This window comes from Neotabrizicola sp. VNH66 (assembly GCF_049445895.1).
Lineage (GTDB): Bacteria > Pseudomonadota > Alphaproteobacteria > Rhodobacterales > Rhodobacteraceae > Pseudogemmobacter.
In genome coordinates this window covers 105,651-160,060 of record NZ_JBMSDW010000005.1, presented here as the reverse complement: position 1 = coordinate 160,060, position 54,410 = coordinate 105,651, and the positions used below count along the sequence as shown (strand labels likewise).

The window sequence follows — 54,410 nt, the reverse complement described above, 5'->3', positions numbered from 1 at the left end:
TCCGCGGTGGACAGCACGTCCACAATGGCATTGCCGATGCCGACAACCTGATAGGACTTCATGTCTTCTCCTCGAACAGGCACCAGTCCCGGATCGGGCAGATGCCGCATTTGGGTTTGCGCGCGATGCAGATATACCGGCCATGCAGGATAAGCCAGTGATGCGCATGCTGCTGGAACTCGGCCGGAACATTGTCCTCGATCGCCCGCTCCACGACAGCCTCGTCCTTGCCGGGGCAGATGCCGCTGCGGTTGCCCACGCGGAAGATATGGGTGTCCACCGCCTGTGCGGGAATCCGGAACCACATGTTCAGGACGACATTCGCGGTCTTGCGTCCCACGCCGGGCAGCGTCATCAGCGCGGCCCGGCTGGAGGGGACCTGACCGCCATACTCATCGATCAGCCGCTGGCTGAGCTTGATGACGTTCTTCGCCTTGTTGCGATAGAGGCCGATGGTGCGGATATGTTCGATCAACCGCTCTTCGCCCAAGGCCAGCATCTTCTCCGGCGTATCGGCCAGCTGGAACAAGGCATGGGTGGCGCGGTTCACGCCCTTGTCGGTGGCCTGCGCCGACAGCGCCACCGCCACCAGAAGGGTGAAGGCATTGACGTGATCCAACTCACCCTTCGGCTCCGGCTCCGTCTCCTGGAACCGGGTGAAGATGGCGTGCATCGCGGAATAGGGCAGCTGGCGGACCATGCCCCCTTTTGCCAGCGGCTTGGCAGGCTTGCAACCGGGGCGATCGGTCTCAGGGCGGAGGCAGGGCCGGATCCGTCTTGCAGGCGGCAAGCGGCCTTTCGACCAGGCGGTCGATCGCGATGACCTGGCCCGATCCGGGCGGGCCGAAGCGGCCATCGGCGCAGGCACAGCTGTAGCCATAGCTTGCGCCATCGGTGATCAGGACGCCCGCATGGTCGTAGCGGGCACGGTCGTCGAAGGCAGGACTGTAGGCGTCTTCGAACCCTTCGGCCGGGGCGCTGCCCTGGCGCGATATCCACCAGTCATCATCGGCATCGACCAGCAGCACATTGCCGGGGCCGGGATTGTGATACCAGCCGCAGCGCCGCTGCTTCTCTGCCCGGGCCGAATGCGGGGCGGCGGTCACGGCAGCCAGAAGCAACAGGGCGGCAAGCGGGGGGCGGGACATCGGCGGGTCTTTCTGCGGGTCGCCCGCCAGCAAGCATGGCAGGCACGGCTGGCTCAAGCCCGGAAAACCGGATGCGCAGAATCCGGATGCGCAAAAGCCTATGCGCAGAAATCGGGTCGCAGGCGCGCAGGCGCCGGCCTATCTTCGGCGGGCCAGGGAGAATTGCCATGACCGACCAGAGCCCCAGTTACCATTATTCCGTCATCGGCCGCGCCCTGCGCGAGATCGACGCCGCAGGACCCGGCCTGTCGCTGGAGGATCTGGCCGCCCGCATGGGGATGAGTGCCGCGCATTTCCAGCGCACCTTCAGCCAGTGGGTCGGCGTCAGCCCGAAGCGCTATCAGCAGTATCTCTCCATCGGCCATGCCCGCCGCCTGCTGGCGGAGAAGCACACCCTGCTGTCCGCCACCCATGAACTGGGCCTGTCCGGCACCGGTCGCCTGCATGACCTGTTCCTGACGTGGGAGGCGATGTCGCCCGGCGATTATGCCCGTGGTGGTGCGGGGCTGACGATCTTCTGGGGCTGGTTCGAAAGCCCCTTCGGCCCCGCCCTTGTCATGGGCACCGACAAGGGCATCTGCGGTATCGGCTTTGCCGATGAAATCGGGGCCGAGGCCGCCATGGAGGATCTGGTCTCGCGCTGGCCGAAGGCGACTTACGTCGAAGATCCCATGATGCTGCGGCCCTGGGTGCTGTCGGCCTTCGGCAGCGGCGGCACCACACCGCTGTTCCTGATCGGCGCACCGTTCCAGATCAAGGTCTGGGAGGCGCTGCTGGCCGTTCCTTCCGGGCAGGTGACCACCTATTCCGAGATCGCCGGGGCCGTGGGCCATCCGGCCGCACAGCGCGCCGTGGGAACCGCGGTCGGGCGCAACCCGATCAGCTTTCTGATCCCCTGCCACCGCGCCCTGCGGCGCGACGGGGGATTGGGCGGGTATCACTGGGGCCTGCCGCGCAAGCGCGCGATGCTGGCCTGGGAGGCGGCGCGGGCCGAGGCTGAAGCGGCGGACCGCACAAAAGCGTGACCGGATCTGTGGCCGGCGGAACACTGCCCATGGTTTTCCGCCCCTGTCCCGGAACCGGCCGCAATGATATAGGTTCCCCCAAGCCCGGTGCAACGCGGGCCGGTATTCCTTTGGCAGCGAGCTTAAGATGCAAAAGAAACTCATTGTGCTGGCTCTGGCCGGCGTGACCGCCCTGGGCGCCTGCGTGGACCCCTATGCCTATCCGAACGACCCGAACGCCCGGCAGAAGCAGGGCGCTGTCATCGGTGCCCTGACCGGCGCGGCCATCGGCGCGTCCTCGGGCGATGACAAGCTGGAAAAGGCCGCCATCGGCGCCGTGATCGGCGGCATCGCGGGCGGAGCGATCGGCTACAACCTTGACCAGCAGGCGGCCGAACTGCGCGGCCAGCTGTCGCCCGGCATCACCGTCACCAACCGCGGCGATTATCTGGTCGTGAACATGCCGGAATCGCTGCTGTTCGCCACGAACAGCGCGACCGTCAGCGCCAGCCTGACCCGCGACCTGAAGTCGGTCGCCTCCAGCCTGCTGAAATATCCGAACAGCCGGATCGAAGTGATCGGCCACACCGACAACACCGGGGCCGCGGCCTATAACATGGATCTGTCGCAGCGCCGGGCCTCTTCGGTCGCGTCGATCCTGCTGGGGTCGGGCGTGCCCTCGGCCCGTCTGACCGCCTATGGCCGTGGCGAGGATCAGCCGATTGCCTCGAACCTGACGCCGGAGGGCCGCGCGCAGAACCGCCGCGTGGAAATCATCATCCGCCCGACCAACTGATCCGGCGGATCACGCCTTGCGGGGGCCGTGGCACAGCCGCGGCCCCCTTTTTCATTGCCAGCCCCGGAATCGTGGTCATAAATGCGGACCAATTTCTGCCCAATTTCTCCGCAGGTGCGCGATGCCGTTCAGGAAAGTCCAGCCAGAGAAGCTTTCGGCCACGGTGGTGCGGCAGATCGAACAGCTGATCCTGCGCGGCATCCTGCGACCCGGTGAACGCCTTCCGGCCGAGCGCGATCTGGCGGAACGGCTGGGCGTTTCGCGCCCCTCGCTGCGCGAGGCGATTGCCGAGCTGCACGAGGGTGGCCTTCTGGTCAGCCGGGCCGGCGCCGGGGTCTTTGTCGGCGACGTGCTGGGATCGGCCTTCTCGCCTGCGCTGATCCGGCTGATGAACGGCCATGACGAGGCCGTCTATGATTACATCAGCTTTCGCCGCGACATGGAGGGTCTTGCCGCAGAGCGGGCCTCCCGCCTCGGATCGGACTACGATCTGCAGGTCGTCGATGCCATCTTCCGGAAGATGGAGGCCGCCCATCTGAAGCGCGACCCCACCGATGAGGCGGAGCTGGACGCCCAGTTTCACATGGCCATCGTCGAGGCCAGCCATAATGTCATCATGCTGCACATGATGCGCTCAATGTTCGAATTGCTGAAGCAGGGCGTGTTCTACAGCCGCCAGATCATGTTCCGGAACCGCATCACCCGCGAACAGCTGCTGGATCAGCACCGCGCCATCAACACGGGCCTGCAGGCCCGCAATGCGCAGGCGGCCCGGGCCGCGGTCGAGCGGCATATGGATTACGTCGAACAGGCCCTGACCGAACAGGTCCGGGCCGAGCGGAACGAGGAAGTGGCCCGGCAGCGGCTGGAACATGAACGGGGACGCTGACCCCAGCATATGAAAAAGCCCCGGACCTTGCGGACCGGGGCCTTGTTTCTTGCGGCAGGCCGCGATCAGTGCAGGCGTTCCGCCACCTGATCAATGGCCGCGTCGATCGAGGCTTTGGCGCTGGCCGCGGTCGATTGCTTGGCCAGCACTTCTGCCGCCGCAGCGACGGCAACCCCCACCGCCCGCTCGCGCACTTCACGCAGCGCGCTACCTTCGGCCGAAGCGATCTGCTCTTCCGCAGCGGTCAGGCGACGCGCGATGGACAGCTTCAGGTCTTCCTTGGCCTTCAGCATGGCCGCGGTTGCCTCATCCCTGGCCGAGGCCACGATGCGGTCCACCTGCTCCTGCACTTCCTTCTGCTTGCGCTCATAGGAGGCGAGGATGGTCTTGGCCTCTTCCCGCAGGGCGCGGGCTTCGTCCAGTTCTGCCTTGATGGTCGCGGCGCGCTTGTCCAGGAGCCCCGCCAGCTTCGACGGGATCTTTGCATAAAGCAGGATGCCCACGAAGACGAGGAAGGCCACCAGCACAACGAAATCGGTGTTGCGCAGCGAGAAGAACGGGCCGGAGGCCGCCAGCGCGGGGCTGGCGATCAGCGACAGGAGAATGGAAAGCTTCTTCATCGCCTTACCCTTTCACCCGGGCCGTCACGGCCGCGTCGATGGCTGCCGCATCCGCCGAACCGCCCAGATAGCCGACGAGTTCCGCCGCGGTGTCCTTGGCAACGGCCTCCACCGCCTCCAGTGCACCAGCCTTGATCTCGGCGATCTTCTTTTCGGATTCCGACGCCTTGGCCGAAATCTCCGCATCGGCCTTAGCTGTCGCGGCATCCAGTTCCTTCTGGATGTCGGCCTTGGCCGCAGCGACGATCTTTGCCGCTTCCGTCCGCGCCGTGGCCAGCGCGTCGTTATAGACCTTTTCCGCCGCCAGCGCCTTCAGCTTCAGCTCTTCAGCCGCCGCCAGATCGTTGGTGATGGTGCCCTTGCGTTCTGCCAGCACCGCGCCGATGCGCGGCAGGGCGATCTTCGCCAGGATGAAATAGATCACGACGAGCGAGACCAGAAGCCAGAAGATCTGGTTCGGGATCCAGTCGGCGCAAAGCTGCGGCATGCCGATGGCGCCGCCGTGTTCGTTCACGCAGAGGCCCGCGGCTTCTTCGAGAACGGGAATGGGATCAGTTGCCATGTCGTCTGTTCTCCGTCGGACCCTTCAGGTGGCGGAAGGGCGCCGGGGTTCCCCGGCGCCGATCCACGCGAACTGTCGGATGTCCGATCAGACGGCGAACATCAGCAGGAGCGCGATCAGGAACGAGAAGATCCCGAGGGCTTCGGCGAAAGCGATACCCACGAAGAGGTTCGCGGTCTGGCCCGGTGCGGCCGAGGGGTTGCGCAGGGCGCCGGCAAGGAAGTTGCCGACGATATTGCCCACACCGATGCCGGCACCGCCGAGACCGAAGGCAGCAAGGCCAGCGCCGATGTATTTGCCGAGCAGAGCGAGTTCGCCTTCCATGTCGTGTACTCCTATAGGGTTGGAATGGCTGAGATTTAGAAACCGACCTTAGTGGTGGGCATCGCCCACCGCGTCCTTGAGGTAGACGCAGGTCAGAATGGTGAAGACATAGGCCTGAACGAAGGCCACGAGCAGTTCTAGCGCGTAGATCGCCGTGGCCGCGCCGATCGCCACCGGGGCAACCACAGCCATCGAAGCGAAGCCCGCGAACACCTTCAGCACGGCGTGGCCGGCCATCAGGTTGCCGGCAAGACGGATGGAGTGCGACACGGGGCGCATGACGTAGGAGATGATCTCGATCACGGCCAGCACCGGGCGCAGGGCCAGCGGAGCGGAGGAGACCCAGAACATCGCAAAGAAGCCCAGACCCTTGCGGGCGATCCCGATCAGCGTGACGCCGAGGAAGACCAGAAGCGCCATGACCGCCGTCACCCCGATATGCGAGGTGGTGGTGAAGCTCATCGGCAGCAGACCCAGCAGGTTCGACAGCAGGATGAACAGGAACAGCGTCATGACATAGGGGAAGTATTTCACACCGTCATGACCGGCGACCTCTTCCACCATATTGTGGATGAAGCCGTAGAAGACTTCGGCAATGGACTGCATGCGGGTCGGGATGATGCCGCGGTTGCGGGTGGCCAGCACGAACAGACCGAAGATGCACAGGATGGCGATGCCCATCCACAACGTCACGTTGGTGGGGGTATACCACTCCACCGGACCATGCCCGGAGAGCGGTTTGATCAGGAACTGATCCATCGGATGGATCGCGAAGCCTGCGCCTTCTGCCGCGTGTTCTTCGGTGCCCGTCGCCACGTCCGTTACCTCTTGTCCCCGGCGGCGTCTGCCGCGTTATTCCCTGCGGCACCCAGTGCCGCCGCCTGCTCTGCGGCGGCCTCGGCCATCCGCTTCGCCTGCATCTCTTGTGCGGTGCGCATCATGCTGCGCACCCCGGCCGCAAAGCCGAACAGGCAAAGGATGATCAGGAAGACGGGCAGCGTGCCGAACAGATAGTCCAGCCCGTAACCGATGCCCACGCCCACGATTATGCCGGACGCCAGCTCGATCACCATCCTCCAGGCCATCTCGCCCTGCGAGAAACCTTTCGCCATCGAGGCGGCCTTCGGTTTCGGCTTTTCCTGCAACTTTGCCAGCCGCTCTTGCAGCGCGCGCAGTCGTTCAGGATCGGGTTCCGAAGCCATCAGGCCCCCTTTCGGCGGTCACCGGGGTTCTATGCGGGCAGGGGATATGAGTCAACCATCCGTGAACGCAGAAATTCTGCGGTCATCCCATTGAAAAATATATGTTTACCGCTATCCGGGAAAATCGGCGTTCTGCACCTGCACCGGCTTTGGCACGGCATTTCACATTCAACTTTCCGGTTGATCTTCGCCGGCGGCCCCGGATACTCGGCCCCGATATGGCCCAACCCTCCCGCCTTGACACCGTCTTTGCCGCCCTTGCCGATCCGACGCGGCGGGCGATCCTGTCGATGCTGCTGGAGGATGACATGGCGGTGACCGACGTCGCCCATCCGTTCGAGATGAGCCTTGCGGCGATTTCCAAACACTTGGCCGTGCTGGCCGAGGCCGGGCTGATCAGCCGCGAACGGCGCGGCCGTGTGATCTGGTGCCGGCTGGAGCCGGACGCGCTGCGCGCCGCGGCGGTCTGGATGCAGGGGTTTGGCCAGCTGGAGCCGGTCGATCTGGATGACTTCGAGCGGTTTCTGGAGGGCGAACTGGCCGAGGAAGAGCCGGGCACCGAAGCGCCCGGCTGAGGCAAGGTCAGACCAGCGCGGCGGCCTTGGCGTTCAGGTGCTTCACCAGCCCCTCGTCCAGATTCAGCGCAGCGGCCAGCATGGCCAGATAGCCCTTCTCCTCCAGCGATTGTTCGTCACAGACCAGAAGCGAAGCGGCATAGATCTCGGCCGCCTCTTCCTCGCTGCGGGCCAGCTGTGCCACGCGGCGCACATCCAGAGGCGCATCCAGTTCCGCCCGGATCAGCGCCTCCGCCTCGGCCCCAAGGCCCAGTTGCGGCAGGGCGCCGTCGATGCGGGCGCGCTCATCGGCGGTGACGTGACCATCGGCCTTGGCCGCGGCCACCATGGCGCGCAGCACCCGGCCCGACAGGTCATTCGCGGCCACCGGATCGCTGGGCAGGAACACCGTGCCCTGCGGCGAGGGCAGCGCGGCTGGCGGTTCGGCCTGCGGCTCTTTCCCCGCCTTCCAGTCGGAATAGGCCTTGTAGGCCAGCCCGCCGATCAGCGCAGCGCCACCGACCTTCACCCCGGTTTCCAGCATCTTTCGCCCGCCGCCGGTGAACAAGAGGCCCAGAAGCCCGCCCGCAATCGCGCCCTTGCCAAGCGTGGACTGGTTGTTCCAGCCCTCTTTCGCCTTGTCGCCAAGGCCCTTGGCCCCACCGGACAGGCCCTGCAGGCCCTGACCGCCGGTCAGGCTGTCGAGAAGGGATTTCGCGTTGAACATCGGGCGCTCCATGATGATGACAGGGCAGGATATGTGCAGCCTCCCGGCCCCTTGCAACGTGGCGGCGGAAATCCGCGCAGATGCCGGCCGCGCCACCGTCCGGCAGCGATCTGTGAGATTTGCCCCTACGCCCAAGGTCTGAAGGCGCGCTTCGTCAGGGCGCCTACAAGACCGAATGCCTGCGCCGCTAGCCGCGAACAGGCCTGCCCCAAAAACGTCCCTTAATCCGAAAATGTGGTCAGCTGTGGCACATGGGTCGCCCTGCACCTCATGCAATTTCTGCGGGTCTATTTGGCGAGCCAGAACCGACAGCCCCACCCGTCGCAGTTTCCGACCAAATCAATCAGCTTTACTTTTCCGACTTTTCTTGTCACTCATTCCACAGTTCCCCTGACCGAGGCTGCCGTGATGCTGACCCGCCTGCTTCCCGCCCTGTTTGTCTGCACCGCGCTGACCGCGCCCGCCCTGGCCGCGGAGCCGGCCGAAGTGGCGAAGACCTATGCGGATCTCGCCCATGCGGGCTATCAGGACAGCCTGACCACGGCGCAGGCGCTGCGGGCGGCGGTGGAGGCGCTGGCCGATTCGCCCTCGGATGAAACGCTGGCCGCGGCAAAGACGGCCTGGCTGGCGGCACGGGTGCCCTATCAGCAGACCGAGGCCTTCCGCTTTGGCAATCCCATTGTCGATGACTGGGAAGGCAAGGTGAACGCCTGGCCGCTGGACGAGGGCCTGATCGACTATGTCGACCCGTCCTATGGCGAATCGGACGAAAATCCGCTGTCCACGCTGAACGTGATCGCCACGCCGAAATTCCAGATCGGCGGGACCGAGGTCGACGCCACCACGATCACCCCTGCCCTGATCGGCGAAACGCTGCATGAGGCCGACGGGATCGAGGCGAATGTCGCCTCCGGCTATCATGCCATCGAATTCCTGCTCTGGGGTCAGGACCTGAACGGCACCGAACACGGGGCGGGCAACCGCCCCTATACCGATTTCGTGCAGGGTGACGGCTGCACCGGCGGCAATTGTGACCGGCGCATCGCCTATCTGATCGCGGCGACCGATCTGCTGGTGTCGGATCTGGACTATATGACCGGCCAATGGGCCGAGGGCGGCGCTGCGCGTGCCGCGGTGACCGCGGACCCGAATGCCGGCGTTCTGGCCATGCTGACCGGCATGGGCAGCCTGTCCTATGGCGAACAGGCGGGTGAGCGGATGAAGCTGGGCCTGATGCTGAACGATCCCGAGGAAGAGCATGACTGCTTCTCGGACAACACCCACAACAGCCATTATTATGACGGTCTGGGCATCCGCAACGTCTATACCGGCAGCTATACCCGGGTGGACGGCACCGTCGTGACCGGCCCGTCGCTGTCCGAACTGGTGGCCGCGAAGGACCCGGCGGTCGATACCCAACTGAAGGCGGAACTTGACGCTTCGGTCGGCGCGCTGGCCGCGCTGAAAGCGGCGGCGGACGGCGGTTTTTCCTATGACCAGATGCTGGCCCCCGGCAACAAGGAAGGCGAGGCGCTGATCATGGGCGCGGTCAACGCTCTGGTGACGCAGACCGCCTCGATCGAACGCGCGGTCTCGGTGCTGGGCCTGTCGGCGGTGGACTTCGAAGGCTCCGACAGCCTCGACAACCCTTCCGCCGTCTTCCAGTAAGGGCAGCCCGCGATGATCGTCTGTCATTGCATGAACATCGCCGACCACGAGATCCGCGCTGCGGTGGACTGGATGCGCGCCTCTGACCCGGCAACGATCATCACCCCCGGCAAGATCTATCGCGCGCTTGGCAAGAATGCTGATTGCGGCGGTTGCATGCCGGTGTTTCTGGACACGATGCGCTCCTGCGAAAGTCTGGCCGTGGCCGATGCCCCCGCGGTGCCGCGCCTGCGACCCATGCGGGAAATCCGCAGATAGTTCAGCGTTTTCGTCGGATTTAGAATTATTCTAAAACAGCCCTTCCCCCCATGGACAGGGCTGTTTTTGCATCTTACCCTCACCGCATCCGAAGCTGGCAGGGCCTGTCCTGCGCAACGTTTATGAGGTTTTCCATGAAGGGCGACGCAAAGGTCATCGAATATCTGAACCAGGGTCTGCGGTCCGAGCTGACCGCGGTCAGCCAGTACTGGCTGCATTACCGCCTGCTGGACGACTGGGGCTTCGGCAAGCTGGCCGCCAAGGCCCGCGCCGAATCCATCGAAGAAATGCACCATGCGGACAAGTTCATCACCCGCATCATCTTTCTCGAAGGCCACCCGAACCTGCAAAAGCTGGATTCCTTGCGCATCGGCCAGACCGTGAAGGAAACGCTGGAGGCCGATCTGGCCGCCGAATACGGCGCGCGCACTCTGTACAAGGAGGCCCGCGAATATTGCGACAAGGCCGGCGATTACGTCAGCCGCGCGCTGTTCGACGAATTGCTGACCGATGAGGAAGGCCATATCGACTTTCTGGAAACCCAGCTGGATCTGTATGAAAAGCTGGGCGAGCAGAACTATGGCCTGCTGAACGCCTCGCCCGCGAACGAGGCGGAATAAATCCGGGCCGCGCCGCCCCTGACCTGGATCAAGGCGGTGGCGCGCCCTTCGTGGCATCCGCCGCGCATCCTTGGCGGAGCACGAAATGAACACCCCCGAATTCATGGCCGCGGCGCTGGCCCTTCTGCTGGCGCCGGGTCCGACGAACACGCTTCTGGCGGTGGCGGGCGCACAGCGCGGCTGGCGCGGGGCGCTGCCGCTGATTCCGGCCGAAGTGGCGGGCTATACCGGCGCTATTCTGGCGGTGGCCACGGTCGGACAGTCGCTTCTGCATCTTTGGCCCGGCGCCGCAACGGTCCTGACCGGGCTGGCCGCGCTCTGGGTCATGGTTCTGGCCTTCCGCCTGTGGCGCAACCGCGGACCGGAAGGCCCCGCCGCCGCCATCGGGGCACGGACGGTGCTTGTCACCACCCTGCTGAACCCCAAGGCCGCGGTCGTGGCGCTGGCCCTGCTGCCCGGCCTGTCGCAGCCCGGCTTCTGGCCGCGGCTGACGCTGTTTCTGGGGCTGGTCGCCGCGGCGGCACTGCTTTGGGCCGGAATGGGCGCGCTGGCCCGTGGCGATGGCCCCCGTCCCGGACGGCTGCGCCTGCTGCGCCGCATCGCTTCGGTCTGGCTGGCGGGCGTCTCGGTCCTTCTGATGCTCAGCCTTTCACCGACCTGATACCCCGCCCGCATCTGCGGGTCACATTCCCGCCATGCAGATGGATCATTGCTGGCAATCGGGCTATGCCTTGTCCAATGGCTGCCGAAAGGACCCCATGTCAGCGCACCCCCCGCTTTCGCCCGCGCCGCCCGCGCCCCCTTCGCCGCGGATCCGGGTGCAGCCCCTGATCACCGAGATTTCCGCGGCCCGCTGGCTGTTGCTGGCGATCCTGCTGGCCTCGGTCTATTTCTTTTACGGTTTTCTCGTGCCGGTGCTGGCCGCCGGGGTGATTGCCGTCGCGTCCTGGCCGCTGCGCGAACGGGCGATCCACCGCATGGGCATGGGCCGCACCGCTACGGCGATCCTGCTTCTGCTGGTCATCGTCTGTTTCCTCGTCGTGCCCATCGTGCTGGCCCTGCTTTATGCGGTGCGAGAGCTCAGGGTCTGGATCTCATGGGCGATCGAGGTCAACAATATCGGGGCCCCCACGCCGCCCTGGATGCTGGACCTGCCGCAGGTCGGCCCGTGGATCGACGCGCAATGGGCCCGCCATGTCGGCCGCCCCGGTGCGATTGCAGAATATGTGCAGATCATCAGCGGCGAGAACATCGGCGCGATCTACCGCGCGGCGCTGACCACAGGCTCCATCGCCTTCCATCTGGCGCTGAATCTGATCTTCATGCTGATCACCCTGTTCGTCTTCTACCGCGACGGCGACCGGCTGACCGCGCAGATCGACCGGATCGGCGCCCGCATCCTTCCCGGCCGGTGGGACCGCATCTCGCGCATCGTGCCCACCACGATTTCGGCCACCGTCACCGGCATGACGCTGATCGCCATCGGCGAAGGCGTGGTCCTGGGCGTGGCCTACTGGCTGGCGGGTGTGCCCTCACCCGTGACCTTTGCCGTGATCACCGGCTTCATGGCGCTGATCCCCGGCGGCGCGCCTTTGTCCTTCACGCTGGTCTCGCTCTACCTCGTCGCCTCGGGCAGCTGGGTCGAGGGGCTGGCTCTGTTCACATGGGGCACGGTGGAGCTGTTCATCGTGGACAAGACCATCCGCCCGGTTCTGGTCGGCGGGCCGGTGCGGCTGCCGTTCCTGCCCACCTTCTTCGGCCTGATCGGCGGGGTGAAGACAATGGGCATCGTCGGCCTGTTCGTCGGGCCGGTGCTGATGGCGATTCTGGTGACGATCTGGCGCGAATGGCAGCGCGAACTGGGCGCCCCCGTCCTGCCGCCCGCGCCCGCAGACACCCCGCCGCCACCGGTGCCACCCGACCTGCCCGCCGCCCCAAGCCCGGCCTGAGGCGCGGCGCCGCAGCGGGGTCTGCTTTTTCCGATTGAAAGGCTAAGGAAAAAGGATCATCCCTCCGGAGCGAAAGGAAGCCGCCATGGTCCGACCGTTCCTTATTGGCCTTGCCACCCTAGCCCCGCTGGCCCTGCCCCTTGCTGCACAGACGCTGGATGACCGTCACCTGCCCGTCCTGCCGCGCACGGCCGAAGATCAGGCCAAGATCGACGTTGTCCTTGCCCCGCCCACGGATTTCTCCGCACCCGAACGGTTCGAGGCGATGTCCGCCGGCGCCGCCACTGTGCGGGCGCGGGACAATGCCGATGCTTTCTCGATCTTCTCCGAGAATATGGCCTTCGAGGCCGAGATGGACTTCAAGCTGGGGAATGCGCTCTTCCGCAAGACATGGGTCGCTGCCCCCTCGTCAACCAAGGCCTCGGACGGGCTGGGTCCCTATTACAATGCGCGGGCCTGTCAGGATTGCCACCTGAAGGACGGCCGCGGACACCCGCCCGCAAACGATGGCGACGGGTCGGTCAGCATGTTCCTGCGCCTCTCGGTTCCCGGCGGCCCCTCGCCCGAGGGGATTGCCGACTGGCTGGTCACGCAACCCGACCCGGTCTATGGCGGCCAGCTGCAGGATTTCGCCGCGCCGGGCCATGTGCCCGAAGGCCAGATGCACGTTGAATGGACGGAACAGCCGGTCACTTTGGCGGATGGCGCCGTCGTGTCGCTGCGCGCGCCCGTCTACAGCCTGACCGACCCCGGTCACGGCGCACCGTCACCCGACCTGATGCTGTCGCCCCGCGTGGCGCCGCAGATGATCGGGCTGGGAATGCTGGAGGCGATCCCGGTGGCCGATATCCTGGCGCTGGCCGATCCGGACGATGCCGATGGGGATGGCATTTCCGGCCGCCCGGCCATTGTGCCTTCGGTCGAATTCGGCGTGCCCATGCTGGGCCGCTTCGGCTACAAGGGTGGCGCGGCGTCGATCCGCGAACAATCCGCCGCGGCCTTTTCCGGCGACATGGGCCTGTCCACCCCCCTGCACCCCGACCCCTGGGGCGATTGCACGCCCGCGCAAACCGGCTGCCGCGCCGCGCCCCACGGGCAGGAACCGGGCGTGCGTGACGGGCTGGAGGTGGACGGACCCAGCCTTGACCTCGTGACCTTCTACAGCCGCAACCTTGGCGTGCCCGAGCGCCGCGGTGTGGACGATCCGCAGGTGCTGCGCGGCAAGGAATTGTTCTACGGGCTGAACTGCACCGGCTGCCACAATCCGAAATTCGTGACCGCCCGGCTGGATGGCCAGCCCGAGCAGAGCTTTCAGCTGATCTGGCCCTATACCGATCTTCTGCTGCACGACATGGGGCCGGGACTGGCCGACAACCGTCCCGAAGGTCGCGCCACGGGCAGCGAATGGAAGACCCCGCCGCTCTGGGGCATCGGGCTGACGGAACAGGTGTCCGGCCACAGCTTTTTCCTGCATGATGGCCGGGCCAGGTCGCTGACCGAGGCGATCCTTTGGCATGGCGGAGAGGCACAGGCCCCCCGCGATGCCTTTGCCGCTTTGCCCGAACCCGACCGTGCCGCCCTGATCGCCTTTCTGGAGAGCCTGTGATGCGCCCGATCCTTGCCGCCCTTGTCCTGTTCTCTGCCGCCCCCGCCATGGCAGACGTGCGCTCCGCGATCCGCGACCACATCGTTCCCGGCTACGAAGATTTCGTGAAGGCGGCAGATGCGCTGGCCTTGGCCGCCTATGACAATTGCGCGCCGGACCATCTGAAGGGGCCGTTCAACGCCGCATGGGATGCCTGGCTGGCCGTGGGCCACATCCACCTTGGCCCGGTGGAAGAAGAGGGTCGCGGGCTGGCCATCGCCTTCTGGCCCGACCCCAAGGCCTTGGGCGCCAAGGCGCAACGCGCACTGATCACAGGCGATCCCGCCGCGCTGGAGCCCGAAGCCTTCGCCGATCAGTCCGTTGCCGCCCGCGGCTTTGCCGGGCTGGAGCGGCTGATCTATGACGGGATCGACATCCCGGACGGTGCCCATCCCTGCCCGTTGATCCGCGCCACCGCCTATGATCTGAAGCGGCTGGCGCGTGAGGTGCAGGCGGGCTGGCATGGCAGCACCGGCTTTGCAGCGGCACTTCTGGACGCCGGACGCCCCGGCAACACCCGCTACCTGTCCGAGACCGAGGCAAAGCAGGCGCTCTTCACCCAGCTTGCCTCCGGGCTGGAATTCGTGGCCGATCAACGGCTGGGCCGCCCGCTTGGCACCTTCGACAAGCCCCGTCCCGAACGGGCCGAGGCGCGGCTTTCGGGCCGGTCCGTCCGCAACGTGCTGCTGTCCTTGCAGGCGCTGCGCGATCTGGCCGTTTCGCTGGACCCGCAGGCCAGCGCCACACTGGCGGCCTTCGATCATGCGATCGGGCTGGCCGAACGGCTGGATGACCCGGACCTGTCCGGCGTGGCCGATCCCCAGGGCTGGCTGAAGGTCGAGATCCTGCAACAGGCCGTCCGCGCCACGCGCGATGCCGTGCTGGCCGAAATCGCCCCCGCGCTTGGGGTGACCGTGGGCTTCAACTCGCAAGACGGAGACTGACATGGCGACGCGGCGCGGATTTCTGGCGGGACTGGCGGCGCTGTCGGTGCCGCGTCTGGGATGGGCCGATGTGGGCCATCCCGCCTGGCTGACGGCGGGCAAGGTGGGCGAGGATTACGTCCTGCACGGCCTCGCCCCCTCCGGCGAAAGCCTGTTCGCCCTGCCCCTGCCCGCCCGCGGCCATGCCGCCGCCGCCCATCCGACCCGGGCCGAGGCGGTGGCTTTCGCCCGCCGCCCCGGCGTCTTTGCGCTGGTGATCGACTGTTTCACCGGCGCCGTCCGCCACCGGCTGACTCCGCCCGAAGGCCGCCAGTTCAACGGCCATGGCGCCTTTTCGGCCGATGGTGCACTCCTGATGACCTCTGAAGTGGTGGCCGAGGGGTCCGAAGGCCGCATCGGGCTGTGGGAGACCGCGGGCTATACCCGGATCGGCGAATGGGCCTCGGGCGGGACCGGCCCGCATGACATGAAGCGGCTGGCAGACGGGCGGCTGGTCATCGCCAATGGCGGCATCCAGACCGATCCGCAGGACCGTACGCCGCTGAATCTCGAAACGATGCGTCCGAACCTGACGCTGCTGTCGTCTGAGGGCGAGATGCTGGATCAGGCGGAACTGCCCGAAGACCTGCACCAGAATTCCATCCGCCACCTCGCGCTGACCGGCGACGGCGTGGCCTTCGCGTTGCAATGGCAGGGCGATCCGGCCGAAGCGGTGCCGCTTCTGGGGCTCTGGACGCCCGGCGCCGCACCCGTGTTGTGCGACGCCGCCCCGGAAGAGATGTTCACGATGCAGGGCTATGCCGGCTCTATTGCGGCCAATGCCGGAATGGTGGCGATCTCCTCGCCACGCGGCGGGGCGGTGATGATCTTCACCGCAGAAGGTGCCCCGCTTGTCACACATCGCCGGGCCGATGTCTGCGGCCTTGCCCCGCGCGGGGACGGCTTCATCGCCTCGGACGGGTCGGGCGCGGTCTGGCAGGTCAACGCCGACGGGCTGACGCCCCTCGCCACCGAACAGGTGTCATGGGACAACCACATGGTGCCGGTGGCTTAGACCACAGGCTGCTGGTCTTCACTCCTGCACCTCTTCCGCATCTGCATCCAAGCACGGGGAAATGGCAGGCATCCAGCTTTGGAACCGGGCTTTACCGCCGCCACGCACCGGGCGTCACCCCATCACCGCGCGATGGCGACGGCGCGCAACACAGCAATGCTGAAACCCTGCTGACCGACCCGCCGCAAAGCCTTTGCGCTTTGCCTGCGATGGACTTGGCCGTGCCCGCAGCGGGCCGCCCCATCATACAGCGCCCGTCATTCCGGATCGGCACCACAGTCGGAACTTGCCCAATGCATAGGCACCTGCCATGCCGATCAGAACACCCGGACCCGCAGCCGGGTGCCCGAGGCTTATGCCTCGGGGATCAGGATTTCGCGTTTGCCCACGTGGTTCGCGGGGGTGACCACGCTATTCTCCTCCATCTGCTCCACCAGACGGGCGGCCTTGTTATAGCCGATGCCCAGTTTGCGCTGGATGTAGGAGGTGGAGCATTTGCGGTCTTTCGCCACGATGGCCACGGCCTGATCGTAAAGCGCATCCTCGCCACCGTCGCCGCCGCCAAGGCCAAGGACCGCGTCGATATCGTCGGCCTTGTCCTCGTCCACGCCTTCCACCACGCCCGACATATAGCTGGGCGGGCCGAAGCTTTTCAGGTGGTTCACGATCTCTTCGACCTCTTCGTCGCTGACGAAGGGGCCGTGGATCCGGGTGATCCGCGCGCCATTGCCCATGTAAAGCATGTCGCCCTGCCCCAGAAGCTGCTCAGCCCCCTGTTCGCCCAGAATCGTGCGGCTGTCGATCTTCGAGGTGACCTGGAACGAAATCCGGGTGGGGAAGTTCGCCTTGATCGTGCCGGTGATCACATCGACCGAAGGCCGCTGCGTCGCCATGATCAGGTGGATGCCGGAAGCCCGCGCCATCTGCGCCAGACGCTGGATGCAGGCTTCGATTTCCTTGCCCGCGACCATCATCAGGTCGGCCATTTCGTCGACGATGACGACAATATAGGGGAAGGGCTGCGGGGCGAATTCCTCGGTCTCGAACACCGGATCGCCGGTTTCCTCGTCAAAGCCGGTCTGGATCGTGCGCTTGAACAGCTCACCCTTGTCCAGCGCCTCGCGCACCCGGCCATTGTAGCCTTCGATGTTCCGGACGCCCATCTTGGACATCTTGCGGTAGCGCTCTTCCATCTCGCCCACCACCCATTTCAGGGCGACGACCGCCTTCTTCGGGTCGGTCACCACGGGCGACAGCAGATGCGGGATGCCGTCATAGACCGACAGTTCCAGCATCTTGGGGTCGATCATGATCAGGCGGCATTCCTCGGGCGTCAGCTTGTAGAGGAGCGACAGGATCATCGTATTGATTGCGACCGATTTCCCCGAGCCGGTGGTCCCAGCGATCAGCAGGTGGGGCATCTTGGCCAGGTTGGCCACGACCGAGGCGCCACCGATATCCTTGCCAAGCGCCAGCGGCAGCCGCTGCTGGCCATCGCCGAATTCACGGCTGGCCAGAATCTCGCGCAGGAACACCTTCTCCCGGTGGGCATTCGGCAGTTCGATCCCGATCACCGAACGCCCCGGCACGGTCGAGACGCGGGCCGACAGCGCCGACATGCTGCGCGCGATGTCATCGGCCAGACCGATCACCCGGCTGGCCTTCAGGCCCGGCGCGGGTTCCAGTTCGTACATGGTGACCACGGGGCCGGGGCGGACCGAGACGATCTCTCCCTTCACGCCGTAGTCATCCAGCACGTTTTCCAGCATCCGCGCGTTTTCCTCCAGCGCCTCGTCGGACAGCTGGTTGCGCTGGATGCCAGCGGCGCTGGCCAGAAGCGACAGCGGCGGCAGTTCGTATTCGATCTTCGCTTCCTCGAACCGCAGCGAGGGCTGTGCCTCGGCCATGGCGCGGGACGACGGCGCCACCAGCTTTTTCTGCGGCGCCTGCACCACCGGGCGTCGGTCCAGCACCGGGGCAAGGCGGGGCGCCGGCATCACCGGGGCGGGGTCATAATCCGGCTCATAGCCTTCGTCCGGCTGCCAGTCATTCCCGGCGTCGAAGCCGTCCGGCGCCCAGTCCATATCTTCCTCGGTGAACATATTGTCAGCCGGGACAGCCGGTTCCGCCGGGGGGGCCGGGGTGCGGGTCAAAGGCGTATAGGCCGCAGCCGCCGCCGCGGGTTCCGCCGTGCGGGCGCGGGCGGTGAACACCGCCGGCGCGTCGGCCGGACCCAGAACCGGCGGCGCGGCCGGAATGACCGGCGCGGCCGCGGCCTGCGCGGCAGTGACCGGCGGTTCGGCAGGCATCATCGGCGGCAGCGTGCCCGGGCGCGTATCGGCCATCAGCGGGCGCGGGCCACGCGGGCGCATCACCGGCGGTTCTGCCCGGCGGGCCGCGACCGCGGCCTGAAGCGGCGTCATGCCGGAAACTGCGGCGGCGGCCACACCCCCGCGGGCGCGGGAGCGGATCACATCGGAAATCCGCGCCTTGATCCGGTCCTCCTGCGGGGCCGCATGATCGGCCAGCACGGGCGGCAGCACCGGTTCCACCAGTTCGGGCTCCGGCTCCACCACGCGGCGCATACGGGCGAGAAAGCCCATCTTCTCACGCGGGAGGTCGGCAGGCGGGTCGAACCGGCGCGGTTCCGCCCGCAGGGTCGAAGGTGCATCCCATGCGGGGGCGGCGCCCAGAGGCTCGGGCGCGAATTCCATGCCGTCCGGCATCACAGGGGGCGCAGCCCGGCGCACGACCGACCGGCCCGCGGCGGCGGCGGCGGCGGCGGGTTGCGGCACGGGCGCAGGCTGCTGGGGCACATAGGGTTCGGACAGGGCATAGGCATCCGCCTCGGCCCGGGCCTGACGGCGCCGCTCAGCCAAGGCGCGGGCGCCGCCGACGGCGCCCGACACCGCGCCCGACGCACCCTTGCCCATCATATGCATTGCCCAAGCATAAGCGGTGACGCAGCCCACCATGGTGGCCCGTGCAAGCACCCGCAGCTCGGCCCGGTCAAAGCCGGTGACGTAAAGCAGCATCGTGACAAGCGCGCCGAAGCTTGCCAGCGACAGCAGCGACAGGCCAAAGCCCGACCCGCCCGGGATCACGCCCAGCAGCGCCCCGGCCACGGTATCGCCGAAAAGACCACCCAGCCCGAACGTATGCGGCCAGCTGGCCGGGGCGGGCAGGGTCGAGCAGAAGGCCGCGGCCAGCGCCACGGCGATCACCGCAAAGACCACGCGCGACAGCACCCGTTCGCCCCCGCGATGCAGGATGAACCGGCTGCCCCAGGCCAGAAGGATCAGCGGAATGGCCCATGCCCCCCGCCCGATCAGAATGACCAGCGTCGAGGACAGGGCTGCGCCGAAACGGCCCATCATGTTGCGCGCGGGTTCCTGGGTGGAAACCATCCAGCCCGGATCCTCGGGCGAGTAGCTGCCCAGCATCAGCGCGCAGAACAGCGCCAGAAGCACCAGCGCCACGCCGATCATTTCCCGCCCGCGGCGTTCAAGCATCGCCTGCGTGCCCTGATCGAGTAGTGGATCGCGTTGCCGTGCCTGCCAGGATGCCATGCCGAACCCTCGTCAACGATAAAGGCAGTCGCGGAGCAAGATCAGCCCGCGCTGCGTTTCTTCTTGGGGGGCGACCAGCGCCACCCGGATATAGTCCCGCCCCGGATTGCCGGTGGCGGTGTCGCGCGACAGATAGCCGCCCGGCAGGACGCGGATGCCCGTCTCCTGCCACAGCTTCAGCGCCGCCGCCTCGCCATCGCCCACGGGCAGCCACAGGAACATGCCGCCATCGGGCAGGCGGAAGCCCTGCACGCCGTCGAACACCTCGGCCGCCATGCGGTATTTCGCCTGATAGAGCGCAAGGCTCTCTTCGACATGCGCCTCGTCCCGCCAGCAGGCCTCGGCCACCTTCTGCAGCGGCAGGGGCAGCGGCGCGCCCGCAAAGGACCGCAACTGCCGCATCCGCTTCATGCTCTCGGGCCCCGCGGCGGCGAAACCCGACCGCAGCCCCGGCATATTGGACCGTTTCGACAGCGAGTTGAAGGCGACGATGCGTTCCGGATCGGTCCCCTGCCCCACCTCAAGGATGCCGGGGGGCGGCGCCTCGCGCCAGATCTCGGAATAGCATTCGTCGGAGAAGACCACGAAATCATGCTTCTCGGCCAAGGCCAGCAAATCCGCCAGATAGTCGCGCGAAGCGACCACCCCCTGCGGATTGGCGGGCGAGCAGAGATAGACCACAGCCGTGCGATCCAGCACATCGGGCGACACTGCGCGGAAATCGGGCAGGAAGCCGGTGGCGGCCCCGGCCGGCAGATAGACCGGCTCTGCCCCCACGGCCAGCGCGGCCACGGCATAGACCTGATAGAACGGGTTCGGCATCAGCACCACGGGGCGCTTGCCGTTCTTCACCTCGGGGCACAAAGCCAGACAGGCGTTGAACAGCCCCTCGCGCGTGCCGTTCAGCACCATCAGCCGGTCTTCACCGACCTGCGCGCCATAGCGCCGCGCGATCCAGCCGGAGATGGCGGACAACAGCCCCGGCGTGCCGTCGTTTGGCGGATAGACCCCGAAGCCGCCCAGCGACCCGGCAAGGATCGGCCCGACGAAGGCCGGCATGTCATGCTTCGGCTCACCAATGGTCATGGCAATGGGTTCGCCGCCGGGCGTCAGATGATCGAGTAGTTTCCGCAGGCGCGGAAACGCATAATCAGGCAGGTTCGAAAACCGCTCAGGAAACGCCATGACTGCCTCTTGCCCGGGGTCGTATCGCCCCGTTTTGAAGAACCTTAGCGCCCGATCCTGCGCCGGTCCAGAATTTCGCAACCATCCCTAGGGGTTGGTTCGGCGGATTGTGTCTTTTTTGTCCCCTCCGCCGACAGATCTCAGCCCAGTGCCCGCTCGGCCGCCGCGCCAAGCCGCAACAGACGCTCATCCTGCCCCGGGCCTGCCATCAGCAGAATGCCGCAGGAGGGCTGCGAGGTGGGCATCGTCAGTGCACATTGGCCAAGAAGATTGCCGATCCTTGTATTGCGCAGGGCCAGCAGATTTTCGCTCACATAGTAAGCGTCATCGGTCAAAAGCCGCTCTGCATTCGGGGGCAGGATGGGAGATGTCGGCATCAGCACCGCATCATATGGCGCGATCCGGGCGTTCCATGTGGCGCGCAGCACCTCCATCCGGCGCCAGGCGGCCACATAATCCGCCGCCTTCACATTGGCACCGCCGCGGAACCGCTCCAGAATGCGGGAATACATCTTCTCGGGCGCCGCCTCGATCGTCTCGCGCCAGATGCCATAGGCTTCGCCGGTGAACAAAGGGGGCGTCAGGGCGGTCGCCTCGGCCACTTCGGGCGCCTCGATGGTTTCGATCCGGGCGCCTGCACGGGCCAGCCGCGCGCAGGCATCGTCAAAGCCGCGGCCGGGCCGGTCACGGACATCGTCCAACGCCACGGTCTTCAGCACCGCCAGCCGGACCCCCGACAGATCCGCCCCGGTCAGATCCACCGGGCGCCGCGCCTCCAAAGCACCCAGAAGCAGGGCGCAATCCTCGACCGAATGGGCCAGGGGGCCGACCGTGTCGAACTTTTCGCACAATGGAACAAGGCCTTGCAGCGACAGGCGGCCATGCGTCGTCTTCAGCCCGACCAAATCGTTCCACGCCGCCGGCACCCGGACCGAACCGCCGGTATCCGAGCCGATGGCCGCGGGCGCCAGCCCGAAGGCGACCGAGGCCGCCGCGCCGGAGGACGATCCGCCGGACACCGCCGCCTCATCGTTCAGGCAGGGCGGCGTGGCCGTCACCGGGTTCAGCCCCAGCCCGGAAAACGCCAGCTCTGACATATGGGTCTTGCCCAGACACACGAGGCCCGACAGCGTGGCCGCCTCCAGCACGGCGGCATCCTTTTCCGGCACCCGGCCCTTCAGCAGCGCGGACCCGGCTTCGGTCGCGGTGCCCGCGGTGTCGAACAGATCCTTCCAGCTGACCGGCACCCCGTCCAACGGACCCTTGCGAAACCCCGCCCGCGCCCGCGATGCCGCGGCGATGGCCTCGCCCCGCGCCCGCGTCTCGGTCAGGCGGGCATAGATGCGGTCCGAAAGGCCATGCCCGGCGATCTGCTCGAAAAAGGCCTCGGCCAGTTCGACGGGGTTGATCCGGCCACGGCCGATCTCGCGCCCCAGTTCCGCCGCCGTCATATGGAACCACGTCCCGCTCATGCCCTGCCCCATCTTGCTGTTGCAGCGACGGTAGCGGCAAGGCGGCGCATGGACAATCCCGCGCGGTCGGGTCAGCATGGCGGCATGGATACCGATGTTCTGATTGCGGGCGGCGGGCTGAACGGCCCTGCCTTGGCGCTGGCCTTGGCGCAGGGCGGGCTGCGGGTGACCGTGGTCGATGCGCGCCCCGCCCCGGCGCGGGCGGAAGCGGGCTTTGACGGGCGCGCCTATGCGCTGGCCATCGCCTCAAAGCGGCTGCTGGCGGGTCTGGGCGTCTGGCCGCAGGTGGCCGACCGCGCGCAGCCGATCCTGAAGATCAAGGCCAGCGACGGCCGCGCGGGCGAAGGCCCGGCGCCGTTCTTCCTGACCTTTGACGCGCAGGAGATCGAGGAAGGCCCGATGGGCTTTATGCTGGAAGACCGCTTTCTGTATGCGTCCTTCCTTGCGGCGATGGAACAGGCGCCCGGCGTGACACTTCTGTCCGGTGAAACCGTTGTGGCGCAAGAGGTTGACGCGCAGGGCGTGACGGTCACGCTGGCCTCTGGCCGGTCCTTGCGGGCGCGGCTTCTGGTCGGCTGCGATGGCCGCGGCTCGGGCGTGGCGATGCGGGCGGGCATCCGCCGGGTGGGCCATGCCTATGGCCAGACCGCGCTGGTGACCGCTGTCCGGCATGAGGAGGACCACGAAGGCACCGCCCAGCAGTTTTTCATGCCCGCGGGGCCACTGGCGATCCTGCCTTTGCCCGGCGGCCATCATTCCAGCATCGTCTGGAGCGAGGCCGACGACACCGCCGCCGCCTTGCAGGCGCTGCCGGATGAGGAGTATCTGGCCGCCCTGCGCCCGCGTTTCGGCGATTTTCTGGGCGAGATCGCCCTTGCCGGCGCGCGGTTCACCTATCCGCTGTCGCTGAGCCTTGCGGAACGGTTCATCGCCCCCCGCGTCGCGCTTGTGGGGGATGCGGCGCATGGGGTGCATCCGGTGGCCGGTCAGGGGCTGAACCTTGGCCTGCGCGATGTGGGCGCGCTGGCCGAGGTGCTGGTCGATGCCCGCCGCCGCGGCGATGACATCGGCAGCGCGGTGGTGCTGGAGGATTACCAGACCTGGCGCCGCTTCGATTCCACCGCGCTGGCGCTTGGGATGGATGCGGTCGCGCGGCTGTTTTCCAACGACAATCCGCTCTTGCGGCTGGGGCGCGATCTGGGCCTTGGCGCGGTGAACGCCCTGCCGGGCCTGCGCCGCCGTTTCATCCGGCAGGCAGCCGGATTGCAGGGGGACCTGCCGCGGCTGCTGGCCGGGAAGGCGATCTAGCCGCTCTGCCCCGTTTCGCGCAGGAAATCGGGTGAGGCATAAAGGAACCCCTCCTCCCGCAATGCGGCGATGCCCCGCCATGGCAGCGGCTGTGCCGGGGTCAGCCGGAAATCACCGTTCCCCACGGCGGCGATGCGGCGGGCATCCTCGCCGTGAACCCAGGTTGCGGCCTCCACCTGCTTGCGGTCGCGCGCCACCCAGTCGCCTGCCAGCTTGTAATGATGCAGAAGCAGCGTCACATCGGCCACGCTCACGCCGCTGGCCGCATGGGGATGCACCATCGGCACCACGCCCGGCACATTCCGCACCAGAGAATGCTTGGACAAGAACGGGTTTTCCCCGAACAGCTCCCGCCGCAGGCCGCCAGTCTTGAAGGCCACCGCCGGATCGTCACAGCGGTTCTGCCGCAGGAACCACGCGAATTCCACCCGGTCGCGCGCGGCATAGGGGATCGTCTCCACCCCCTCCACCGCGTAAAGATCCAGCGCGGCAATGGCCTGATCGTAGGTCAGGTCCCGCAGCGCGGCATAGGGCCGGTCAGAGAAACGGTCCAGCATCTGGCCCAGAACGGCGGTATAGCCGTGGCGGTTGCACCAGCCGGTCAGCCGGGCCAGCGCATCCGGCCCCGGCAGGGGCAGCTCCACCAATTCGTCCGAATCGGCGAAAAGGATCCAGCCGCCCTGCGCCACCCTTTGCGCCAGTTCGCTGCGCAAAGCGCTTTCGTGCCGGCGGACAGGCAGGGTGTTCTCCAGCACCGTCACCCGGTCGCGGCGGCACAGATCGACCGTTCCGTCGGTCGAGCCGTTGTCAATCACAAGGATATGGTCCACGCCAAGCGCAAGATGGTGGTCCAGAAACCGCGGCACGAACCACGCCCCGTTGCGGACCAGCAGCACCGCCATCACGCCGGTGTCAGGCAGCGCCACCCGGTCGGGGCCGTGCAAAAGCCGGGTCGCCCGGCGCCGCGCCCGCTGCGCCAGCGCCGCAGTCACCCGCCGCCGCAGCCCGCCCGCAATCCGCCGTATCGCCTGCATCCGGGGCTCTCCTCTGCCGGGCGCACAAGCGCCGCGATCAGACCTGAACGAAACGGCCGATCGCCGGATCGAACTGCTCCAGCAGCCCCTCGCCCGTGTCGTTCCACAATCCGTGCAGCGTCAGCACCTCGCGCTCCACCGCGGCCGCGACGAAGGGGAAAGTCATCAGATTATCAAGGCTGGTCAACACCGCCTGCTTTTCCAGCGCGGGCAGGATCGTCTCGGGCGGCAGATGGGCCACCTTCTCGAATCCGGGACGCAGAATATCCATCCAGCGGCCGACAAAGCTGGTCTGCTCTTCCAGATGCGGGGCATGGCCGGTGCACATGTCATGGCAGCCCTTCACGCCGCCGCAATTGGAATGGCCGACGATGATCAGATGCGCCACGCCCAGTGCCGTGACCGCATATTCCACCGCGGCCGAGGTGCCGTGGTTCTTGCCGTCCGGCGTATAGGGCGGCACCAGACCGGCGATGTTGCGGTGGATGAAGAACTCTCCCTCATCCGCGCCGAAGATCGAGGTGACATGAACGCGGCTGTCACAGCAGGAAATCACCATGGCGCGGGGATGCTGTCCCCCTTCGGCCAGACGCCGGTACCAGGCGCGGTTCTGCTGATAGGCGGTGGCGCGCCAGCCGTGAAACCGCTGGACAAGATAGGCTGGCAGGGGGCGGGCGTGGGTCATCGTCATACTCCTTGCTGTGCCGGAATTATGCTGCATTTGCGAAAAATGCGAGGGGCAAAATAGCGTCCTGCCAAAGCTTCGCCCGGATCGCTTAGCGAAGCCTCAATCATGCCGGGCCAGACTGGACACGGGTGCAGGGCGTGTCGGGGTGTGACGCGATGGAGAACGTGACGATATTGCGGCCGCAGGAGCGGGTCCGCCAGGATGGCGAGGCGATTGCGGTGATCTACCGCAATCTGGGCACCGCCACGGCGGAACCGATGGTGACGCGGGCGCTTGGCGAGCTGGCGCTGGCGATGACGCAGCTGGCCGCCACGGTGCGCGGGCGCGACCTGACGGATATGGCGCGGCAGCTGCGGCGGATGCGGCGGATGGCGGAAAATCTGGGCATGGTCAGCCTGTCTCAGGTGGCCGAGGATCTGTGCACCTGCCTTGACCGCGCCGACAGCACCGCCTTTGCCGCGGTCTGGGCGCGGCTTCTGCGGGTGGCGGAACGGTCGCTGTCGGCCGAACAGGGCTTCGCCGACCTTTCGGTATGATGTCCCGCAAGCCGGGTCTTGCGGCGGGCGCCTGCTCGGCTAGGGTCGGGGGATCAACCGCGCCGGACCTGACATGCCCCCTGCCCTGACCTTTGCCGATCTCTTCGCCCCCTCGCTACCCGTCCATATCGTCCCGGCCGAGGGGCTGGAGCGGTTCGCCGCAACGCTGCCCCCGGCCGATGTCGCATGGCTTCAGGCCACCGGCTTTCAGGGCGCATTGGGCGAACTTTGCCTGCTGCCCGGCCCGCATGGTGCGCTGGCCGGGGCGGTGGCCGGGGCCGGCACGGCCAAGGCCAGGCGCCGCCAGCGGTTCGGTCTGGCCCGCGCCTTTGCTGCCTTGCCCGCGGGCGACTGGCATCTGGCGGGCGATCTGTCGCCCGAAGACGCGGCCGAGGCGACCTTGGCCTGGCTTCTGGGCAGCTACCGTTTCGACCGTTACCGCCCGACGCGCCCGGCCGTGCCGCCCGCCCGGCTGAAGGCGCCGCAGGGGGTGGATGCCGCCCGGCTGCTGGCCATGGCCGAGGGTGAATTCCTGACCCGCGACCTGATCAACACGCCCGCACAGGACATGGGGCCGGAGGAGTTGGAACAGGCTTTCCTCGCGCTGGCCGCCCGTTTCGGCGCCACGACCGAGGTGATCCGGGGCGACGATCTGCTGGCCCGCAACTTCCCGATGATCCATGCCGTGGGCCGCGCCTCCCCCCGGGCACCGCGGCTTCTGGACCTGCGGTGGGGCCAGACCGGCCCGCAGCTGGTGCTGGTGGGCAAAGGTGTCTGCTTCGACACCGGCGGGCTGAACATCAAGACCTCGACCGGCATGAGCCTGATGAAAAAGGACATGGGCGGCGCAGCCACCGTCCTGGGTCTGGCGCAGATGATCATGGCGCTGAACCTGCCCCTGCGGCTGCGGGTGCTGATTCCGGCGGTGGAAAATGTGATCGGCGGCAATGCGCAGAAGCCGAAGGACATCCTGACCAGCCGCAAGGGCCTGACGGTCGAAGTGAATGACACCGATGCCGAGGGCCGGCTGGTGCTGGGCGACGCGCTGGCCTATGCGACCGAAGAGCCGGTGGATGCCCTGATTTCGATGGCCACGCTGACCGGCGCGGCGCGGATCGCCGTCGGCCCCGACCTCGCCCCCTATTGGGCAGAGGACGATGCCATGGCGCAGGCGCTGGAACAGGGGGCGAAGTCCGGCTTCGACCCGGTCTGGCGGATGCCGTTCCACGACGGATACGAGGCGGTGATCGAACCCGGCATCGCCGATCTGGACAATGCCCCGGGCTATGGCTTTGCGGGCGCAATCACCGCGGCACTGTTCCTGCGCCGCTTCGCCGACCATCCGCGCTATATGCATTTCGACATCTACGGCCACACGCCAACCGACGCGCCCGCCCGCCCCAAGGGCGGCGCCGGTCAGGGCGCGCGGGCGATCCTGAACGCCTTGCCCGCCATGCTGGGCCTGTAGGTGGACCGTCGCCTGACGCCGTTTTCCGGCCGCGTGGCGCATGTCTCGCTGGCCGGTCAGACGGCAGCACCGCTGACCGAAGGGGAACCCGCATCCATCGCCCCCGCTTTGGCCGACCTGCTGGCCCGGCCCGGCGGCCCCATCGACCGGCAGCTGATCCATGGTGAGGCTGTGACGGTGATAGACCGGCGCGACGGCCATACCTTTGTGATGGCTGCGAAAGACGGCTATTGCGGCTGGCTTGCAGAGGGCGCGGTTGGCCCTGTGCTCAGGGCCACGCATCGGGTGCAAAGCCCCGCCACCCATCTCTATCCCGAACCGCGGGTGCAGGCCCCGCCGCGCCGGTCGCTCTATCTGAACGCGCGGCTTCAGGTCACCGGCCAGACCGGCGCATGGGCCAAAACGCCCCATGGCTTTGTCCCCGTCCGCCACCTTGCGCCCCTCACGGAACCCGCCGAAGATCCGGTCGCCGTGGCCGAAACGCTGCTGCATGCCCCCTACCTCTGGGGCGGCAATTCGGTGGCGGGGGTGGATTGCTCCGGCCTCGTGCAGCTGGCCTTCCACGCCGCGGGGCGGCAGATGCCCGGCGACAGCGACCTGCAACAATCCATCGGCCGCGAGATTCCCGCAGGAGAGGAACAGCGCGGCGACCTGATCTTCTGGAAGGGCCACGTCGCGCTGATCACCGGGCCGGACCGCATCCTCCACGCGAACGGCCATACGATGGATGTGGCCTATGAGCCGCTGTCCGCCACCATCGCCCGTATTTCAGCATCAGGTGGCGGCCCGGTCACTGCCCGGAAACGGCCCTGATCTTCCTCTTGACGCAAATACTCCGGGGTGCAGGGGCAGAGCCCCTGCCTGTGACGGCCCGTCACTCGACCGGGCGGATCAGCTTGCGCTCCAGCACCTTCAGCACGGCCTCCAGCTCATGCCCGCGGCGCAGGATACGGCCGTCCTCGCCCACCACCGCGAACATGCCCTGCTTGGCCCGCAGCTTCGGGCGCTTTTCGATCCGGTAGAGCGGATTTTCGGCGGTTCGGCGGAAGACGGCGAAGACCGCCACCTCGGGCCCGTGAGAGATGCCATAGTCCCGCCATTCACCCGCGGACACCATCAGCCCGTAAAGCCGGAGGATCACCGAAAGTTCCCGCCGGTCAAAGGCAACCGTCTCGGCCGCCCGGCCGCCTGCGGGAAAAGGAACAGGCGCTTCCATATTCATGGGAAGAAGTCTGCCCCCCATGGCCGCACAAATCAAGCGCGGCGTGTCATGGGCCGGTTACAGAACCCCGGTCACAGAAACCCCGGGGCCAGCCGGATTTCCCCGGTTTCCACCCCGCGCCAGTTTTTCTGCACCGGGTTCAGCCGCTTCTGCGTGGCCGGATGCGCGGCATCCAGCACACCCGCGCGGACCAGCAGCCCGGCAATCGCCGCCTCGGACGCGCGGGAATTGCCGTCCACGGTCTTCAGCGCGATGCCAAGGCCCTGTTCCGGCAGGATCGCCACGAAGACGCCTTCGGCCCCGGTCTTGATCGCGACCTTGCCACCCATAGCCCGCATCAGTTCGGTGCAGGCGCGGCCCTCGCCCGCCACCAGTTCCGGGTGGGAGGCCATCGCCTGCGTCAGCCGCGCCATGGCGCTGGCCCGCCTCCCCTGCCCCTCGCGCGCCGTTGCGAAAGACGCCATCGCCCGCGCCAGCCCGGTCAGCGACATGGCGAAATTCGGGGCTGAACAGCCATCCACGCCCCAGCCGGCCACCGTCTCCCCGGTAACTTCCTCGGTCGCGGCGCGGATCGCCTTCTGCAGCGGATGGTCGATCTCGACATATTCCGACCCGGCCTTCAGGTGGCGCGTGACCGTCAGAAAGCCGGAATGCTTGCCCGAGCAGTTGTTGTGCAGCTGGCACGGCGCCTCCGCCCCGCGGATCAGCCGGTCCCGCTCATCACGGTCATAGGGTTCATGCGCGCCGCAGCGGAGGTCAGATTCGTCCAGACCCAGATCGGCGATCCAGCGCCCGGCCATGCCCACATGCAGCGCGGCCCCCTGATGGCTGGCGCAGGACAGGGCCAGATGCGCAGGCGTCAGGCCAACGGCATCGGCGGCCCCCGTCTCGATCAGCGGCAAGGCCTGAATCATCTTGCAGGACGACCGCGGAAAGATCACCGCATCGGGATTGCCCGCCTGCCAGACCACGCCCTGCGCATCGCAGATCACCGCATGGCCCAGATGGGTGCTTTCGAGCATCCCCCCGCGCCAGATTTCCGCCATTGCCGCCGCGCCCTGATCCACCCGTGACATCGCCGCCCTCACGTATCTGCGATTTTCCGCCCAAAGGGCTTTCGCCCAATGGTGTTTTTGCGTATTTCTGGATTATCGGGTTCAGGATGCCCCCGCCAGACCAGAATGGGCCGTAAGGCCGCGCGCGGGGGCCACGAGAGGCAAAGACAGCTTGGAGGCTGCGTCAGACATGACATCCGCCGTTCGCCGCGCGCTCGCCGCTGCTGCAATCACCCTGGTGGCACCGCTGGCCGCGACCGCACAGGAATCGACCAACCGCGTCGGCACGATGACCGACTGGAACGTCTTCGTCGAGGAAAGCCCCAAGGAATGCTGGGGCGTGTCCAAGCCGAAGGAGACCGTCAACAGCCGCGACGGCAAGCCCGTCTCGGTGCGCCGCGGTGACATCCTGCTGTTCGTGACCTTCCGTCCGGGCAAGGCGGGCGAGATCAGCTTTACCGGCGGCTATCCCTTTGCCGACGGATCGACCGTCAGCGTCAATGTCGACGGCAAGACGTTCGAACTGTTCACCGATGGTGAATGGGCCTGGCCAGGTTCGGCCCAGGACGATGCCGCGCTGATGGCTGCGCTGAAGGCGGGCACCACCGCCGTGATGACGGCCCGGTCGGGCAAGGGCACGCAGACGAAGGACACCTTCTCGCTGCGGGGCTTTACCGCCGCCATGGATGACGCGGGCAAGCGCTGCGGCTGAGACCTGATAAATTCACAAGGCGCCCCGGCTTTCGGGGCGCTTTCGTTTTTCTGAAAGATGGCGTATAGCGCCCGCACCCTCCGCCAGATCGCCTGTGACAAGGCTTGAACCCAAGGATCTGCCATGAACGACCTTTCCCCCGCCGCCCCGGTGGTAACCGCCCCCATCACGCAGGATGTGCTGACCATTCCGCGCAAGCTGCCGGAACAGGCCAAGGTCAATATCGTCGGCCTGACGCGCGACCAGCTGCGCGCCGCACTGATCGCGGCAGGCACGGCGGAGAAGCAGGCCAAGATGCGGGTCGGGCAGATCTGGCAATGGGTCTATTACTGGGGTGTGCGCGACTTTGCCGTGATGACCAATCTGGCCAAGGATTACCGCGCGCTTCTGGCCGACAAGTTCGAGATCGCCCTGCCTGAGGTGGTCACCCGCCAGATCAGCGCCGATGGCACCCGCAAATACCTTGTCCGCATTGCCGGTGGGCATGAGGTCGAGGTGGTCTATATCCCCGAGGAAGGCCGCGGCACTTTGTGCGTCTCGTCTCAGGTCGGCTGCACGCTGACCTGCTCCTTCTGCCACACCGGCACGCAGAAACTGGTGCGCAACCTGACCGCCGGGGAAATCGTCGGACAGGTCATGCTGGCCCGCGATGATCTGGGAGAATGGCCCGAGCCCGGCCAGGGGGCCGAGGCCGGCCGTCTGGTGTCGAACATCGTTCTGATGGGCATGGGTGAGCCGCTTTATAACTTCGACAACGTCCGCGACGCGATGCGCGTGGTGATGGATGGTGAAGGCATCGCCCTTGGCCGTCGCCGGATCACGCTCTCCACCAGCGGTGTGGTGCCGGAAATCGCCCGCACGGCCGAAGAGATCGGCTGCCAGCTGGCGATCAGCTTCCACGCCACCACTGATGCGGTGCGCGACAAGCTGGTGCCGATCAACAAGAAATGGAACATCGCCGAATTGCTGGGCGCGCTCCGCGACTACCCCAAGCTGTCAAACTCCGAACGGATCACCTTTGAATATGTGATGCTGAAGGATGTGAACGACACCGATGCCGACGCGCGCCGTCTGGTGAAGCTGATCGCGGGCATTCCCGCCAAGATCAACCTGATCCCGTTCAACGAATGGCCCGGCTCGCCCTATCAGCGCAGCGATTGGGAGCGGATCGAGGCCTTTGCCGACATCATCTACAAGGCCGGATATGCCAGTCCGATCCGCACCCCGCGGGGCGAGGATATCATGGCCGCCTGCGGCCAGCTGAAATCCGCAACCGAACGCGGGCGGCGGGAAAAGACCGGGGTGGCGGCTGCGGGCTGACACAAAGCCCTCACAGAACCGCAATCTGACCGTTGGACTGCACCGTTACCTGTGGCGCCGATTTCGCCACAGGAGAATGCGATGCGTCTTATCCTTGCCGCGCTGGCCGCTTCGGCCGCTTGTCCCGCCCTTGCCGAAGACACGTTCCCGGCCAAGCTGGCAGGCCATGCCTTTCTGCCCGCCCATACGCTGATCGCGCCGCCCGCCGACGCGCCGCGCGATCTGTGGATCTCAGGCAAATTCACCGGCAAGACCCGCAACGAAGTGCCGATGTCGGCCCCGGGCGACGTGGGCAAGGCCTACGGCAGCCACCCGACCGGCCTGTCGCTGCCCTTCATCGGCCAACCCGTGCAGGGCATGTCCGGCTTTGCCATGAACCGGGCCGAAGATGGCAGCTGGTACACGCTGACCGACAACGGCTTCGGCTCCAAGATCAACTCGCCCGATGCGGCGCTGTTCTTCCACCGCATGGCGCCCGATTTCACCACCGGCACGGTGGAGCGCAAGGAAACCGTGTTTCTGCGGGACCCCGACCACAAGGTCCCCTTCCGCATCGCCAACGAAGGCACCGAGAGCCGCTATCTGACCGGCGCCGATTTCGACCCGGAATCGATTCAGATCCTGAACGGCGAAGTCTGGATCGGCGAGGAATTCGGACCCTTCATCCTGCGCGCCACGCTGGACGGTCGTATCCTTTCGGTCCATCAGACCATGATGGATGGTGCCGCGCTGACCGGGCCGGACACGCCCGGCACTGTACATCCGGCCGTGCCGGGCAAGGATTTCCGCGTCCAGCGCTCAGGCGGGTACGAGGGTATGGCCCTGCAACCCGAAACCGGCCTGCTCTGGGGCATGCTGGAAAAGCCCCTGCTGGCCGAGGGCGGTGAGAAGGAAGGGGATTTCCTGCGTGTCTTCACCTTCGACACCGCCCGCGCCGACTGGACCGGCGACAGCTATCGCTTCCGTCTGGCCGAAGGCGCGACGGCGATCGGCGATCTCAATTTCATCGACACGACCCGCGCGCTGGTGATCGAGCGTGACAACGGCGAAGGCGATGCCGCGCTGGCCTGTGCCGAAGGGGCCACCGACATGGCCGCCTGCTATCCGCAGCCCGCGCGCGTGAAGAACATCGTTCTGGTGGACACCGCCAGCATCGACGCCGAGGGCTATATCCGCCGCATCGGCCATGTGAACCTGCTGGATATCCAGGATCCGGATGGTCTGGCGCTGGACGGGATGAAGCCCGCAGAAGGCCCATTCACCTTCCCCTTCTTCACCGTCGAAGACGTGGCCCGCGTCGATGACACCCACATCATCGTGGCGAATGACAACAACCTGCCCTTCTCGGGCGGGCGGCAGATCGGCACTGCGGCGAACAACGAATTCATCCTGCTGTCGGTGCCGGAACTGCTGGCTGCGAAGTAAGCCCTTCGGGGGAACGGATGGCTTGACCATCCGTTCCCTTTTTGTTCAGATGGCAACATGCCGCTGCCCCTGATCCCGAACCAGACCGCAAGACGCCTGTTTCTCGACCGCCACGCCTTGGCCGAACCCCCGGTCGGTGCGGCGACCGGGGCCGCCTTGTCCGCATTGATCGACCGGATCGGCTTTGTTCAGGTGGACAGCATCGCCACGGTCGAGCGTGCGCATCACATGATCCTGTTCGCCCGGCGGCAAAGCTATCGCCCCGCGGCACTGGCCCCCCTGCTGGAGCGGGACCGCCACCTGTGGGAGCATTGGACGCATGATGCCTCCATCCTGCCGGTCGGGGTCTTTCCGCATTGGCAGCACCGGTTCGACCACAACCGCGCCCGGCTGGTGGAACGGTGGACCGGCTGGCAGAAACCGGGCTTCCACACCAAATTCGACGAAGTGCTGCAGCGGATCGCAGACCACGGCCCGGTCAGCGCCGCCGAAGTGGGCGAGGGGGAAGAGCGGGGCAAGGGCGGCTGGTGGGATTGGCACCCGTCCAAGGCGGCGCTGGAATATCTGTGGCTGTCCGGCCAGATTTCGGTCACCCGGCGCGAGAATTTCCGCAAGATCTATGACCTGACGGAACGGGTTATCCCCGCGCCGCACCGCCAGCCCCCGCCTCCGCGGGAGGTCAGCATCGACTGGGCCTGCCGCAGCGCGCTGGACCGGCTGGGCTTCGCCACCTCGGGCGAGTTGGCGGCTTATTGGGGCGCCATCCGCCCGGACGAAGCCAAAGGCTGGTGCAGCGCCGCCCTGTCGCGCGGCGAACTGGCCGAAGCCGAAATCGAAGGCTGGGAAGGGCAGCGCCGCAAGGTCATGCTCTGGCCCGGCACCCTGTCCGAACGACCGCCCGAACCGCCGGGCCGCATGCGCATCCTGTCGCCCTTCGATCCCGCCCTGCGTGACCGGAAGCGTGCCGAGTTTCTGTTCGGCTTTTTCTACCGCATCGAGATCTATGTGCCCGAGCCGAAGCGGCAATATGGTTACTATGTCTTTCCGGTGCTGGAGGGGGACCGGCTGGTCGGCAGGCTGGATGCCAAGGCGCATCGCGACCTAGGCACATTGCGGATCAAGGGCTTCTGGCCCGAAGCCGGGGTGAAGCTCGGCCCCGGCCGCCGCGCCCGGCTGGAGGCGGAACTGGACCGTCTCGCCCGGTTCGCGGGCTGCGACCGGGTGGAATTCCTGTCGGGTTGGGACCGGCCCTAACGCGCCAGCAGCGTCAGCGCGTTCTGCATCGGCGAGGCGCCTGCCGTGCCATTGGCCACCTCATCCCGCACCAGATAGATCCGCACCAGCTTGGTCATCTTGTCCGGATCGCTGAATTGGCTGACCGTCTGCGCACCGAACACCGCCTGCGCCCGGGTCTTGAACACTTTCAGCTGCTGGTCGATGTCCAGTTGTCCAAACGCGGTGGGCAGGCCAAGTGCGGTCTCGAACACCTTGCGCAGCGGCGTATTGCCCATGACGGTGAACCACTTTGTATCCTCGCCCAGAGTGGCCTTGGCCAGCGCCCCCACCTCCCGCTCGGCATTCAGGGCCAGCCGCATGGCATTGTTCTGATCGCCGACAGCTGCCTCAAAGCTTTTGGTGCGCCAGATGGCCAGCACCTTGTCGGCAAAACCCGCCATCTGGGTCGAGACATTGGCCGGATCGGAGAAATTGAACGCCATCGCAAAGGCGCGATAGCGTTTGTCCGCCATGCGGTTGGCCAGCGCCGTTTCAGCCTCTGTCCCGTCGGTCAGAACTTTGCGGACAAAGGCCTTGGCGTTCAGATCCGCCTCCAGCCCGAAGGCGGTCAGCGCCACTTTCAACAGCCGCCGGTCATCGACCAGCTGCTGCGCGGTGGTGACCTTGCCGATATTGGCGCGGAAATAGGCCTCTTCCCGCTGGTTCGCCGTGGTGGATTGCAGCGCCGTCTGCTGCTTTTCCATCGTCCGCTTCAGGAACGTCCAGCCGGTATAGCCGGTGAAGGGTATGACCGGCTGGAAGCTCATGCCCGGCCCGCCGCCAGAAGCCGCTCTTCCCGCGGCAAGAGGCTGCGCAAGGCCTTCAGCGCCTGATAATGCTGTTCGGCCAGCACGGCATGGCTCGCCTCGGCCAGCAGCCGGCGGCTGTCGGCATCGGTCAGCGCCTGGCTCAGCTGTTCGATGCCGCGCAAAAGCTGATGGCGCGTTCCCGCCGCATCCGCATCGCCCGAAAGAACCAGCTGCGCGATATAGCAAACCCGGCGCACCGGCGTATTCGCCTCCTCGGGATGAATGGCATCGCGCAGCCGCAGGATGCTGGCCCCCGGAGTCATGATCGCCAGCTTTGACCGCCGGTCACCGTTTTCGATCACCGCGCCGTTGATCAGCACCCGCTCATGCGGGCCGAGTTTCAGGACGAGCCCGGTCATGTCGCCCCCCCGCCGCGCAGGCCACGCAGGACCGCACGGTTGATCTCGACCAGAACCTCGGCCGAGGCCGAGCCATTGCGGACCTTGCGGCTGTGGTCGGCGGTGAAGCGGTAAAGGTAGAACAGCTGCGCCCGCAGCGCTGCGGGCAGACCGTTGCCCGGGTCGGCCACATCGGCAGCCAGCGTGGACCACAGCCGCTCGTTGCGGAACAGCGCATCCAGAAAGGCGGTGCGGTCCTGATCCTTGCCCGCAATGGCGCCGGACAGGCGTTGGGTGATCCGGGCGATCACATCGTATTCGGTATCGCGCGCGGTCCGGACAGAGGTGACCGGCTGTGCATAGGCGGTGTTCGCAAAGGGAATCATCGGATTCGGTTCCGGGTGCCAGGGGTGTCAGGGACGAGAAGGCCGGGGCGCCAGAGCAGCGCCCCGGCCGCTGCCGCTTACCGGAACAGCGACATCAGGTTCTGCGGACCCTGGTTCGCAATCGACAAGGCCTGAACGCCCAGCTGCTGCTGAACCTGCAGGGCCTGCAACCGGGCCGAAGCCTCTTCCATATCGGCATCGACCATCGAACCGATCCCCGCCATCAGCGCATCGGTCAGGGCGCTGACAAATTCGTTCTGGGTGTCGATCCGGTTCTGCGCCGAACCGAAGGCCGCCGCCGCGTCGATGGCGGTGTTGATCATCGTCTCGATATTGTCCAGCGCCGAAGCCGCGCCGTCATTGGTCGTCACGTTGATCGAATCCAGCCCGAAGAGCCCGCCCGAGGCCGTGCCGCCCGCATTGCCCGACCGGCTGAGCGACAGCGAGGTCGCGCTGTCATTGTCGATGTTCAGCTGCCACGCACCCGAGGTCGCGTCTTTCGTCACCTTGGTCGACAGGCCATCGACGCCCGCCGAATCAATGGCGATCTTCAGGCCGCGGGCGACATCTTCCATCGTCTCGCCCTTGCCGGCGATATAGCTGTAGGAATTGCCCCCCAGCGTCACACGATAGCTGTCGCCGTCATTCACGGTGGCAGCGGTCGAAAACTCGACCGTTTCGGCGCGCTGACGGATGGTCGAGGCGGTGGCGGTGTTCGACCCAGAGGGGGCCGCGCCGTTCACCGTGGTGATGGCCAGTGTGCCTGCGGCCGCGCCTTCAACCTGCGATACGGCAAGGCCTTCGAAGGCGCGGGTGGAGGTAATGGTCAAGTTGCCGCTGCCGTCATCCGATGCGGTCACGCCTTCCATGCCCAGGGCATTGATGGCGCCGGTGAAGAAGGTCGCCGCATCGGCGGCCGTGGTCGCGCCCGTCGCCTCGAAGTTGAGCGTGGTGCCCCCAACGGTGATGCTGGCGGTCTCCCCCAGCGCCCAGCTGCCGGTAAAGCCCAGCACCGCGCTTTCGCCGGTCTGTGCGACGGCCGCCGCGCCGTTCAGCACGGTGGCATTCGCCGTCAGCGCGGCGCCGGTGCCGAAGACGCCCTGCCCCGTGGTCAGATCCTGCCGCTGCACGGTGATCTTGGACACGTCGACACCCGAGGACGAACGGTCCAGCGAGGAGAGGAAATTCACATCCTCGGTCCCGGAAACCATGTTCAGGCCGCTGAACTGCGCCGCGCCGACAACACTGGCGATCTGGTCGCGCAGGGCCGCGACATCGGTCTGCAGCTTGGCGCGGTCGACATTCTCTTCCTGCGCCGAGACGATCTTGCCCTTCATCTGGGTCAGAAGATCCGAAATCTTTTCCGAGGCTTCCCGCGCCACGGTCAGCGTCGAGGAGCCGAGGGCGAGGCTGTCGGAAATGCCCTTGAACCCTTTCACATCCGATTCCATCACCTTCGAGATGGCCCAGACGGCGGCATTGTCCCGCGCGGTGGCAACGGATTTGCCGGTGGAGATTTCGTTCTGCACCTTCGAAAGGTTGGAATTGATGCCCTTCATGGTCTGCAGCGCGACCATGGCGGAGGTATTCGTCAGGATGGACGACATCTGGCTGTTCCCTATGCGGCCCCGGGTCTTTGCCCGGGGGAAAGCGCCATGTTGCCATGGCCGGTCCGGCGTTCCTGCCGCTGCCGGGGATCTGCCCCCGGCGCCACCCCGTCAGGGGATGCAGGACCAGACTGACCTGACGACGCTTACCAATTCCTGAACCGTGCCTGACTTTCCGCCGGGAAGTTTCGTGCATTTGATCCAATTCGCCTCAGACCCGCAGCACGGACTGCGCAAGAACCGGCGCCAGCGCATCCAGCCTGCCGCTGGCGTCATAGACCGATTGCCCCGCGCGGCCGGTGACCTCTTCCAGGCGCCGCCGCGCCGCCCGGACACCTTGCAGAGCGGCCCGCAACAAGGCGGCATTACCTTCTGCCTGCTGACGCAACCGGCGCAGCGCCCCCTCATCCGCCATCATGGGAACCGCGGTTTCCAGCGCCGCACCCAAGGCTGTCAGCGCCGGGAGATCCCCGCCGATCAGCGCCGCCCGCAGATCGGCAAACAGATGGTCCAGATCGGGATCAGCCTGCATGATCTGCCCCCTGCATCGCCTGAAACAGCCGCTCCGCCAGACCGATTCCGCCGCGGGCGACCATCAGCCGGGCCTGTTCTTCCCGCAGGAAAGAGCTGAACTGCTGTTCCCCGATCCCGCCGCCGAACCCGGTGCCGCTTTCCGCGCCCAGACCGGCATGACCCAGCATTTCAGCCAGAAAAGCTGCCTCAAGCTCCCGCGCCTTGGCAAGCAGCGGGCTTTCCCGCGCGATCAGGGGGGCAGGCGGGCCGGAAAGCGGCAGAAAGGTGGGTGTCATCGGAAGCTCCTTCCTTTGGATCATGGGGGCGGACCCAGAATCCCCTGCGGCGGTAAACATCGGGTAACCTCATGCGGTCTAAAACGGGTCATCGCAGCAAGTGTGACAGGGCGATGCAGACCGGACCGATTTCCCTTCAGGCCGATCAGGCCGCGTTTCCGGCCCCCGCCCGTGGCGGAACAGAAGATGCGTTTCTCATGGCGCTGCTGGATACAGACGATCCGCAGGATCTGCCGCCTGAGGCGCCCGCGGCGATGACAGTTCCGCCCGTGGCGGCGCCAGCCACGGCGGAGGAGGTGGAACCCGGCACGGAACCGCGGGCGGCGGGGTCGGCCGCAGACCCCGCCTCGCGCACCGGCCCGCCGCAAGAGCATACTCCCGAAGCCGACGGCGCCCCGGCAAAGGAAACGGCAGCCCGGCCCGTCCTGCCGCCGTTGCCGCCGCAGGCCGCGATGACATCCGGCGCGGAAACCCGGCTTCGGGCGATGCTGGACGGCGGCGCCCGCCCGGCCGATCCTGATGCGCCAGCTGAACGGCCGCCACCCGATCCGGAAGGTCATGCCAGCCTTTCCCCGGACAGCGTGGAGCCCGGGCCATCCGCCGCGCAGGCATTGCCGGATGAAGCGGCGCCTTCCGGCCCATCCGGTGCGGCCGCAGATGGGCCCGCGGCCGGATCGTTGCGCGGCGCCGGACCAGCGGCCCCACCCGCGACAGGCGATCTTTCTGCCCTGCGCGCGGCCCATGGCGCCCTGATCGCTGCGCTGACGCAAGCGCCCGACGGTTGCACTGAGCTGGAACTTGATCTGGAGGATCTGGGCCTGTTGCGGGTCGTGCTGCGCGCGGAGGGGGACCGGGTCGCCCTGCTTGTGGAAGCAGCCCAGACCAGCCTGATGGATCTGTGCCGCCGCCATGCCGACAGCCTATGCGCCGATCTGCGCAGCGCCGGATTCACCCGCATCGACCTGGGCTTCGGGTCTGCAGATGCCGATCCTGACACACCGCACACACCGTTTACGCCGGATGCCGCACCGACCGAGGTCGGACAGCCTCTGCCTCCCCTCCCTCTGCCAGCGCGGCAGGGTGACACTGCAACCCTTTACCTGCGCCTGTGAGGTTCCCGCATGACCGTGACATCCCCCGCTTCCGGCACTCCGTCTTCGGATTATCAGACCTTTCTGAAGATGCTGACCGTCCAGATGCAAAATCAGGATCCGCTGAACCCGATGGAATCATCGGAATTCGCGGTGCAGCTGGCCACCTTTTCGGGGGTGGAGCAGCAGGTGGTGACCAACCAGCTGCTGACGGCAATGGGCAACCAGTTTGCACTGGTCGGCATGTCGCAACTGGCCGGCTGGGTCGGGCAGGAGGCGCGGGCCCCGGCCGATGTGTGGTTCAGCGGCAGCCCGATAACAGTCTCGCCCAATCCGGTGCAGGGGGCGGACCGCGCGGTCATCGTGGTGCGTGACACCGCGGGCAACACCGTCTCACGCGAGGAAATTCCTGTCAGTGCCGAGCCTTACCAATGGCTGGGCGGCGATGCGGCGGGCAACCCGCTGCCCGCGGGCCGCTACAGCCTGTCGCTGGAAAGCTGGGAGAATGACGCGGTGGTGCAGGAGGACAGGCTGGAACATTACGGCCGCGTGGTCGAGGTGCGGGGCAGTGCTGCGGGCACCGTTCTGGTGCTGGAAGGCGGTATCGAAGTGCCCGCCGCCGCGATCACCGCGCTGCGCCGGGCCCCCGGTTAAAGCGCGGCGCCGATGGCCACGCCCAGAGCCAGCACGGCCACCGCCCCGGTGCCCAGCCAGAGCCTGCGCCAGAACCGCCGCTGCGGCTGAGGCCGGGCCGTAGCGGCGGGATTGCCCGCGTTGATCAGCGCCGCCTCGGCCAAAGCGGGCAGTTTCGGCCCGAACCGCGCCAGCACCCGCACCGTGCGGGCCAGATCGCGCAGCACCGCCTGCGGGCCCACGTTGTGGCGGATATAATCCTCGACCACGGGGCGGGCGACCTCCCACATGTTCAGATGCGGGTCCAGACTGCGGGCCACGCCCTCGACCACCACCATGGTGCGCTGCAGCAGGATCAGCTCCGTCCGGGTTTCCATGCCGAATTTCTCGGTCACTTCAAACAGATAGGCCAGAAGCCGCGCCATAGAGATGCGGTTCGCCTCCATGCCGAAGATCGGCTCTCCCACGGCGCGCAGGGCGCGGGCGAATTCCTCGACATCGCGGTCGGCCGGGACATAGCCCGCCTCGAAATGCACCTCCGCCACGCGGCGGTAATCCTTGCGGATGAAGCCCATCAGGATTTCGGCATAGACCCGGCGGGTATATTCGTCGATCCGGCCCATGATGCCGAAATCATAGACGACAAGGCTGCCGTCCGCCGCCACCTTCAAGTTGCCCTGATGCATGTCGGCGTGGAAGAATCCGTCGCGCAGGGCGTGGTTCAGGAACAGGGTCAGCACCCGGCGGCCCAGTGCGGCGCGGTCGATCCCCGCCGCCTCGATCGCGGCCAGTTCGTTCAGGCCGATGCCATCCGCCCAGCCGATGGTCAGCACAGTGCGCCCGGACAGGCCCCAGAACGGGCGCGGCACGACAAGCGCGTCATCCTTTTCCGTGTTCGCGGCAAATTCCGCGGCCGAGGCGCATTCCAGCCGCAGGTCCAGCTCGCCCAGCACGACCCCTTCGAAATGTTCGATCACATCCACCGGGCGCAGACGGCGGGAGAAGGGGGCCAGAATCTCGATCCAGCGGGCGGCCAGATAGAAGGCGTCAATGTCCTTGCGGAAGGCCTTTTCGATCCCGGGGCGCAGCACCTTGACGGCCACCGCCTCGCCCGTATCGGCCAGATGGGCGCGATGCACCTGCGCGATGGAGGCTGCGGCCACGGGTTCGGAAAAGCTGGAGAAGACCGCTCCCAGCGGCTGGCCCAGCTCCGCCTCGACCGCGGCGCGCGCTTCGGTCACCGGAAAGGGGGGCAACTGATCCTGCAGATATTTCATCTGATCGGCCAGTTCCACGCCGACGATATCGGGACGGGTCGAAAGGATCTGGCCGAATTTGATATAGGCCGGGCCAAGCGCGGTCAGCGCCCGCGTCACCGGCGGCAGGGACGGGTCGCCTTTCAGCCCCAGCCAGCGGAACGGCCGCCCCAGAAGCCGCGCGGCAAAGCGCAGCCGGGGCGACACCTCCATCGCCTCCAGCGCGACGGTCATCGCGCCGGTGCGTTCAAAGGTGGCGCCGGTGCGGACCAGCCGCCAGAAGTTGTGCGGCCCCCTCATATCTTCCAGCCGGAATGCAGCGCCGCGATGCCAAGGCTCAGGTTGCGGTATTTCACCTGACCGAAGCCCGCCTGCCGGATCATGGCGGCAAAAGCTTCCTGCTCGGGGAATTTGCGGATGGATTCCACAAGATATTGATAGCTGTCCCGGTCCCCCGTCACGATCTTGCCCATCGCCGGGATGACGTTGAAGGAATAAAGGTCATAGGCCTTCTGCATCAGATCATTGGGGATCTGGCTGAATTCCAGCACCATCAGCCGCCCGCCGGGGCGGAGCACGCGATACGCCTCGCGCAGGGCGTCGGCGATGCGGGTCACGTTCCGGATGCCGAAGCTGATGGTGTAGACATCAAAGCTGTTCGCCGCGAAGGGCAGCGCCATGGCATCGCCCGCCACCCAGTCCAGCGCGGCGGCCTTCTCGGTGGCCTCCGCCCGCTGGCGGCCGGCGACCAGCATCGCCTCGGTCATGTCGCAGACGACGGCGCTGGCGCCCGGCGCGCGGGTCAGGAAGCGGAAGGCCACATCGCCGGTGCCGCCCGCCACATCCAGGAGGCGCTGGCCGGGCCGGGGCGCCAGCCAGTCCATCATCGCATCCTTCCAGAGCCGGTGGATGCCCACCGACATCAGGTCATTCATGATGTCATATTTCGAGGCGACCGAAGAGAACACGCCATGCACCAGCCCGGCTTTCTCGGCCTCGGGTACGTCGCGAAAGCCGAAATGCGTGGTCTTGTCGTCTGTCCCGGTCATCGCTTTCTCCTGCCGTCCGGGGGGATATACCCCTCTGCACGGGGGCAGGGAAACCGCAATCTGCCGCAGGCGGTTGCGCGGGCGGCGCTTCCTCGCCAGATTGCGCCCATCCGCAGCCGGAAGGATGGATCATGCCCGAACTGCCCGAGGTGGAAACCGTCCGCCGCGGCCTTCTGCCCGCGATGGAGGGGAAGGCGATCCTGTCCGCGCAGGTCAACCGCCCCGATCTGCGCTGGCCCCTGCCCGACCGCATGGCCGAGCGGCTGACCGGCGCCCGGGTGGATGCGCTGCGGCGGCGGTCGAAATACATCCTTGCGGATCTGTCCACCGGAGAAACCCTGCTGATCCATCTGGGCATGTCGGGGCGTATGCTGATTTCGGGGGCGATGCCGGGCGTCTTTCACCACGACCACCCCGCCCCGCAAAAGCACGATCATGTCGTGCTGGAGATGGAGGGCGGCGCGCGGGTGACCTTCAACGATGCCCGTCGTTTCGGCGCGATGGACCTGATGGCGACCGCCACGGCCGAGGCGCATCCGCTGCTGTCGGTTCTGGGGCCGGAGCCTTTGGGCAATGCCTTCGACACCGCCTATCTGCAGGCGCGGCTGGCCGGGCGGCGCACGCCGGTGAAGGCCGCGCTGCTGGACCAGCATCTGATTGCGGGGTTGGGCAATATCTATGTCTGCGAGGTGCTGTTCCGCGCCGGCCTGCACCCCGCCACGCAGACGGGCGATCTGACACCTGCACAGGTGGCCGGGCTGGTGCCGATCATCCGCGAGGTGCTGGCCGAAGCGATCGAGGCGGGTGGTTCGTCCCTGAAGGATTACCGGCAAGCCGATGGCGAGCTGGGCTATTTCCAGCACAGCTTTCGCGTCTATGACCGCGCGGGCCAGCCCTGCCCCACCGCCGGATGCACGGGCACCGTGACCCGGATCGTGCAATCCGGACGATCCAGCTTCTTCTGCCCGGTCTGTCAGCGCTAGGCGGATCGGTCGCGGTTGCCTTCCCGGCAGAGGCTGATAGGACTCACGCGACCGTGAAAGGAACCCGCCATGGCCTATGAGACGCTGATCGTCGAGATCGAGGATTACACCTGCCTCATCCGCCTGAACCGGCCCGACGCGATGAATGCGCTGAATTCCACCCTGATGCGGGAACTGGCCGCAGCCGTCACCGCGGCTGAACGGAACGACAAGATCCGCTGCATCGTGCTGACCGGCAGCGAAAAGGCCTTTGCCGCCGGGGCCGATGTGAAGGAGATGGCGAAGAAGGGATTTACCGATGTCTTCTTCGACAATCTCTTCGCCGCCGAGGCGCAGGCCCTGATGGCCACCAGAAAGCCGATGATCGCCGCCGTCTCGGGCTATTGTCTGGGCGGCGGGTGTGAGCTGGCGATGATCTGCGATTTCATCCTGGCCGCTGATACTGCGAAGTTTGGTCAACCCGAGATCAACCTGGGCATCGTGGCCGGCATGGGCGGCACGCAAAGGCTGACCCGGCTGGTGGGCAAGTCCAAGTCGATGGACATGCATCTGACCGGCCGCTTCATGGATGCGACCGAGGCCGAGCGGGCGGGACTGGTCAGCCGCGTCTTCCCGGCCAAGACGCTGCTGGAAGAGGCGCTGAAAGTCGCCGGCAAGATCGCGGAAAAGTCGATGGTCACCACAATGCTGGTGAAGGAATCGGTCAACCGCGCGCTGGAAACCTCGCTGGCCGAGGGGTTGCTCTTCGAACGCCGGATGTTCCACGCCGCCTTTGCGACCGAGGATCAGAAAGAGGGCATGGCCGCCTTTCTGGAAAAGCGCCAACCCCAGTTCCGCGACCGTTGATTCCCCGTTTGCCTTTCCCGGGCCGATGGGCTATTGGCCGCCCCACATGCGCGTGGGCCCGCTAAAGGCGTTCTGATTCCCGTCCCCGGGGCCGTTCCGGCCCGTATGGGCGGGGCCTTCGGTCTTTCGTGCAACCCGTAACAAAGACCCAAGGATACCAAGGCCATGGCCAATACCGAACAATCCAAGAAGCGCGCCCGCCAGTCCGAGGCGCGTTATGCCGTGAACAAGGCCCGCCGTTCGCGCATCCGCACCTTCCTGCGCAAGGTCGAAGAAGCCATCGCTTCGGGCGACCAGTCGGCCGCCGCCGATGCGCTGAAGGCCGCCCAGCCGGAACTGGCCCGTGGCGTGACCAAGGGCGTGCTGCACAAGAACACCGTTTCGCGCAAACTGTCGCGGCTGTCGTCGCGCGTGAAGGGTCTGGCCGCCAAGGCCTGAACCGCTAAAATCTGAAATCTGTTTTCAGGATTCGGGGGCGTCGGCCGCAACAGGCCGGCGCCTCTTTGTTTTGCGCCGCATCCTTCGGTGACGCCGCGTCAATTCGTGGCCCGCGTTGCCGTTTTGCACGGGGCTGCGGATTCGCTCCGGGCCATTCCATGTCAAGCGCGTTGTTCGGTTGCGGACGCTTCACGCGGCTTGGTAACTTCTTCCTGCGATTCACTTCGTCTTGGGGGACAAGGTGGGATTGCGGACCCGGATCGACAGAATCGAACAGCGGCCTGCCAGCCAGCCAATATGATACGGGTTTGCAATCAATAGCTTGACGGATCGGCACCCAATCGTGCCGGTGTCTGCGTATTGCAGGGAATCGGCCGGTCTTCGGCGGGTCGGTTCATGCACCACTGTCCCTCCGGCCCAAAGCGGGCCGTCAACACCGGCAAGGCTGCGGCAGGCGGCTTTGCGGCGGACGGCAGATCGTGAAGACAGGCGGCGGGCCGGTGCCCTTCGCCAGGGGAAGAATACAGGCGTGGGACGGATGACAAACGAAACCTGGGGCCAGATTCGGGAAGGCCTGATCCATCGTGTGGGGAAAAACAATTACACCACCTGGATCGAGCCGCTGAGACTGTCGCAACTGCGGAACGGTGTGGCGCGGTTCGAAGTACCCACGTCCTTTTTCGGGGACTGGGTGCAGCGCAACTATGCCGACCAGATCCGCAGCCAGCTGGTTCATGCCGGGGCTCCGGTGGATCGGCTTGAGTTCGAGGTGGGCGCCGAAGCCCCCCGGCCGGACAGCCAGGTCACCGATTCCCGGGCTGCCGAAGCCCGTGCCCCCGAAGCGCGCACCGCGGCACCGACCGCCCGACCCGCGGCACGGCGTGCCGCCGCCGAGGATGATCTGCCCGGCGCGCCGCTGGACAGCCGCTTCACCTTTGACAGTTTCGTTGTGGGCAAGCCCAACGAACTGGCCCATGCCGCCGCGCGCCGCGTGGCCGAAGGTGGGCCGGTGACGTTCAACCCGCTGTTCCTTTACGGCGGGGTGGGTCTGGGCAAGACCCACCTGATGCATGCCATCGCCCATGATCTGCGCCAGAACCGTCCCGACCTGCGGGTGCTGTATCTGTCTGCCGAACAGTTCATGTATCGCTTCATCCAGGCCCTGCGCGAAAAACAGGTGATGGATTTCAAATCGCTGTTCCGCTCGGTCGATGTGCTGATGGTGGATGACGTGCAATTCATCGCCGGCAAGGATTCGACGCAGGAAGAGTTCTTCCACACGTTCAACGCGCTGGTGGACCAGAACAAGCAGATCGTGATTTCCGCCGACCGCGCGCCGGGCGAGATCAAGGATCTGGAAGAACGCATCAAGAGCCGCCTGCAATGCGGCCTTGTGGTGGACCTGCATCCGACCGATTACGAGCTGCGCCTCGGCATCCTGCAGCAAAAGGTCGAATATTACCGCAGCCAATACCGCGGTCTGGTCATCGCCCCCGGCGTGCTGGAGTTTCTGGCCCACCGGATCACCACCAATGTCCGCGTTCTGGAAGGCGCGCTGACGCGGCTGTTCGCCTTCGCCAGCCTTGTGGGACGCGAGATCACGCTGGAGCTGACGCAGGACTGCCTGGCCGATATTCTGCGCGCCAGCGACCGCAAGCTGACCATCGAAGAGATCCAGCGCAAGGTGGCCGAGCACTACAACGTCCGCCTGTCGGACCTGATCGGGCCGAAGCGGCTGCGCACCATCGCCCGCCCGCGGCAGGTGGCCATGTATCTGGCCAAACAGCTGACCAGCCGGTCCTTGCCCGAGATCGGCCGCCGCTTTGGCGGGCGTGACCACACCACGATCATGCATGGTGTCCGCAAGATCGAGGAACTGGCCGCGACCGACAGCCAGCTGGCCGATGATCTGCAGCTGCTGAAGCGCCTGTTGCAGGGCTGAACCTTCCCTCGCGCGGTCTTGACGGCACAGTCTTGACGGGCCGTGCATCCTTGCACAAAGTCACACGGAACGAATTCAACCGGCTTTCGCCGGATAATTCCGCGCCGCCTGCGGGCGGGCGCGGGACAGGGGATGAAGAATGAAGCTTTCGATCGAACGCGGCACGCTTCTCAAGGCGCTGGCGCAGGCCCAGTCGGTGGTGGAACGGCGGAACACGATTCCGATTCTGGCCAATGTGCTGATCGAGGCCGACGGCGCGCAGGTCAGCTTCCGCGCCACCGATCTGGACATCGAGGTGGTGGACCGCGCCGCGGCCATGGTGGAACGCGCGGGCGCGACCACCGTCTCGGCGGTGATGCTGCATGAAATCGTGCGCAAACTGCCCGATGGCGCGCTGGTCAGCCTGACCGAAGATGCCGCCTCGGGCCGGCTGACCATTCAGGCCGGGCGGTCGACCTTCAGCCTTGCGACCCTGCCCAAGGAAGATTTCCCGGTCATGGCCTCGTCCGAATATGCGACGAATTTCTCGGCCAAGGCCTCGGACCTGCGGCGGTTGTTCGACAAGGCGAAATTCGCGATTTCGACCGAAGAGACGCGCTATTACCTGAACGGCGTCTATATGCATGTCTCGCAATCCGAAGACGGACCGGTGTTGCGCTGCGTGGCGACCGACGGTCACCGTCTGGCCCGGATCGACGCGCCGCTGCCGGTGCATGCCGACGGGATGCCGGGCGTGATCGTGCCGCGGAAGACCGTGGGAGAGCTGCGCAAGCTTCTGGACGAGGATGACGCCCAGATCGCGGTTTCGGTCAGCGAAACCAAGGTCCGCTTTGCCACACCTGCGATCACCCTGACCTCAAAGGTCATCGACGGCACGTTCCCGGATTACACCCGGGTGATTCCCATGGGGAATTCGCGCCGGCTGGAGGTGGACGCCAGCGAGTTTGCCAAGGCGGTGGACCGGGTGGCGACGGTGTCGTCGGAACGGTCGCGCGCGGTGAAGCTCTCGCTGGATGAGGACCGGCTGGTCCTGTCGGTGAATGCACCGGACAGCGGCGCCGCCGAGGAAGAGCTGGCCGTGGCCTATGGGGATGAGCGGCTGGAGATCGGCTTCAACGCGAAATACCTGCTGGAAATCGCCAGCCAGGTGGACCGGGAAAATGCGGTCTTCCTGTTCAACTCCTCGGGCGATCCCACGCTGATGCGCGAAGGCAATGACATGAGCGCGGTCTATGTCGTGATGCCAATGCGCGTGTGACCGGCGTCGGCGGGGGTTTCACACCCCCGCACCCCCGTGGGATATTTATGAACAGATGAATGGAGCGGGGATGACGGGGCTTGCGGTGACATCGCTGGCCCTGTCGCATTTCCGCAGCCATCGGGCGGCGCGGCTGGTCTTCGACGGGCGGCCGGTGGCGCTTTCGGGGCCGAACGGCGCGGGCAAGACCAATGTGCTGGAGGCGGTGTCGCTGCTGTCGCCGGGCCGCGGGTTGCGGCGGGCGGCAGCGGAAGAGATTGCCCGGCGGCCCGAGGCGATCGGCTGGAAGGTGACGGCCGCGGTGGCAGGTCTCTCCGGCCCGCATGAGGTGGAGACATGGGCCGAGGGGACAGCCGCGCGACAGGTGCGGCTGGACGGCAAAGCCGCGACGCAGGTGACTCTGGGGCGGGTGCTGCGTGTCTTGTGGCTGGTGCCCGCGATGGACCGGCTGTGGATCGAACCGGCCGAGGGGCGGCGGCGGTTTCTGGACCGGATCGCCTTGTCCTTCTTTCCCGACCATGCGCAGGCCGCGCTGGATTATGAAAAAGCCATGCGGGAGCGGAACCGCCTCCTGAAGGATCAGGTGGCCGATCCCCATTGGTATGGCGCGCTGGAGGCTCGGATGGCCGAGGCGGGGGCGGTTCTGTCGGCCAACCGCCGCGCGGCACTGGACCGGCTGGCCGCGGCGCAGGGGGCCGACAGCGCCTTTCCGCGGGCCACGCTGGAACTTTTGCATCCCGAGGGAGAGCCCGGGGATCTGGCGCAGGCCCTGGCCGAAGGGCGGCGGCGCGACATGGCGGCAGGGCGCAGCCTGCTGGGCCCGCACCGCACCGATCTGGCCGCCGTCTATGCGGCCAAGGGGGTGCCGGCCGCGCAGGCCTCGACCGGAGAGCAGAAGGCGCTGCTGATCAGCCTGATTCTGGCCAATGCGCGGGCACTGGCGGCCGATCTGGGCCGGGCGCCGGTGCTTTTGCTGGACGAGGTGGCGGCGCATCTGGACCCCGGGCGCCGTGCCGCGCTGTATGACGAGATCTGCGCGCTTGGGGCACAGGCGCTGATGACCGGCACCGAAGCCGGGCTGTTTGACAGCCTTGGCGAAAGGGGGCAGAGCTTTCATGTCGCCGAAGAGGGCGGCCTGTCGAGGATTTCGGGATGACACCGCAGCGGGTGACGCTTTTGACGCTGGGCGTGGCCGATCTGGCCGCATCACGTGCGTTTTATGCAAGGCTGGGCTGGCAGGAGCATGCCGACAGCCAGCCGGGCGTGGCCTTCTTCCAGATGCATGGTGCGGTTCTGGCGCTGTTCGGGGCGGCCGATCTGGCCGCGGATCAGGGGCGCCCGGGAACCACGCTTGGCACCGGGGCCATCACGCTGGCGCAGAACTTCCCGACCGAGGCTGAGGTGGATGCCGCCTATGCCGCCGCGCTGGCCGCGGGGGGCACCGCGCTGAAGGCACCCGAGAAGGTGTTCTGGGGCGGCTATTCCGGCTATTGGGCCGATCCGGACGGCCATGTCTGGGAAGTGGCGCTGAACCCGTTCTGGCCCTTGGCCGCCGATGGCAGTCTGACCCTGCCCGGCGCGGTGGAGACCCTGGCCGAGGCCGATCTGGACGCCGGAACCGAGGCGCAGGTGGCCGCGGTCATCACCCGCAGCTTCGACGGGTTCGACGGGCGCAGCTTTTATATGACGCGGCCGTCGTGGCGGCATCTGATCCGGGCCGAAGGGCGCGTGGTCGCCCATATGGCCGTGCATCTGCGTGCCATGCGTCTGGGCGGGCGGCTGATCACCGTGGCGGGGATCGCCGATGTGGCCACCGACCCGGACCATCGCGGCCGCGGTCATGCGGCCGCCCTGCTGCAGGTCGCGATTGCCCGCGCCCGGGCGGCGCGGGCCGATCATGTGCTGCTGTTCGGGACCGCCGGGCTTTATGCCGCGGCCGGGTTCCGGCCCATTGCCAATCCGATGGTCTGGATCGCCATGAAGGGGGCGGTGACCAACGCCGTCCGCAGGGCTGCGGCCGAATATCTGATGGTGCTGCCACTGACCGATGCGCCATGGGACGAGACGGCAGAGCTTGACCTTCTGGGGCCGCTGTTCTGACAGGATAATTCTGAAATGACCGTTACCTTCTGGCAGCTTCTGGTCTATGCGGGCGGCATGGCTGCGCTTTGGGCGGTGCCCGGCCCGGTCTGGGTGGCGTTGGTCGCCCGCGCGCTGTCGGGCGGTTTTGCCGCCGCATGGCCCTTGGCCGTGGGCGTCGCTTTGGGCGATCTGGTCTGGCCTCTGGCCGCCATCCTTGGCCTCAGCTGGATCGAGAGTGTCTACGGCGACTTCCTGTCGGTCCTTCGCTGGGTTGCCGCAGGGGTGTTCCTGTTCATGGGGGTCATGCTGATCCGAAAACCTGCGGCCAGCCTGACCGCCGACAGCCGCCTGACCCGGCCCGGCATGTGGGCGGGCTTTACCGTGGGTCTGGCGGCGGTCATCGGCAACCCGAAGGCGATCCTGTTCTACATGGGCGCGCTGCCCGGCTTTTTCACGCTGGAGCGGCTGCATGCCGGCGATATCGCCGCCATTCTGGCCATCTCGGCCTTTGTGCCGATGCTGGGAAATCTGGGGCTGGCGCTTTCGCTGGACCGGGCGCGGCGGCTTTTGTCCAGCCCGGCGGCGATGCGGCGGATGAACCTTGTCTCCGGCGGGCTTCTGATCCTGGTCGCGGGGCTGATCCCCTTCCTCTGACCACAAAATATGGGGCCCTGCGCGTGACATTGCCGGGGCGAACCGCTATAACCTGCGGGCACTCTGAAGGGTTAAGAACGCATGGCCGAAGCCGCCCGCAAGCCCGCCGAATACGGCGCCGATTCCATCAAGGTTCTCAAAGGGTTGGAGGCGGTCCGCAAACGCCCCGGCATGTATATCGGCGACACCGACGATGGCAGCGGCCTGCACCATATGGTGTATGAGGTCGTCGACAACGGCATCGACGAGGCGCTGGCCGGTCACGCGACCGAGGTGGTGGTGATGATCCACGCCGATGACAGTGTTTCCGTGCGCGACAACGGCCGCGGCATCCCGGTGGACATTCACCCCGAAGAGGGCGTTTCCGCGGCAGAGGTCATCATGACCCAGCTGCATGCGGGCGGGAAATTCAACAACACCGACGACAGCGGCAATGCCTACAAGGTCTCGGGCGGGCTGCACGGCGTGGGCGTTTCGGTGGTGAACGCGCTGTCGGAATGGCTGGAACTGACGGTCTGGCGCAACGACACCGAATACAAGGCCCGGTTCGAGGATGGCGATTGCACCGTCCATGTCTACCCGGTCGGTCCCGCGCCGGGCCGCAAGGGCACCGAGGTGCGGTTTCTGGCATCGGCCAAGACCAACCGCCCGGATGGCACCTTTTCGAACCTCGACTACAGCTTCAAGGTGCTGGAAACCCGGCTGCGGGAACTGGCCTTTCTGAACTCGGGCGTGCGGATCATCCTTGAAGACGCCCGCCATGCCGAGCCGCAGCGGGTAGAGATGTTCTATGACGGCGGCGTGCGCGAATTCGTCAAATACCTCGACCGGTCGAAATCCGCGGTGATGCCCGAACCGATCTATATGGTCGGCGAACGCAACGGCATCGGCGTCGAAGTGGCGATGTGGTGGAACGACAGCTACCACGAAAACGTGCTGCCCTTCACGAACAACATCCCGCAACGCGATGGCGGCACCCACCTTGCGGGCCTGCGCGGCGCGCTGACCCGGACGATCACCAGCTACGCCCAGACCTCGGGCATCGCGAAGCGCGAGAAGATCGACTTCACCGGTGACGACGCGCGCGAGGGGCTGACCTGCGTTCTGTCCGTCAAGGTGCCGGACCCGAAATTCTCCAGCCAGACCAAGGACAAGCTGGTCTCCTCGGAGGTGCGCCCCGCGGTCGAGAACCTTGTGAACGAAAAGCTGGCCGAATGGTTCGAGGAGAACCCCGCCGCCGCCAAGCAGATCGTCGGCAAGATCATCGAGGCGGCGCTGGCCCGTGAAGCCGCCCGCAAGGCGCGCGAGCTGACCCGGCGCAAGACGGCCATGGATGTGAACTTCCTGGCCGGCAAATTGAAGGATTGCACCGAAAAGGACCCGTCCAAGTCCGAACTGTTTCTGGTCGAGGGTGACTCGGCCGGCGGTTCGGCCCAGACCGGGCGCGACCGGAAAAATCAGGCGATCCTGCCCCTGCGCGGCAAGATCCTGAACGTGGAACGCGCGCGGTTCGACAAGATGCTGGGCAGCCAGGAGATCGGCAATCTGGTCATGGCGCTTGGCACCGGGATCGGGCGCGACGAATTCGACATCGGCAAGCTGCGCTACCACAAGGTCGTCATCATGACGGATGCCGACGTGGACGGCGCGCATATCCGCACGCTGCTTCTGACCTTCTTCTACCGCCAGATGCCTGCGCTGATCGAGGGGGGCTTCCTCTACATCGCGCAGCCGCCGCTGTATAAGGTCAGCCGCGGCAAGTCCGAGGTTTACCTCAAGGACCAGTCGGCGCTGGATGATTACCTGATCGAACAGGGGATCGACGGCGCGGTGCTGCGCCTGCCCTCGGGCGAGGAAATCGCCGGGGCAGATCTGGCCCGCGTGATCGACGGCGCGCGACAGTTCCGCCGGGTGCTGGACCTGTTCCCGACGCATTACCCGCGGCCTATTCTGGAACAGGCCGCCTTGGCGGGCGCGTTCGAGCCGGGCCGGGTCGATGCCGATCTGCAGGCGGTGGCCGATACCGTCGCCCGCCGTCTGGACCTTGTGGCCGTGGAATATGAACGCGGCTGGCAGGGGCGCATCACGCAGGACCACGGCATCCGCCTCTCGCGCATCCTGCGCGGGGTCGAGGAGTTGCGGACGCTGGACGGTGCCGTCCTTCGCTCGGGCGAGGCACGGCGTCTGGCGGGTGTGGCCGGTCAGCACCGCGATGTCTATCGCGCCTCCGCCCGACTGGTGCGCAAGGACCGTGATCAGCCGATCCACGGACCGATGGACCTTTTGAAGGCCGTGCTGGCCGAAGGCGAAAAGGGCCTGTCGCTGCAACGCTACAAGGGTCTGGGCGAGATGAACCCCGAACAGCTGTGGGAAACCACGCTGGACCCGAATGCGCGCACCTTCCTGCAGGTCAAGGTGGACGATCTGGCCGAGGCCGATGACATCTTCACCAAGCTGATGGGCGACCTGGTAGAACCCCGACGCGAATTCATCCAGCAGAACGCGCTGAACGTCGAAAATCTGGATATCTGATCCTGGGTGGCGGGGCCGGAAAGCGGCCCCCTTTCCCCTGATTGCCAAGCACCGGCCCTTGCGGCCCGCAAGCCGAGGACCCTCTGCCATGACTGCCAACAAGCGCATCGTCCTGTCCAGCGACCACGCCGCCATCGCGCTGCGTCAGGCCGTGGCCGCCCATGTCACAGCCCTTGGCTGGGAGGCGGTCGACATCGGCCCGACCTCACCGGAAAGCGTCCCCTATCCGCATCAGGGCGAGGCGGCGGCAAAGCGTGTCGCATCCGGCGACTGTGCGCTTGGCATCGTTCTCTGCGGCACCGGTCAGGGCATCATGATGGCCGCGAACAAGGTGCGGGGCATCCGCTGCGGCGTCTGCAGCGACACGTTTTCAGCCCGGATGATCCGCCAGCACAATGATGCCAACATGCTGTCCATGGGCGCCCGAGTGATCGGCGAGGGGCTGGCGCTGGACATTGTGACAGCCTTCCTGACCGCCACCTTCGAAGGCGGCCGCCATGCCACCCGCGTCGAGATGATCGGGGCGATGGAGGGTTAAGCCCCGCTTGTTCAGGTTTCCTCGGCCGCCAGAATTTCTGCAAGCCCCTCACGCCAGGTCGGGTAAAGCAGGGTTACGCCCAGTTCGGTCTTGATCCGGTCGTTCCGGACCCGGCGGCTTTCTTCATAGAAGCTGCGGGCCATCGGCGGCAAAGCGGCATCCTCGAACCTTATCGCGGGGGGATGCGGCAGGCCCAGCAGATCGGCCGCATGTTCCAGCACGACTTCGGGTGCCGTCGGCTCGTCATCGCAGACATTGTAGATCGCGCCGGGATTCGGGCGGTGGATCGACGCCTCCAGCACCTGCGCGATATCCTCGACATGGATGCGGCTGAACACCTGCCCGTCTTTCAGGATGCGCCGGGCGGTGCCGTCCTTCACCTTCTGGAACGGGCCGCGGCCGGGACCGTAAATCCCTGCCAGCCGGAAGACATGCACCGGCAGACCGCTGCTCAGCCATTGCTGCTCGGCCTCCACCCGGTCACCCGACCGGCCGCGGGCCGGGGCGGGGGGCGTCGTCTCATCCACCCAAGCCCCCTGCCGGTCGCCATAAACCCCCGTGGTGGACAGATAGCCCACCCATTCCACCTGTGCCTGCGCAATCTTCGGCACGGCGGTCAGGAACGGGTCCTTCCCCGCCACCGGCCCGGCCGAGCACAGGATATGCGTCGCGCGATCCAGCACGGGGCCAAGGTCGCCCGGCCAGACCAGAGGCTCCACCCCCGCGGCCTGCAGCGCAGCGGCCCGGGCAGGATTGCGGGTGGTGCCGATCACCGTCCAGCCCTGCGGGATCAAGCGCCGGGCCAGCGCCGCCGCGCAGTAGCCATGTCCAAGCGAAAGCAGTGTTTTCATGCGCCGGACTATCGCCCCCCTGCCCCGCCGCTGCAAGCTGTTACCAAGGCTTCGCTTGCGGGGGCCGGTGCCTTC

General features: G+C 66.5%; 57 protein-coding genes and 1 pseudogene (1 of these 58 only partly in view). 33 read left to right on the top strand and 25 right to left on the bottom strand.

What is annotated here, in order from left to right; genetic code table 11:
• The 3 genes in view from ACO2Q5_RS09440 to ACO2Q5_RS09430 are tightly spaced (at most 49 nt apart) and all read right to left on the bottom strand, a layout consistent with a single transcriptional unit that may run on beyond the window.
• A protein-coding gene (locus ACO2Q5_RS09440) for an adenosine kinase (protein ID WP_423290267.1) crosses the window boundary here: on the bottom strand, positions 1-62 show its 5' end (the start). Its footprint begins 922 nt before the window's first position; only the first 62 of its 984 coding nucleotides appear in the window; it begins with the start codon at positions 60-62; its stop codon lies off the left edge, out of view.
• Positions 59-700 (bottom strand): endonuclease III, encoded by a 642-nt coding sequence (gene nth / locus ACO2Q5_RS09435; protein ID WP_423290265.1) that lies wholly within the window; start codon positions 698-700, stop codon positions 59-61. Before nth ends, ACO2Q5_RS09440 begins: the two co-directional genes overlap by 4 nt.
• Positions 701-749: 49 nt before the next feature.
• Positions 750-1,148, bottom strand: a complete 399-nt coding sequence (locus ACO2Q5_RS09430; RefSeq protein WP_423290263.1) for a DUF4087 domain-containing protein — start codon at positions 1,146-1,148, stop codon at positions 750-752.
• Between the two features lie 167 nt (positions 1,149-1,315).
• On the opposite strand from ACO2Q5_RS09430, the gene ACO2Q5_RS09425 reads away from it, so the two are divergent.
• From ACO2Q5_RS09425 to ACO2Q5_RS09415, 3 genes are all read left to right on the top strand, one after another.
• Positions 1,316-2,173 (top strand): methylated-DNA--[protein]-cysteine S-methyltransferase, encoded by an 858-nt coding sequence (locus ACO2Q5_RS09425; protein ID WP_423290261.1) that lies wholly within the window; start codon positions 1,316-1,318, stop codon positions 2,171-2,173.
• A 127-nt stretch (positions 2,174-2,300) separates the two neighbouring features.
• Entirely contained in the window at positions 2,301-2,948 is a 648-nt protein-coding gene (locus tag ACO2Q5_RS09420) for an OmpA family protein (RefSeq protein ID WP_423290258.1), read from the top strand.
• Between the two features lie 121 nt (positions 2,949-3,069).
• Positions 3,070-3,837, top strand: coding sequence for an FCD domain-containing protein (locus ACO2Q5_RS09415; protein ID WP_423290256.1), 768 nt, complete (start codon positions 3,070-3,072; stop codon positions 3,835-3,837).
• Positions 3,838-3,902: 65 nt separating this feature from the next.
• On the opposite strand, the gene ACO2Q5_RS09410 is transcribed toward ACO2Q5_RS09415, so the two are convergent.
• The 5 genes from ACO2Q5_RS09410 to ACO2Q5_RS09390 all read right to left on the bottom strand — a co-directional run bounded on the left by ACO2Q5_RS09410 (position 3,903) and on the right by ACO2Q5_RS09390 (position 6,545).
• A complete protein-coding gene (locus ACO2Q5_RS09410) occupies positions 3,903-4,457 on the bottom strand; it encodes a F0F1 ATP synthase subunit B (protein WP_423290254.1) in 555 nt (184 codons plus the stop codon).
• A gap of 4 nt (positions 4,458-4,461) precedes the next feature.
• Positions 4,462-5,019, bottom strand: coding sequence for a F0F1 ATP synthase subunit B' (locus ACO2Q5_RS09405; protein ID WP_423290252.1), 558 nt, complete (start codon positions 5,017-5,019; stop codon positions 4,462-4,464).
• An 87-nt stretch (positions 5,020-5,106) separates the two neighbouring features.
• Positions 5,107-5,343, bottom strand: a complete 237-nt coding sequence (locus tag ACO2Q5_RS09400) for a F0F1 ATP synthase subunit C (RefSeq protein WP_423290250.1) — start codon at positions 5,341-5,343, stop codon at positions 5,107-5,109.
• 48 nt (positions 5,344-5,391) lie between these two features.
• Positions 5,392-6,102, bottom strand: a complete 711-nt coding sequence (locus ACO2Q5_RS09395) for a F0F1 ATP synthase subunit A (protein WP_423290551.1) — start codon at positions 6,100-6,102, stop codon at positions 5,392-5,394.
• A 62-nt stretch (positions 6,103-6,164) separates the two neighbouring features.
• Positions 6,165-6,545 (bottom strand): AtpZ/AtpI family protein, encoded by a 381-nt coding sequence (locus ACO2Q5_RS09390; RefSeq protein WP_423290248.1) that lies wholly within the window; start codon positions 6,543-6,545, stop codon positions 6,165-6,167.
• Between the two features lie 218 nt (positions 6,546-6,763).
• On the opposite strand from ACO2Q5_RS09390, the gene ACO2Q5_RS09385 reads away from it, so the two are divergent.
• Entirely contained in the window at positions 6,764-7,120 is a 357-nt protein-coding gene (locus tag ACO2Q5_RS09385; protein ID WP_423290246.1) for an ArsR/SmtB family transcription factor, read from the top strand.
• Positions 7,121-7,127: 7 nt separating this feature from the next.
• Here the strand turns inward: ACO2Q5_RS09385 and ACO2Q5_RS09380 are convergent, their stop codons facing one another.
• Positions 7,128-7,826, bottom strand: a complete 699-nt coding sequence (locus ACO2Q5_RS09380; protein ID WP_423290244.1) for a tellurite resistance TerB family protein — start codon at positions 7,824-7,826, stop codon at positions 7,128-7,130.
• A gap of 408 nt (positions 7,827-8,234) precedes the next feature.
• Between ACO2Q5_RS09380 and ACO2Q5_RS09375 the strand changes: the two genes are divergently transcribed.
• The 8 genes from ACO2Q5_RS09375 to ACO2Q5_RS09340 all read left to right on the top strand — a co-directional run bounded on the left by ACO2Q5_RS09375 (position 8,235) and on the right by ACO2Q5_RS09340 (position 15,964).
• Positions 8,235-9,494 (top strand): imelysin family protein, encoded by a 1,260-nt coding sequence (locus ACO2Q5_RS09375; RefSeq protein ID WP_423290242.1) that lies wholly within the window; start codon positions 8,235-8,237, stop codon positions 9,492-9,494.
• A 12-nt stretch (positions 9,495-9,506) separates the two neighbouring features.
• Positions 9,507-9,752 (top strand): (2Fe-2S)-binding protein, encoded by a 246-nt coding sequence (locus ACO2Q5_RS09370; protein WP_423290240.1) that lies wholly within the window; start codon positions 9,507-9,509, stop codon positions 9,750-9,752.
• Positions 9,753-9,886: 134 nt separating this feature from the next.
• A complete protein-coding gene (gene bfr / locus ACO2Q5_RS09365; protein ID WP_423290238.1) occupies positions 9,887-10,372 on the top strand; it encodes a bacterioferritin in 486 nt (161 codons plus the stop codon).
• An 85-nt stretch (positions 10,373-10,457) separates the two neighbouring features.
• Complete coding sequence (locus tag ACO2Q5_RS09360) at positions 10,458-11,033, top strand: LysE family translocator (RefSeq protein ID WP_423290236.1); 576 nt, start codon at positions 10,458-10,460, stop codon at positions 11,031-11,033.
• 97 nt (positions 11,034-11,130) lie between these two features.
• A complete protein-coding gene (locus tag ACO2Q5_RS09355) occupies positions 11,131-12,321 on the top strand; it encodes an AI-2E family transporter (RefSeq protein WP_423290234.1) in 1,191 nt (396 codons plus the stop codon).
• Between the two features lie 85 nt (positions 12,322-12,406).
• Positions 12,407-13,927 (top strand): di-heme oxidoredictase family protein, encoded by a 1,521-nt coding sequence (locus tag ACO2Q5_RS09350; protein WP_423290232.1) that lies wholly within the window; start codon positions 12,407-12,409, stop codon positions 13,925-13,927.
• The gene (locus ACO2Q5_RS09345; RefSeq protein WP_423290230.1) at positions 13,927-14,910 is read left to right on the top strand and encodes an imelysin family protein; all 984 of its coding nucleotides are present in this window, start codon (positions 13,927-13,929) and stop codon (positions 14,908-14,910) included. Before ACO2Q5_RS09350 ends, ACO2Q5_RS09345 begins: the two co-directional genes overlap by 1 nt.
• Position 14,911: 1 nt before the next feature.
• Positions 14,912-15,964, top strand: coding sequence for a DUF1513 domain-containing protein (locus ACO2Q5_RS09340; protein ID WP_423290228.1), 1,053 nt, complete (start codon positions 14,912-14,914; stop codon positions 15,962-15,964).
• A 353-nt stretch (positions 15,965-16,317) separates the two neighbouring features.
• Here ACO2Q5_RS09340 and ACO2Q5_RS09335 read toward each other — a convergent pair whose 3' ends face one another.
• From ACO2Q5_RS09335 to ACO2Q5_RS09325, 3 genes are all read right to left on the bottom strand, one after another.
• Entirely contained in the window at positions 16,318-19,533 is a 3,216-nt protein-coding gene (locus ACO2Q5_RS09335) for a DNA translocase FtsK (protein WP_423290226.1), read from the bottom strand.
• A gap of 12 nt (positions 19,534-19,545) precedes the next feature.
• Positions 19,546-20,718 (bottom strand): aminotransferase class I/II-fold pyridoxal phosphate-dependent enzyme, encoded by a 1,173-nt coding sequence (locus ACO2Q5_RS09330; RefSeq protein WP_423290224.1) that lies wholly within the window; start codon positions 20,716-20,718, stop codon positions 19,546-19,548.
• Between the two features lie 140 nt (positions 20,719-20,858).
• Positions 20,859-22,190: an amidase gene (locus ACO2Q5_RS09325; protein ID WP_423290222.1), complete on the bottom strand. Its 1,332-nt coding sequence runs from the start codon at positions 22,188-22,190 to the stop codon at positions 20,859-20,861.
• Positions 22,191-22,274: 84 nt separating this feature from the next.
• On the opposite strand from ACO2Q5_RS09325, the gene ACO2Q5_RS09320 reads away from it, so the two are divergent.
• Positions 22,275-23,498, top strand: coding sequence for a UbiH/UbiF/VisC/COQ6 family ubiquinone biosynthesis hydroxylase (locus ACO2Q5_RS09320; RefSeq protein ID WP_423290220.1), 1,224 nt, complete (start codon positions 22,275-22,277; stop codon positions 23,496-23,498).
• Here the strand turns inward: ACO2Q5_RS09320 and ACO2Q5_RS09315 are convergent.
• Together ACO2Q5_RS09315 and ACO2Q5_RS09310 are read right to left on the bottom strand one after the other, a co-directional pair.
• Positions 23,495-24,532 (bottom strand): glycosyltransferase family 2 protein, encoded by a 1,038-nt coding sequence (locus tag ACO2Q5_RS09315; RefSeq protein ID WP_423290218.1) that lies wholly within the window; start codon positions 24,530-24,532, stop codon positions 23,495-23,497. The genes ACO2Q5_RS09320 and ACO2Q5_RS09315 overlap by 4 nt on opposite strands.
• Before the next feature lie 37 nt (positions 24,533-24,569).
• On the bottom strand, positions 24,570-25,217 hold the full coding sequence (locus tag ACO2Q5_RS09310; protein WP_423290216.1) for a carbonic anhydrase: 648 nt from the start codon (positions 25,215-25,217) through the stop codon (positions 24,570-24,572).
• 158 nt (positions 25,218-25,375) lie between these two features.
• Here ACO2Q5_RS09310 and ACO2Q5_RS09305 point away from each other — a divergent pair, with 158 nt between their 5' ends.
• From ACO2Q5_RS09305 to ACO2Q5_RS09295, 3 genes are all read left to right on the top strand, one after another.
• Complete coding sequence (locus ACO2Q5_RS09305) at positions 25,376-25,756, top strand: hypothetical protein (RefSeq protein WP_423290214.1); 381 nt, start codon at positions 25,376-25,378, stop codon at positions 25,754-25,756.
• A 73-nt stretch (positions 25,757-25,829) separates the two neighbouring features.
• A complete protein-coding gene (locus ACO2Q5_RS09300; protein ID WP_423290212.1) occupies positions 25,830-27,224 on the top strand; it encodes a leucyl aminopeptidase family protein in 1,395 nt (464 codons plus the stop codon).
• Positions 27,225-28,037, top strand: coding sequence for an NlpC/P60 family protein (locus ACO2Q5_RS09295; protein WP_423290210.1), 813 nt, complete (start codon positions 27,225-27,227; stop codon positions 28,035-28,037).
• A gap of 61 nt (positions 28,038-28,098) precedes the next feature.
• Here the strand turns inward: ACO2Q5_RS09295 and ACO2Q5_RS09290 are convergent, their stop codons facing one another.
• Both ACO2Q5_RS09290 and ACO2Q5_RS09285 read right to left on the bottom strand, forming a co-directional pair.
• The gene (locus tag ACO2Q5_RS09290; protein ID WP_423290549.1) at positions 28,099-28,440 is read right to left on the bottom strand and encodes a DUF2794 domain-containing protein; all 342 of its coding nucleotides are present in this window, start codon (positions 28,438-28,440) and stop codon (positions 28,099-28,101) included.
• Between the two features lie 77 nt (positions 28,441-28,517).
• Positions 28,518-29,522, bottom strand: a complete 1,005-nt coding sequence (locus ACO2Q5_RS09285; RefSeq protein ID WP_423290208.1) for an asparaginase — start codon at positions 29,520-29,522, stop codon at positions 28,518-28,520.
• 169 nt (positions 29,523-29,691) lie between these two features.
• Between ACO2Q5_RS09285 and ACO2Q5_RS09280 the strand changes: the two genes are divergently transcribed.
• The 4 genes from ACO2Q5_RS09280 to ACO2Q5_RS09265 all read left to right on the top strand — a co-directional run bounded on the left by ACO2Q5_RS09280 (position 29,692) and on the right by ACO2Q5_RS09265 (position 34,212).
• Positions 29,692-30,213 (top strand): invasion associated locus B family protein, encoded by a 522-nt coding sequence (locus ACO2Q5_RS09280; protein WP_423290206.1) that lies wholly within the window; start codon positions 29,692-29,694, stop codon positions 30,211-30,213.
• A 123-nt stretch (positions 30,214-30,336) separates the two neighbouring features.
• Positions 30,337-31,533, top strand: coding sequence for a 23S rRNA (adenine(2503)-C(2))-methyltransferase RlmN (rlmN, locus tag ACO2Q5_RS09275; RefSeq protein WP_423290204.1), 1,197 nt, complete (start codon positions 30,337-30,339; stop codon positions 31,531-31,533).
• Between the two features lie 81 nt (positions 31,534-31,614).
• Positions 31,615-32,958: an esterase-like activity of phytase family protein gene (locus ACO2Q5_RS09270; RefSeq protein WP_423290202.1), complete on the top strand. Its 1,344-nt coding sequence runs from the start codon at positions 31,615-31,617 to the stop codon at positions 32,956-32,958.
• Between the two features lie 57 nt (positions 32,959-33,015).
• Positions 33,016-34,212 (top strand): winged helix-turn-helix domain-containing protein, encoded by a 1,197-nt coding sequence (locus ACO2Q5_RS09265; protein WP_423290200.1) that lies wholly within the window; start codon positions 33,016-33,018, stop codon positions 34,210-34,212.
• Here the strand turns inward: ACO2Q5_RS09265 and ACO2Q5_RS09260 are convergent.
• The 6 genes from ACO2Q5_RS09260 to ACO2Q5_RS09235 form a co-directional block, all read right to left on the bottom strand.
• A complete protein-coding gene (locus tag ACO2Q5_RS09260) occupies positions 34,209-35,000 on the bottom strand; it encodes a DUF1217 domain-containing protein (protein ID WP_423290198.1) in 792 nt (263 codons plus the stop codon). The two genes, ACO2Q5_RS09265 and ACO2Q5_RS09260, sit on opposite strands and share 4 nt — an antisense overlap.
• Complete coding sequence (gene flbT / locus ACO2Q5_RS09255) at positions 34,997-35,401, bottom strand: flagellar biosynthesis repressor FlbT (protein WP_423290196.1); 405 nt, start codon at positions 35,399-35,401, stop codon at positions 34,997-34,999. The genes ACO2Q5_RS09260 and flbT overlap by 4 nt, the downstream gene beginning before the upstream one ends.
• Positions 35,398-35,766 carry a flagellar biosynthesis regulator FlaF gene (gene flaF, locus ACO2Q5_RS09250; protein WP_423290194.1) on the bottom strand — a complete coding sequence of 123 codons (369 nt, stop codon included), beginning with the start codon at positions 35,764-35,766 and terminating at the stop codon, positions 35,398-35,400. The genes flbT and flaF overlap by 4 nt, the downstream gene beginning before the upstream one ends.
• A gap of 77 nt (positions 35,767-35,843) precedes the next feature.
• On the bottom strand, positions 35,844-37,373 hold the full coding sequence (locus tag ACO2Q5_RS09245) for a flagellin (protein ID WP_423290192.1): 1,530 nt from the start codon (positions 37,371-37,373) through the stop codon (positions 35,844-35,846).
• A 211-nt stretch (positions 37,374-37,584) separates the two neighbouring features.
• On the bottom strand, positions 37,585-37,905 hold the full coding sequence (locus ACO2Q5_RS09240; protein ID WP_423290190.1) for a hypothetical protein: 321 nt from the start codon (positions 37,903-37,905) through the stop codon (positions 37,585-37,587).
• Positions 37,895-38,182, bottom strand: a complete 288-nt coding sequence (locus ACO2Q5_RS09235; protein ID WP_423290188.1) for a rod-binding protein — start codon at positions 38,180-38,182, stop codon at positions 37,895-37,897. The genes ACO2Q5_RS09240 and ACO2Q5_RS09235 overlap by 11 nt, the downstream gene beginning before the upstream one ends.
• Before the next feature lie 113 nt (positions 38,183-38,295).
• Between ACO2Q5_RS09235 and ACO2Q5_RS09230 the strand changes: the two genes are divergently transcribed.
• On the top strand, positions 38,296-39,294 hold the full coding sequence (locus ACO2Q5_RS09230) for a hypothetical protein (RefSeq protein ID WP_423290186.1): 999 nt from the start codon (positions 38,296-38,298) through the stop codon (positions 39,292-39,294).
• A gap of 9 nt (positions 39,295-39,303) precedes the next feature.
• On the top strand, positions 39,304-39,927 hold the full coding sequence (locus tag ACO2Q5_RS09225) for a flagellar hook capping FlgD N-terminal domain-containing protein (RefSeq protein ID WP_423290184.1): 624 nt from the start codon (positions 39,304-39,306) through the stop codon (positions 39,925-39,927).
• Here the strand turns inward: ACO2Q5_RS09225 and ubiB are convergent.
• Together ubiB and ubiE are read right to left on the bottom strand one after the other, a co-directional pair.
• Positions 39,924-41,462 carry a 2-polyprenylphenol 6-hydroxylase gene (ubiB, locus tag ACO2Q5_RS09220; protein ID WP_423290182.1) on the bottom strand — a complete coding sequence of 513 codons (1,539 nt, stop codon included), beginning with the start codon at positions 41,460-41,462 and terminating at the stop codon, positions 39,924-39,926. The two genes, ACO2Q5_RS09225 and ubiB, sit on opposite strands and share 4 nt — an antisense overlap.
• Positions 41,459-42,211, bottom strand: a complete 753-nt coding sequence (gene ubiE, locus ACO2Q5_RS09215; RefSeq protein ID WP_423290180.1) for a bifunctional demethylmenaquinone methyltransferase/2-methoxy-6-polyprenyl-1,4-benzoquinol methylase UbiE — start codon at positions 42,209-42,211, stop codon at positions 41,459-41,461. The genes ubiB and ubiE overlap by 4 nt, the downstream gene beginning before the upstream one ends.
• Positions 42,212-42,342: 131 nt before the next feature.
• Between ubiE and mutM the strand changes: the two genes are divergently transcribed.
• The 11 genes and pseudogenes from mutM to rpiB all read left to right on the top strand — a co-directional run bounded on the left by mutM (position 42,343) and on the right by rpiB (position 53,484).
• The gene (gene mutM, locus ACO2Q5_RS09210) at positions 42,343-43,194 is read left to right on the top strand and encodes a bifunctional DNA-formamidopyrimidine glycosylase/DNA-(apurinic or apyrimidinic site) lyase (RefSeq protein ID WP_423290178.1); all 852 of its coding nucleotides are present in this window, start codon (positions 42,343-42,345) and stop codon (positions 43,192-43,194) included.
• A gap of 69 nt (positions 43,195-43,263) precedes the next feature.
• The gene (locus ACO2Q5_RS09205; protein WP_423290176.1) at positions 43,264-44,040 is read left to right on the top strand and encodes an enoyl-CoA hydratase; all 777 of its coding nucleotides are present in this window, start codon (positions 43,264-43,266) and stop codon (positions 44,038-44,040) included.
• Between the two features lie 165 nt (positions 44,041-44,205).
• Positions 44,206-44,478, top strand: a complete 273-nt coding sequence (rpsT, locus tag ACO2Q5_RS09200; RefSeq protein ID WP_423290174.1) for a 30S ribosomal protein S20 — start codon at positions 44,206-44,208, stop codon at positions 44,476-44,478.
• A 538-nt stretch (positions 44,479-45,016) separates the two neighbouring features.
• The gene (gene dnaA, locus ACO2Q5_RS09195; protein WP_423290172.1) at positions 45,017-46,420 is read left to right on the top strand and encodes a chromosomal replication initiator protein DnaA; all 1,404 of its coding nucleotides are present in this window, start codon (positions 45,017-45,019) and stop codon (positions 46,418-46,420) included.
• A 139-nt stretch (positions 46,421-46,559) separates the two neighbouring features.
• Positions 46,560-47,678, top strand: a complete 1,119-nt coding sequence (dnaN, locus tag ACO2Q5_RS09190) for a DNA polymerase III subunit beta (protein WP_423290170.1) — start codon at positions 46,560-46,562, stop codon at positions 47,676-47,678.
• A 70-nt stretch (positions 47,679-47,748) separates the two neighbouring features.
• Positions 47,749-48,834, top strand: a complete 1,086-nt coding sequence (recF, locus tag ACO2Q5_RS09185; RefSeq protein ID WP_423290168.1) for a DNA replication/repair protein RecF — start codon at positions 47,749-47,751, stop codon at positions 48,832-48,834.
• Positions 48,831-49,253 (top strand): annotated as a pseudogene (locus tag ACO2Q5_RS09180) (VOC family protein); the annotation flags it as partial. The gene recF and the pseudogene ACO2Q5_RS09180, both read left to right, overlap by 4 nt.
• Positions 49,254-49,259: 6 nt before the next feature.
• Positions 49,260-49,778: a GNAT family N-acetyltransferase gene (locus tag ACO2Q5_RS09175; protein WP_423290547.1), complete on the top strand. Its 519-nt coding sequence runs from the start codon at positions 49,260-49,262 to the stop codon at positions 49,776-49,778.
• Between the two features lie 15 nt (positions 49,779-49,793).
• Entirely contained in the window at positions 49,794-50,414 is a 621-nt protein-coding gene (locus ACO2Q5_RS09170; RefSeq protein ID WP_423290166.1) for a LysE family translocator, read from the top strand.
• An 81-nt stretch (positions 50,415-50,495) separates the two neighbouring features.
• Positions 50,496-52,946 carry a DNA topoisomerase (ATP-hydrolyzing) subunit B gene (gyrB, locus tag ACO2Q5_RS09165; RefSeq protein WP_423290164.1) on the top strand — a complete coding sequence of 817 codons (2,451 nt, stop codon included), beginning with the start codon at positions 50,496-50,498 and terminating at the stop codon, positions 52,944-52,946.
• Positions 52,947-53,034: 88 nt separating this feature from the next.
• Positions 53,035-53,484 carry a ribose 5-phosphate isomerase B gene (gene rpiB / locus ACO2Q5_RS09160; RefSeq protein WP_423290162.1) on the top strand — a complete coding sequence of 150 codons (450 nt, stop codon included), beginning with the start codon at positions 53,035-53,037 and terminating at the stop codon, positions 53,482-53,484.
• Between the two features lie 11 nt (positions 53,485-53,495).
• On the opposite strand, the gene ACO2Q5_RS09155 is transcribed toward rpiB, so the two are convergent.
• Positions 53,496-54,335: an SDR family oxidoreductase gene (locus ACO2Q5_RS09155; protein WP_423290160.1), complete on the bottom strand. Its 840-nt coding sequence runs from the start codon at positions 54,333-54,335 to the stop codon at positions 53,496-53,498.
• Positions 54,336-54,410: the final 75 nt, after the last annotated feature.

Coding starts and splice junctions, on each gene's coding strand:
- flaF (WP_423290194.1), bottom strand. CDS start 35,766: ATGATTCCCTTTGCGAACACCGCCTATGCACAGCCGGTCACCTCTGTC.
- ACO2Q5_RS09315 (WP_423290218.1), bottom strand. CDS start 24,532: ATGCAGGCGATACGGCGGATTGCGGGCGGGCTGCGGCGGCGGGTGACT.
- rpsT (WP_423290174.1), top strand. CDS start 44,206: ATGGCCAATACCGAACAATCCAAGAAGCGCGCCCGCCAGTCCGAGGCG.
- ACO2Q5_RS09225 (WP_423290184.1), top strand. CDS start 39,304: ATGACCGTGACATCCCCCGCTTCCGGCACTCCGTCTTCGGATTATCAG.
- flbT (WP_423290196.1), bottom strand. CDS start 35,401: ATGACCGGGCTCGTCCTGAAACTCGGCCCGCATGAGCGGGTGCTGATC.
- rpiB (WP_423290162.1), top strand. CDS start 53,035: ATGACTGCCAACAAGCGCATCGTCCTGTCCAGCGACCACGCCGCCATC.
- ACO2Q5_RS09395 (WP_423290551.1), bottom strand. CDS start 6,102: ATGGATCAGTTCCTGATCAAACCGCTCTCCGGGCATGGTCCGGTGGAG.
- ubiE (WP_423290180.1), bottom strand. CDS start 42,211: ATGACCGGGACAGACGACAAGACCACGCATTTCGGCTTTCGCGACGTA.
- ACO2Q5_RS09280 (WP_423290206.1), top strand. CDS start 29,692: ATGACATCCGCCGTTCGCCGCGCGCTCGCCGCTGCTGCAATCACCCTG.
- ACO2Q5_RS09340 (WP_423290228.1), top strand. CDS start 14,912: ATGGCGACGCGGCGCGGATTTCTGGCGGGACTGGCGGCGCTGTCGGTG.
- ACO2Q5_RS09170 (WP_423290166.1), top strand. CDS start 49,794: ATGACCGTTACCTTCTGGCAGCTTCTGGTCTATGCGGGCGGCATGGCT.
- dnaA (WP_423290172.1), top strand. CDS start 45,017: ATGACAAACGAAACCTGGGGCCAGATTCGGGAAGGCCTGATCCATCGT.
- ACO2Q5_RS09230 (WP_423290186.1), top strand. CDS start 38,296: ATGCAGACCGGACCGATTTCCCTTCAGGCCGATCAGGCCGCGTTTCCG.
- ACO2Q5_RS09345 (WP_423290230.1), top strand. CDS start 13,927: ATGCGCCCGATCCTTGCCGCCCTTGTCCTGTTCTCTGCCGCCCCCGCC.
- ACO2Q5_RS09360 (WP_423290236.1), top strand. CDS start 10,458: ATGAACACCCCCGAATTCATGGCCGCGGCGCTGGCCCTTCTGCTGGCG.
- mutM (WP_423290178.1), top strand. CDS start 42,343: ATGCCCGAACTGCCCGAGGTGGAAACCGTCCGCCGCGGCCTTCTGCCC.
- ACO2Q5_RS09270 (WP_423290202.1), top strand. CDS start 31,615: ATGCGTCTTATCCTTGCCGCGCTGGCCGCTTCGGCCGCTTGTCCCGCC.
- ACO2Q5_RS09425 (WP_423290261.1), top strand. CDS start 1,316: ATGACCGACCAGAGCCCCAGTTACCATTATTCCGTCATCGGCCGCGCC.
- ACO2Q5_RS09240 (WP_423290190.1), bottom strand. CDS start 37,905: ATGCAGGCTGATCCCGATCTGGACCATCTGTTTGCCGATCTGCGGGCG.
- ACO2Q5_RS09310 (WP_423290216.1), bottom strand. CDS start 25,217: ATGACCCACGCCCGCCCCCTGCCAGCCTATCTTGTCCAGCGGTTTCAC.
- ACO2Q5_RS09265 (WP_423290200.1), top strand. CDS start 33,016: ATGCCGCTGCCCCTGATCCCGAACCAGACCGCAAGACGCCTGTTTCTC.
- ACO2Q5_RS09385 (WP_423290246.1), top strand. CDS start 6,764: ATGGCCCAACCCTCCCGCCTTGACACCGTCTTTGCCGCCCTTGCCGAT.
- ACO2Q5_RS09375 (WP_423290242.1), top strand. CDS start 8,235: ATGCTGACCCGCCTGCTTCCCGCCCTGTTTGTCTGCACCGCGCTGACC.
- ACO2Q5_RS09430 (WP_423290263.1), bottom strand. CDS start 1,148: ATGTCCCGCCCCCCGCTTGCCGCCCTGTTGCTTCTGGCTGCCGTGACC.
- gyrB (WP_423290164.1), top strand. CDS start 50,496: ATGGCCGAAGCCGCCCGCAAGCCCGCCGAATACGGCGCCGATTCCATC.
- ACO2Q5_RS09405 (WP_423290252.1), bottom strand. CDS start 5,019: ATGGCAACTGATCCCATTCCCGTTCTCGAAGAAGCCGCGGGCCTCTGC.
- ACO2Q5_RS09410 (WP_423290254.1), bottom strand. CDS start 4,457: ATGAAGAAGCTTTCCATTCTCCTGTCGCTGATCGCCAGCCCCGCGCTG.
- ACO2Q5_RS09355 (WP_423290234.1), top strand. CDS start 11,131: ATGTCAGCGCACCCCCCGCTTTCGCCCGCGCCGCCCGCGCCCCCTTCG.
- ACO2Q5_RS09370 (WP_423290240.1), top strand. CDS start 9,507: ATGATCGTCTGTCATTGCATGAACATCGCCGACCACGAGATCCGCGCT.
- dnaN (WP_423290170.1), top strand. CDS start 46,560: ATGAAGCTTTCGATCGAACGCGGCACGCTTCTCAAGGCGCTGGCGCAG.
- ACO2Q5_RS09205 (WP_423290176.1), top strand. CDS start 43,264: ATGGCCTATGAGACGCTGATCGTCGAGATCGAGGATTACACCTGCCTC.
- recF (WP_423290168.1), top strand. CDS start 47,749: ATGACGGGGCTTGCGGTGACATCGCTGGCCCTGTCGCATTTCCGCAGC.
- ACO2Q5_RS09245 (WP_423290192.1), bottom strand. CDS start 37,373: ATGTCGTCCATCCTGACGAATACCTCCGCCATGGTCGCGCTGCAGACC.
- ACO2Q5_RS09290 (WP_423290549.1), bottom strand. CDS start 28,440: ATGGAAGCGCCTGTTCCTTTTCCCGCAGGCGGCCGGGCGGCCGAGACG.
- bfr (WP_423290238.1), top strand. CDS start 9,887: ATGAAGGGCGACGCAAAGGTCATCGAATATCTGAACCAGGGTCTGCGG.
- ACO2Q5_RS09320 (WP_423290220.1), top strand. CDS start 22,275: ATGGATACCGATGTTCTGATTGCGGGCGGCGGGCTGAACGGCCCTGCC.
- rlmN (WP_423290204.1), top strand. CDS start 30,337: ATGAACGACCTTTCCCCCGCCGCCCCGGTGGTAACCGCCCCCATCACG.
- ACO2Q5_RS09330 (WP_423290224.1), bottom strand. CDS start 20,718: ATGGCGTTTCCTGAGCGGTTTTCGAACCTGCCTGATTATGCGTTTCCG.
- ACO2Q5_RS09235 (WP_423290188.1), bottom strand. CDS start 38,182: ATGACACCCACCTTTCTGCCGCTTTCCGGCCCGCCTGCCCCCCTGATC.
- ACO2Q5_RS09155 (WP_423290160.1), bottom strand. CDS start 54,335: ATGAAAACACTGCTTTCGCTTGGACATGGCTACTGCGCGGCGGCGCTG.
- ACO2Q5_RS09390 (WP_423290248.1), bottom strand. CDS start 6,545: ATGGCTTCGGAACCCGATCCTGAACGACTGCGCGCGCTGCAAGAGCGG.
- ACO2Q5_RS09380 (WP_423290244.1), bottom strand. CDS start 7,826: ATGTTCAACGCGAAATCCCTTCTCGACAGCCTGACCGGCGGTCAGGGC.
- ACO2Q5_RS09305 (WP_423290214.1), top strand. CDS start 25,376: ATGGAGAACGTGACGATATTGCGGCCGCAGGAGCGGGTCCGCCAGGAT.
- ACO2Q5_RS09300 (WP_423290212.1), top strand. CDS start 25,830: ATGCCCCCTGCCCTGACCTTTGCCGATCTCTTCGCCCCCTCGCTACCC.
- ACO2Q5_RS09415 (WP_423290256.1), top strand. CDS start 3,070: ATGCCGTTCAGGAAAGTCCAGCCAGAGAAGCTTTCGGCCACGGTGGTG.
- ACO2Q5_RS09400 (WP_423290250.1), bottom strand. CDS start 5,343: ATGGAAGGCGAACTCGCTCTGCTCGGCAAATACATCGGCGCTGGCCTT.
- ACO2Q5_RS09420 (WP_423290258.1), top strand. CDS start 2,301: ATGCAAAAGAAACTCATTGTGCTGGCTCTGGCCGGCGTGACCGCCCTG.
- ACO2Q5_RS09335 (WP_423290226.1), bottom strand. CDS start 19,533: ATGGCATCCTGGCAGGCACGGCAACGCGATCCACTACTCGATCAGGGC.
- ACO2Q5_RS09260 (WP_423290198.1), bottom strand. CDS start 35,000: ATGAGCTTCCAGCCGGTCATACCCTTCACCGGCTATACCGGCTGGACG.
- ACO2Q5_RS09350 (WP_423290232.1), top strand. CDS start 12,407: ATGGTCCGACCGTTCCTTATTGGCCTTGCCACCCTAGCCCCGCTGGCC.
- ACO2Q5_RS09325 (WP_423290222.1), bottom strand. CDS start 22,190: ATGAGCGGGACGTGGTTCCATATGACGGCGGCGGAACTGGGGCGCGAG.
- ubiB (WP_423290182.1), bottom strand. CDS start 41,462: ATGAGGGGGCCGCACAACTTCTGGCGGCTGGTCCGCACCGGCGCCACC.
- ACO2Q5_RS09285 (WP_423290208.1), bottom strand. CDS start 29,522: ATGTCACGGGTGGATCAGGGCGCGGCGGCAATGGCGGAAATCTGGCGC.
- nth (WP_423290265.1), bottom strand. CDS start 700: ATGGTCCGCCAGCTGCCCTATTCCGCGATGCACGCCATCTTCACCCGG.